The organism is Methylomonas sp. 2BW1-5-20 (assembly GCF_052474515.1).
Genome location: NZ_CP184127.1, coordinates 4651803 through 4708249, shown reverse-complemented (window position 1 = coordinate 4708249; position 56447 = coordinate 4651803). Strand labels below are relative to the sequence as shown.

Here is a 56447-nt window from a genome sequence, read left to right as displayed (position 1 = left end):
GCTGCGACGTTGTGCTATTGCGCGGGGTCAATACCAGCGTATTGGCCTTTTCGCCCGCAGCAAATTTGCCTTTTTCGACAAACTCTCTTTCCGACTTGCCAAGGAACTGGGTCATCAGCATATAACTGCCATTTTTGTTTAGGGCCAGCGTCGTTTTAACCCCAATACAATCGGCGCAGGGTGTTAAACCGTTATAAATACCGGGCCAATCCTGGCTAGTTTGCGCATGATGAGCTTTGTCATGATCCTTTGAGTCGGCGCCTTCCGCAAAAACCGGGTTATAACCCGAAAACAGCGCGAAGAAGGCAGAAACAACGAGGGCTTCTTTGATTTTTCGGTTAAATGTTCGCATATTTGCTCCTCGGCAAATCAGTCGTTAATTGGATGTTTAACTCGCTACGAGCCCCATAATTATTGTTTATTGTTTCTGGCGGTGGGCTCTACAGCCATTCTACCTATTTATACGCTCAAATTGATTGCCAATTGACATTCTTCCAAAATCCGGCAATTGCCGGCAACGTTAACGCCTAACAATTTAGCGCTTTAGTCCATTTAGTTTCGGCAAAAATTACAATAAACATCAATACAAGTGGACCCACCTGTCTACCTCTGCTAATATCAGCATAGACAGATCTGTCTACACCTTTAAACATCTATTTAGGAAAACAATAATGGAAACTAAACCGCCACTACCGCCGTTCACCGCCGAAACCGCCGCACAAAAAGTGCGCATGGCTGAAGATGCCTGGAATAGCCGCGATCCGGATCGGGTGGTACAGGTGTATACAGAAAACAGCCGCTGGCGCAACCGAGCCGAGTTTCCGGTCGGCCGTACAGAAATCCGCGAATTTTTGCAGCGCAAATGGGCTAAAGAATTAGATTACCGGCTAATCAAGGAGATATGGGCTTATACCGATAACCGCATCGCAGTGCGCTTTGCCTATGAGTGGCACGACGAAGCCGGCAATTGGTTTCGCAGCTACGGCAACGAGAATTGGGAGTTTAACGAGGCCGGCTTTATGCAACGCCGCTTCGCCAGCATCAACGACTTGCAGATTAAGCCTGAAGATCGCTTATTCCACTGGCCTTTGGGACGCCGGCCGGACGAACATCCGGGTTTGAGCGAGTTAGGGCTTTAATTACGCAAAATATTGCGTCTTTAAACAAAAAGGGGCGGATAAATCCGCCCCAGTCATTCAGAACTTAGCTGATGATGCGTTAGTGGCTTACGTCGACTTTGCCGCCCTTTTTCTGACCAATTTCGGCCAAAGTTTTTGTAAACCAGTCGGTATCGATATTGAACGGTTTACCGCCTTTGATGCGCGGAAACTCGATAGCACGCAACACGTTGCCGTTATCTTCGTCATGGCCCATGACGCCGGATTCGCGGCGGAATGCACATTCCACAGCCAGGTCAGCGCAAGATTTGATCAGACGCATGTCGTCAACATTCGCTGCCGCAGCGCGGGCGAAATAGCCTGATTTTTGCACCAGGGTTTTTTCCGCACCGATCATTTGCGCAAATTGCTCGCCAAACCATTTGCCGGGGTTGACCGCATCCAGTTTGATGTGGCCAAACGCGTCGCGTGGAACTTCCTGGCCTTTGGCTTGCAATTCGGCCACGATGGCCTCAACGCCGGCACCTTCGGACACGAAGATATTGACGCAATCGACTTTATCCATCACCGCGCGTAACCGGGCCGCTTCGGCTTCCAGATCGATAGCCATTTCCGGAACGAAAACCGCATGCACTTCGTACGACTCGCGCGATAAGCCCAATTCAGGCAACCACTCGGCGCGATCCAGTAATTTGCGATATTCCTGGGCGGTCGCGGCGGTCAGCCAGCCGCAGTTGCGGCCCATCACTTCGTGGACGATTAGCATGCGCGGGTTGGAATTGTTCTCGGCCACCACGTTCATGAAATAACGTGCGCCTTGCTCGGCGGCTGTCCAGGCACCCAGGGATTGTTTGATCGGGAACACATCGTTATCGACGGTTTTCGGCAAACCGATAACGGTCAAACCGTAGTTATTTTTCGCCAGAAAAGCCGCGAGATCGGCTGCCGCTGTATTGGTGTCGTCGCCACCGATAGTATGCAGAATATCGACGCCGTCTTTGATCAATTGATCCGCTGCGACCTTTTGCGGATCTTCGCCTTCTTTCACCAATCCGCGTTTCACGCAGTCTTTAACATTGGTTAATTTGACGCGGCTGTTGCCGATAATTGAACCGCCGAAACGTTGCAGCAAGCCGGCTTTGGCGCGCACTTCGGCGGTTACGGGATACGAGTCGCCAAGCAGCAGACCTTTGTAGCCGCCGCGATAGCAAATAATTTCGATACTGGGATCAATTTCTGTGTAGCGTTCAATCAGGCTGCCGATAGCGGAGTTCAGGCAAGGCGCCAAACCGCCGGCCGTGAGGATTGCGACTTTTTTGGGTTTGTTCATGAGCGTTTCGCATATAAAGTTAAGAAAAAAGTGATGGCTCGGCGTACCAACCATCAGCTATCGCAGCATTTCAGCGCCGGCGTTGCGATCCCTTTTGCCGCAACACTCGCCAAAACGGTGCAAGCCGCGCGATTCTAACACAAGCTTTTCTTTTCTCAGGCACTGTTCGATGATCGCTCAATTCGCCCAACTTCATTGGCTGCGCCACAAAAACCATAGACTGCAAATCGACCGGAGCGGAGTAATGGATAAACGCCGAGTAAGTGACCGATTCAGTGTCCGTAGTAGTTATGCTGATTTTGGTATGCTCGCCGCACTCTCTCAGCGATAACGTTAAATAATCGCTGAGCCCATGATCGGTCTGAGCAAGCAACAAATCCTCAAGCAACAACGCGAGCTTGCCCCGTCTGACGCCTTGGATTTGTTGGGTTGAATAATCTGTCATGATGCCACGCTCCGTACCGATCTAGCTGAATTACGGCGCCTAGCTTATCTTCGCGGCGATTTTTAACCAGTGTACCAAGGTTCTAAACCGCCCTAGATCAAAGACTTAAGCACTAAACCGCAAGCAGCCAATCCTCCACCAAACTGCAAAACGCGGCCGGCTCCTCCACATATAGCCAATGGCCGGTATCCGGAATTTTCACGATCCTGGCTTGCGGAAACACCGCATAGATCGCATCTTCATCCAGATATTTGGAGTTTCCGCCGCCGATAAACAAAGCAGGGTGGACAAAACGGCTTTCGCCGACATCGGGAAAACCGACGATGTGATGCGCGTTTTTCTGAATAATATCCAGGTTGATACGCCAATAATAAGTGCCGTCTTTCAACAGCAGGTTTTGCAGTAGAAATTGCCGATAGGCCAAATCAGGGATCGTCTCGGCCAGGGCTTCTTCGGCTTCCTTACGATTACCTATACTATGGACCGGCAAACGGCTGAGCGCATCGACCAGATCGTCGAAGCTATGCTGATAACTGACCGGCGCGATGTCTGCAACAATCAAACCGGCAACCCGCTCCGGATAATGCAAGGCAAACCACATCACCGCCTTACCGCCCATGCTATGGCCAAGCAAATGTGCGCGGCTGATGCCATGGCTATCCATAAAAGCCAACAAATCCGCAGCCATGCTGGGATAATCCAACACCTCGGCATGCGGCGAACTACCGTGATTGCGCATATCCAGTACGTAGACATGATGCCGTTCGGCCAGACGCTTGGCCACCGCGCGCCAGTTACGCGAGGCCGCCAAAAAACCATGCACAATAAGCAGCGGGATGTCTCCCGGCTCGCCGAAGCTATCGTAAGCCAGCGCTATACCCGTCATCGGCAACCTACTCAAGCAAAACCGAACACGGCGCCAAGCAACCCGCCGAATACGCCGCCCCAGACCACCAACCAGCCCAAATGCTGTTTGATAATGGACTGCACCATTTCCTTAACCAATTGCGGCGTCAGCTCGCCTAAACGCCTATCGATTACCATCTCAATTTTGCCGGTCAAGTCCTCGCCGATCTTGTGTGCATTCAAACCGTGCTGCAAAGCCTGTTTAAACTTCTCGGACTCCACCATTTCCGATAGGGTGTGCTGCATTTTCTCGGTGAAGGGTTGTTTTAGAGGCAATAGCGCTTCTTCGCCGCCCATCATTAACAACATACCGCCGAAAGACGAGGCCATAATAGACGATACCAAGCCCTCATAGACCTTGTCGTAATCGACCGCGTTTAACAAAGGCTGCAGGTTCAGCACCCGTCCCCCTTGCTGCTCTTCTCTTTCGATAAATTGTTCGATATTTTCCACCGTGAAAAATTGCTGCATCATCAAAGCCTTGATCGATGCTTTAAATTCTTCAAAACGAGCCGGGATAATGCCTGAGCCATATAAAAACGGTACTTTCTCGAACAGCATATGGATTGCCAACCAATTGGTAATCGCCCCGGAAAACGCGAAAAAGCCGATGGCTCTCAAGGTTTCCGGATAGAACGGACTGACATAGCCGACGGCGATAATCAGCAACGAGATGAAGTTGGTTAAAAAGCTTTGATTGAGTATTTTTTTCATTTTCCTGTTATGAACCCGATTTCGATCTTAAATTTATGCCGGTTAAATTGTTTTTTGCCGGCAACAAGTCTTATGCCGACTTACCATTAACGATGGCTTGGATATTTTAACGAGTAAATTTCAAAAAAATTTACGAAAATAAAATCGACGCTCGCAGGCGCCCGCCTAATTTCAAGCATTTAATAAGGCATTTCAGTAAGGCGGCTAAGCTAAATAACACAGTTCGGATTGACGCCATAGCTTGACTACACACTCAGTTGCCGACGGCAATTACCTAATTGCCAATAAAATCGCGACGCCTAGGCTAATCGAAGACAACGCCCTGAGTTACCGGCTTGAAAATTGCTGAATAAAAACAGCCATCATCACACCCACGCCGGACAGACCTCCATTCAGCCCCATGCCTTTTCGCAATAAGCACTCCTTACAACAACTTTACCAACAGCACTGCGCGGAACTGCGGCAATTTCTGATTCGCCGGGTCGGCGAACAGGATGCTACCGACTTGTTACAAGAAACCTGGCTACATTTCCTACAACTGGCGGACATCGACGCCGTTCGCGCGCCTCGCGCGTTTCTTTACAAAACCGCGGCCAATATCGCCATCGACTTTGGCCGAAAGTCCGGTCGAATCAGCACCTTCACCGAAGAAGAAGTCAGCGACGACACCTTATTTTCGCCGCAGCCGTCGCAGGAGCGCATCGCCGACGGCCATTGGCAATTCGATCGTTTTGCCGATGCCTTGCAGGAATTGCCGGAGATCAGCAGACAAGCATTCATCATGAACAAAATGGAAGGCCTGACCCACGCCGAAATTGCCGAACGACTCGGCGTCTCCCAAAAAAGCGCGCAACGTATTATCATGAAAGCCTTCAACCATTGCATCAAGCGACTCGCTCGCTGAACCCTGTATTCGTTAAAACCGCTCACATGCCAACCATCCTCTTAGCCGTCGGTCGCCTGTTTCCACCTGGACACCGCCATGAGCGATGAACAACCCTCGCCCGACGATACCCCGCAGGAACAAGCCGGCTTCTGGATCGTCAGGCAACATTCCGGCGATTGGTCCCGGCGGGATTCTCTGGCGTTCGAAAAATGGCTGGACGAAAGCGTCGAACATCGACAGGCTTTCGAACAAGTTCAAGCCCTCTGGCAAGGCTTGGATCGATACCAAGCCGGCGCGGAACTACAGCCGCATCAAGTAAAACCGCAAACGCCGGCTCCTCGCGGTAGACGCTGGCCGGCCATCGCGGCATTGGCCACCGTTGCTAGCTTATGCTTTTTCATCTTGCTGGATACCAGTTACATCGTACCCAGCCTAACCCGCTACGCCACCACGAAAGGCCAACACGCCAGTTTCAACTTAAGCGACGGTTCGCAAATTTCTCTGAATACCGATACAGAGCTGACGGTTCAGCTTGGTCCATTACAACGCAGCGTGACCATCGTGCGCGGCGAAGCCTCGTTTAATATCGCACACGGGATCTGGCGCTGTTTTACCGTCCAGGCCGGTAGCGGCAAGATTATCGACATCGGCACCCGCTTCAACATTTATCAGCAAGCCAATCAAGTCGAGATCACGGTGCTCGCCGGCGCGGTCAAAGTGGAAACCGCCCGGCAAAGCTCACCGGTTCTGAGCGCCGGACAAAAGTTGAGCTACGGTGCGGACGGTCTTTTGTCCAAAATCGAACGCCCCGATTTGAGCGCGATAACCGCCTGGGAACAGGGGCAGATGGTCTTCGACATGACGCCGCTGGATCAGGCCGTCGAACAACTGGGCCGCTACCATGCGGCAATATTCGTCATCGACGACCCCAAACTGAAACAACTGAAAATAAGCGGTACTTTTAACACCGGCGATTTGAAATTGTTTCTGACCACGCTGGAAAGCATCTATCCTATCAAAGCCGTCCAAGGCAATGATCACACAGTTCATTTAACGGCTAGGGGCCGGCCTTAAATCCAGGGCGTTTCGCAAACCAAAAAATTTGACCTGTTAACGCCCGCTTCTCCGTCATACAGGGTGCTGCGAATTCTTAGCGCAACCTCACCCTGATCATGGAGATTAAGCGATGCCCCCTTTTTGTAAAGATTATCGAAACGCATTTTATCTGTTGCTAGCGGTCAGCAGCACCAATCTGCAAGCCGGCGAAGCGGCTGTGGATTTTGATATTCCCGCACAAAATCTAGCCTCGGCATTAAAACAACTGGCCAACCAGGGCCATTTGCAAATGCTTTACGACGGACCGGCAGTGCAAAACAAACGCAGTACTGCGGTCCAGGGTCGATATACCACACCACAAGCCGTACAAAAATTACTGGCCGGAACCGGCTTGAACTTCGAATATACCGCCGAGAACAGCGTAGCGGTGAAACCTGCCGCCGAGCAGCCGGACAAAGCGCCGAATACCCTGCCGCCGGTCAGCGTTATCGGGCAGTCGGTTAACAATATCACCGATCCTTATAACGAAGATTACGTGCTGCCCAACGCCAGTGCCGGCACCAAAACCGATACACCGATCATGGAAACGCCATTGAACGTGCAGGTGATTTCCAAGCAGGTGCTAAAGGATCAACAGGTGATCAATCTTGGCCAAGCGTTAAAAAATGTCAGTGGCGTGACTTTAGGTAGTTTTGCCTCCGGTGTGGGTAACCCTGGTACTCCTAGCCAACAAATCAGTTTGCGTGGCTTTGCCTCGGAAACCATCTTTCGTAACGGTTTTCGCCTGCAAGGGGTATCTGCCGTAGGCAACGGCGGCTCCGGCTCGTTCAGCAGAGAGATGGCGAACGTGGAAAGTATTGAGGTGCTGAAAGGCCCGGCCGCAATTTTATACGGTCTGGTCGAGCCGGGCGGTATGGTCAACGTCGTTACCAAGCAGCCGCTGGCGACACCGTATTACTCTTTAAGCCAGCAATTTGGTTCCTACGATCTCTACAGAACCACTATTGATGCTACCGGACCGTTGACCCAAGACGACACATTGTTGTACCGGACAAACTTCTCCTATGAAAACAGCGGTTCGTTCCGCGATTTTGTTTTCAATGACGACTTGTTTCTGGCTCCCACCTTGAAATGGAATATCAGTCCCAAAACTCAAGCCACGCTGGAGCTGGAATATCAACATAAGAAGTTTGGCGCCGATGTCGGTTTCGTGCCTACCATACAGGGCCAGTTGATGAACATGCCCAGGAGCAGAAATTACGGCGAATATTCGCCCGGCGTTCAGGATACGATTTTTGTTGGCTTGAACTGGTCGCACCAATTTAACGATAACTGGTCGATCAAGCATCGGACAGCGGCAAACTTGGCGGATAGCGATATTCCATCCAGCTCGTATCCGGTATTTCATTTCGGCAGCCCGGATACGGTATATCGCATCAATTACTTCAATCAAAAGACCAGCAACAACACTTACTCTACCAATCTGGATTTAACCGGACACTTCGATACCGCCGGACTAGCCCATACTTTACTGATCGGCGGCGATTACTTTCACATTGAAACCGACGGCAGCTACGCTAATGACCGGGCCTGGACCAACTTCAGCGGTTTTTCCAGCCTATCTTCGATAGATCTCTATAACCCGGTTCATACCGGCAACAATCCGCCGGTATTGGACTCCGCCAGCTATTTCAAGGGCAATCGCCAAGTGGACCAATACGGTCTGTATATTCAAGACCAGATCAAATTGCCGTTTAATTTCAATGCCATGGGCGGCATTCGCTACCAATATATTCATCAAACCTCATTTGCCCAAGACGCTGCGGGAACCATCACTCAACAAAACCCGACCACTCAAGACGCGGTAACCCCTCGTGTCGGCATCCTCTGGCAAGCGCAAAACTGGTTGAGCCTATATGCCAATTATGCGGAAAGTTTTGGCGCCAATGCCGGTAAAACTTGGCCGAACAGCGGCTCGATAGCGCCAACCAGCGCCGAACAATATGAAGGCGGCATCAAGACCGAGTTCTGGGACGGTCGGCTACGGGCAACATTGGCCTATTACGATTTAACCAAAACCAATGTCGCCTCCACCGACCCCGATATCACGCATCTGTGCGGCGGCATACGTTGCTCTTTAGCCGTAGGCGCTATCCGCAGCCGCGGGCCGGAATTGGATATTCAAGGCGAGATCCTACCGGGTTGGAACGTGATCGCTACCTACGCTAATACAGACATTCGGGTTACCAAAACCAATCAAGACAATGAAAGTTATTTAGGCCTGTACCCCGTCGGAAGCCGTTACTGGGGCGTGCCGCGGCATACCGCCAGTCTGTTTAGCACTTATGAGTTTCAACAAGATGCACTCAAGGGATTGAAGTTCGGCGGCGGGGTCAATCTGCAAGACGGGCAACTGGCTTGCTGCACCTCACCGATGTTCAGGATACCCGGATTCGCGACTGTCGATTTGCTGGCGTCTTACAGCATGAAAGTCGGCAAATCCAAAGTCACCACACAACTGAACATCAACAATCTACTGAACAAATATTACTTCACTGGCGGAGGCCTGGACGCACCTAGCGGGATGTTCGCAACGTTCGGCCAGCCGCGATTCGTAATGGGCTCGGTAAAGGTCGAGTTTTGACGCGTCAAGGTTCAGCAACTCAATCCAAAGTCGGGGTGATCAAGGTGAACCCCGGCAGCCTTAACGCTGAGTATCGCTAAGTCCAGACTAAGGGACTAACTCAGCTCCATGGTTTTAAAACACCAGCTTTCTGTCCGGGAGCCCTGGTGCAGCTTGGGTCGGCTTTGACCAATCTTGAGTGAATTTAACAAGCCTACTCACGCACCAAGCAGTTACGGCTTGGTGCCACACGCTTGTCCACAGATAAGCGGGTATTGTTCTTTTCAATTCCGAATTTTGTACCCCGACTTAAACACCCACCAGACAAACGTCAGGCAGACGATGAGGAAGCCGCCGGTCATGCCGATACTCAAGGCAACATCCACATCGGCCACACCGTAAAAACTCCAGCGAAAACCGCTGATCAGATACACCACCGGATTAAACAGACTAATCTTCTGCCACAAGGGCGGCAGCATATTAATCGAATAAAACGCGCCGCCCAGGAAGGTGAGCGGGGTTACGATCAACATCGGTATTACCTGTAGTTTCTGAAAACTATCGGCCCACAAGCCGATAATGAAACCGAACAAACTGAAGGTCACGGCCGTGAGCAGCAAAAAGCCTATCATCCACAGCGGATGTGCGATCTCATAGGGTACGAAAAACCGGGCGGTAGCCAAAATCAGCAAACCCAGCATCACCGATTTAGTCGCCGCCGCCCCCACGTAACCGATCAACACTTCAATCCAGGACACGGGGGCCGATAGCAGTTCGTAAATCGTGCCGGCCCACTTCGGCATGTAGATGCCGAACGAGGCGTTGGAGATGCTCTCGTTCAGCAGGCTCAGCATGACTAAGCCAGGAATGATGAAGGCGCCGTAACCGATGCTGTCTATATCCCCCATCCGCGAACCAATGGCTTTGCCAAAAACGATGAAATACAACGAGGTGGTCAATACCGGGGCGGCGACGCTTTCCGCTAAAGTGCGGAAGGTGCGCGCCATTTCAAAATGATAAATCGCGCGAATGCCGTAAAAGTTCATACCTGTACCTCCCTAGGCCGATGTACCAGGCTAACAAAGATATCTTCCAATGAGCTTTCGCTGGAGCGCAAATCTTTAAACTCGATGCCGTGCTCGCCTAGCGCGCGCAACAATTCGGCAATACCGGTTTCGTCTTTTTGGGTATCAAAGCTGTATATCAGTGCCTGCCCGTTGTCGGCAAGCGCTAAGGACCAAGCGTTTAGCCCAAGCGGAATAGCGGTCATTGGTTGGCGCAGCGTCAGCGTGAGTTGCTTCTTACCAAGCTTGCGCATCAATACCTCTTTATCTTCGACCACGATTAACTCGCCTTTGTTGATGACGCCAATGCGGTCGGCCATGTCTTCGGCTTCCTCGATGTAATGCGTGGTCAAAATGATGGTGGTGCCCTGCTCCCGCAATTCGCGGACCATCCGCCACATGTCGTGACGCAACTCCACATCCACGCCAGCGCTCGGCTCGTCCAGGAACAATATCGTCGGCTCATGCGACAACGCCTTGGCAATCAACACCCGGCGTTTCATACCGCCGGACAATGCCATGATTTTTTCGCCCCGCTTGTCCCAAAGAGACAAATCGCGCAGTACTTTTTCCAGGTAAGCCGGGTTAGGCGCTTTGCCGAATAAGCCTCGACTGAAGGTGATCGTGGCCCACACCGATTCGAAAGCGTCGGTATGCAATTCCTGCGGCACCAAGCCGATGCTGGCCCGCGCCGCACGGTAATCCCGCGCGATGTCGTGACCGTCGGCGACGATGCTGCCGGCACTGGCTTTAACAATGCCGCAAATAATGCTGATCAGAGTGGTCTTACCGGCACCATTCGGGCCAAGCAAGGCGAATATCTCCCCGCGCCGAATGTCCAGCTCGATGTTTTTCAGCGCTCGAAAACCGCCGGCATAGGTTTTATTAACGCCGCGCACGCTGATGATTGGGACTGAACTATCGGCAGATATGATTGACGTGGATCGTGTATTCATGGATGGGCGTGATACAGGTAAAGATAGGCTGCGATTATCTAACTTTCGGCGCAATCGTTTCATGGCTAGGCTTTGCAAGCAAGCGAACGGTAAGGATTGATTGGTTTTTATTTAGCGGCCAGCTCTCGCCGGCGATAGCGTAGCGCTGGGAAATGCTGTCTATTTGGAATTTTCAGGCGTGATCTTTAAGGACATTCTGAGCAGAAACCGGAGAGTCACTATTTTTGCCGAAAGATTTTATCAAGCCCCAGCCGAGGGAAATCGGCAAAAATCAAGCACCCGCTTATGCCTTCGGCACCCGGCTTCATCTGCGTCATCTCGTTCCGATACTCGATATCATACCAATCCATTCTCTTGAAGCATGGCGTAGGCAGCGTTAATTTGTCTGGTTTCATCTTCGGCAATTTGCTTGATTTTTATACCCAAGATTCCGACTTTATCCGGATGATATTCGGAAATTTTCTTTTTGTAGGCCGCTTTGATATCCATGGGGATGGTCCCCTCTTTCACACCAAGAATCAGGTAGCAATCCTCCAATGATTTAATACTTTGATCCTCCTCGGGTAATTTTATTTCGGTTATATAAACGTTGCGGTGATCGTCGACATCCAATCTGAACTGTGCGTTGCACCTTCTGCATCGCGCTTTATTGCTATCGATGGGCAGGGTAAATTTAATGTGTTGCCCGCACGAAGGGCACGAGATCGTTCTTACGTTTGAAGCCGTCTTCACGGCGGGCTGTTTTCGGCTTTGCTCCCGGCGCCGCTTTCTCTTGGCACCGAATACAATGTAAGCCACTAAAATAACATTCAACGTTATCGATGCTATAAGGCCGATATTAGTCATCGTCTTGATTCAAAGCCGCTAGTCGATCTATCGGGTTGCCCACGAAAAAAAGCGTACGCCGTTTGCTACCGCCATAAACCGGCCCGACAGCGTTAACACGGGAACAATTCTGAAAGTCTGACCAAAAACCGAACATAGCGGCCAGTCAAATCGACATGAGAAATTCGCTTGAAAAACCCGGTTTGGATTTTAGATCGTTAAGAATGGCGAATGGCATTGCGTCATATGGTGTTAGCTGTAGAAAAAATGGACCGCTCTCGGCCGGCGATAAGCCGGTTTAAACCGGTACGGCCTAAGGTTAACCCATTTCAGCTACCACGCCGTGTTTTAGCGTAATTATGGCTTGTTTTCGCTACTTGACCAGCCGAATCCCCAGTTCAATGCCGACCACCTATCGCTACGTCACGACCGCCGGCATTAGAGATCGTATCCGCTCGATGCCTTCGGCAATCGCCTGAGCGACAGCTTCCGAACCGTAAGCCATACCCTGTAGATAGACGAAATTCACCGAGTCGATGCCAACCGTCCGCAATGCATAACGCAAATAGCCACTGAGAAAATCCAGCTGATTGGCGCGCTCGCCCTGATGAAAACCGCCGGACGTCACCAGCACAAAAGTCGGACGGTCTTTTAGCCTGCCTACTTTTCCCGTCGGCGTGGCATCGAAGGTTCTGCCGATACGCAATACGTAGTCGATCCAGGCTTTGAGTGCCGCGGGAACGGTAAAGTTGTGTATTGGTGTGGTAATGACCAGCAGGTCGCAAGTCTCCAGCTCGCCGATTAAGATTTCGGATAAGGCAAAAGCCGGGTCGCCGGCGGCCGCGCGAGCCACCACGGCGTCGGCGTATGCGGCCGGCGGCAGCACAATATCCGGCGCGGACAACGCGCGTTGTACAACTTCGACATCCGGCCGAAAGCCGCGAATTTGCGCCAATAAAAATTCGACCGCCGGCCAGCCGGCACTGGATCGCGCATGCGGACCGCCGGTTACGACTAACACCCTAAGCATGGGATTCTCCATTGAGATTTTCGACAAAGTGCATGCCTTTGGCCAATAACCCTTGCCGATAATAAAACCGCTGCGCATACGGCATATACAGACCGGTATCGAGCACCAGATTCGCGCAGCCCGCCGTCCTGGCCTGTTGCCTGGCGTAGCCGATCAAGCGTTTGCCGATGCCGCTGTTCCGGCAATGCTCGGCGGCGACCAAGTCGTCCACATACAAAAACCTGCCGTACAACAGATTTTCGCTCAGCCGAAACCCGATCAGACCCAGCCATTGCCTATCCTGCCGGCATCCCGCAAGACGATAGCCGGCTTGGAATTGCCGCTGTACTTGCAGGACAAACGCGCCCGCATCGGCCAGATGCGGCCTGAGCGAGCTCATCACCGGAAAGGCCGCACGGATGTCGTCCGCTCCAACAATCTCGGTTAAAGTTTGCATCGCTAAACCCCGGTCCGTTACTTAAACTCGGGCGGCGTTCTCGAAGCAATCATTAACCGGTTCCAGGCGTTGATTTCGGCTACCGCGAGCGTCAGGTCGGATAATTCGTGTTCGCTGAATTGAGCCTGAGCCAGGCGATAGACGGCTTCCGAAACTTCGGCATCTTTCAAGGTAGTGACCGCTTCCGCCCAAGCCAACGCGACGAGTTCCCGTTCGCTGAACACATTCGCCTCTTTCCACGCGGCCACCAGATGAATCTTCAGATCGGAAATGCCGTTCTGTTGCGCCAAAGGCACGTGCATATTGATGCAATAAGCGCAGCCGTTGATTTGCGAAATGCGCAGCCGCAGCAATTCCAGCAGGCCGTGGTCCAGCCCGCAACCCTGAACATACTGGTGCAAGCCATACATCGCTTTGTAGCCGGTGGTTTGATAGTTGAATCGTTTACTCATTTCGCGCTCCTTTGTCGGCGGTTTGATTAAGTCGGGATTATTCTCGCCAAGAAAATGGTTTAACGAAAATACCAATAAGTGAAAAAATAGATGAACCAATCTACCGGACATAGACCATGAGACAAGCGGAACAATTCGAACTTGCCATTGCGGAGAAGCCGGCGCAATGCTCGATCAAAGACTGGGTTTACAGCGAAATACGTTCGGCGATTTTAAGCGGCCGATTAAAACCCGGCATCAGACTGCCCACCACCCGCGATTTCGCCAAACTCTACGGCGTCTCCCGCGGCATGGTGGTTTTGGGCTACGAACAATTGTTGGCGGAAGGCTATATTATTTCCCATACCGGCAGAGGCACCTTCGTCTCGGCCAAACTGCCGGACAGGCTGGCTAACGCCCCTGCGCCCCATAATCGCGCCGGCGTCCCGGTAACGGGGCGGCTATCCCGGCTGGGTCAAGTGCTGGCGGACAGCCCGTTTTTTTTCGGCGCTGCGGAACCGGCTCCGGTGCCGTTCAAACCCAATCAACCGGATTTCCAACACTTTCCGTTGAAAATCTGGAACCGGATTGCCACCAAGCGGGCAAACGCGCTACGTCCGCGCAAAATGGGCTATGCGGATCCGGCCGGTTATCGTCCGTTGCGCGTTTCGATAGCTGAACATCTGCGTTATTCGCAGCGAATTAGCTGCTCGCCGGAACAAGTCATCATCGCCAACAGTGCCCAGCAGGCTCTGGATCTGTGTTCGCGCTTGCTGCTCGATCCGAGCGACGCGGTTTGGATGGAAGACCCCGGCTATCCCGGCGCAAAAACCGTATTTGCCGCAGTGGGCGCGCAAGTCGTTGCCGTTCCCGTCGATGAAAACGGCATGAATATCGACGCCGCACTACAACACGCGGCGCATGCCAAACTGGCCTATGTGACCTCCGCCCACCAATCGCCCATCGGCCCGGTACTTAGCTTGGAACGCCGCATCGCACTGCTGGAGTGGGCCGAACGCCGGCAAGCGACCATCCTCGAAGACGATTACGACGGCGAATTCCGTTTCGCCGGGACGCCGATGGCGCCGATCAAAAGCCTGGATGCCAGCGACCGGGTGATCTATATGGGCACGTTCAGCAAACTGCTGTTTCCGAGCATCCGCTTAGCCTATGCCGTGGTACCGCAATGGCTGCAAACGCCGTTTGTATCGGCGATGAGTCTGACCTGCCGCCATGTCGGCCTGGAAGCGCAAATCGTGCTCTCCGAATTTATTGCCGAAGGCCACTACGCCCGGCATTTGCGGCGGATGAAACTGATCTACCAGGAACGCGCCGAAGCGTTTACAGATGCCTGTAAAAACCGGCTTAACGGCCTGCTCGACGTTTGCCCGATTTCCACCGGACTGGATGCCTGCGCGTACCTGCCGGCCGGTTTCGACGACGTCGCAGTAAGCGAACGGCTAAAACAAAGCGGTATCGAAGCCCGGCCGCTATCGTTTTACGGCATCGAACGCAAACCGCCCGACGGCTTGATTTTGGGCTTTTCCGCATTCACCCCGGATCAAATTGCAGCAGGTGTGCAGCGGATGAGCGAAGTGCTTTAAGCCGGTTTAATACCTCTGTTTCTTCGGCATTCACGGATAACGGCGATTTGCTTAAACCCAGCCTTTAGCGCCGATGATCAATACGGGGTAACCAAGGAGATAAGACGGCGGTTCATCCCCGCGGGTGCGGGGAACGCGCTCTAAACTAACAGAATCTCAGGCAGTAGAAAGGTTCATCCCCGCGGGTGCGGGGAACGCGGTGCTAGTTGTGCCGTCGGAGTTAGGCACGACGGTTCATCCCCGCGGGTGCGGGGAACGCCAGATGCGGCAGCAATTGTTGAACGATTTGGCCGGTTCATCCCCGCGGGTGCGGGGAACGCTTGCCAAACGCCGGACGCAGCCTCACAGGTGGCGGTTCATCCCCGCGGGTGCGGGGAACGCTTGGCATATACCTGATAGCCGATGTTTTTGACGGTTCATCCCCGCGGGTGCGGGGAACGCGCCAGATATGACATCAACAATTCCTTCCCATGGCGGTTCATCCCCGCGGGTGCGGGGAACGCGCCATCTACACCGAGGATTTCCCCACGGCGCAGGGTTCATCCCCGCGGGTGCGGGGAACGCCAGGTGTCGGCGTTGTGGCCTTGTTTTTCCAACGGTTCATCCCCGCGGGTGCGGGGAACGCCATTTTTGTTCCGATGTGTTTGAAGTGGATCCGCGGTTCATCCCCGCGGGTGCGGGGAACGCCATAACTAGATTCTCCGGTCCGTTACTGCCACCGGTTCATCCCCGCGGGTGCGGGGAACGCCAACAAAGGCCGGCCCCAGACGAAGGTGATTTCGGTTCATCCCCGCGGGTGCGGGGAACGCTTATCGACTGGGGCACCACATTTGACCCGAGGCGGTTCATCCCCGCGGGTGCGGGGAACGCTGGAATGGGATGGTGCTGAGGCGCATTGCTTACGGTTCATCCCCGCGGGTGCGGGGAACGCTTTACACAGCAGACAAAAAATGCCGCTGCGTTCGGTTCATCCCCGCGGGTGCGGGGAACGCCTGCCGTTGTGCGGCTGTAACCGTGCTCCATACGGTTCATCCCCGCGGGTGCGGGGAACGCTATCCTCCGGTTTTGACTGTTCTAGCTGCTCGCGGTTCATCCCCGCGGGTGCGGGGAACGCGGCTATCAATGACCATACAAGCTGAAAAACGCCGGTTCATCCCCGCGGGTGCGGGGAACGCCCTGGGGGCATAGTGGGCGCGATAATAAGTAGCGGTTCATCCCCGCGGGTGCGGGGAACGCGCTACAGCACGAACGCTACCCGCGAAGGGTTACGGTTCATCCCCGCGGGTGCGGGGAACGCTGAGCCGTGCTAACAAGGATATAAGCTGGGGGCGGTTCATCCCCGCGGGTGCGGGGAACGCGGAAACCTTCGGGCTATATGCTTCGCCCGAAGCGGTTCATCCCCGCGGGTGCGGGGAACGCCTTGAACTCGCCGGCGAACAGCGGCGCATCGGCGGTTCATCCCCGCGGGTGCGGGGAACGCAGGATCAGGTTATCGTCGTCGGTGATGTCCTGCGGTTCATCCCCGCGGGTGCGGGGAACGCGTCATCGGCCAATTAAAAACCTACTGCCCAAGCGGTTCATCCCCGCGGGTGCGGGGAACGCGATTTTGGCCCCGCATCGCAAGACAAAGTGGCCGGTTCATCCCCGCGGGTGCGGGGAACGCCCGTTGGCGAAGATTGTGGGGCAGGAGCATTACGGTTCATCCCCGCGGGTGCGGGGAACGCATCGCCGCTGGCTTTAACGATTTGGGTAATGGCGGTTCATCCCCGCGGGTGCGGGGAACGCCTGATGGCCGCGCGGGCAGCGATGTGGCGAGACGGTTCATCCCCGCGGGTGCGGGGAACGCCGCCCCGGCAATTTGCAACACTAGCGGGTTATCGGTTCATCCCCGCGGGTGCGGGGAACGCATGCATGCGGGCTAGCATGGAGCCGCGCCCGAACGGTTCATCCCCGCGGGTGCGGGGAACGCCCAATAGCTGACGGTGTTTATGTCTGGGCCGGCGGTTCATCCCCGCGGGTGCGGGGAACGCGCTGCTGACAGCGGATTTAACCTCGCCGTCGCCGGTTCATCCCCGCGGGTGCGGGGAACGCAAGATTTTGCCGCCGGCTGAGGAAGGAGTGCGGCGGTTCATCCCCGCGGGTGCGGGGAACGCTTTCGATATCGTCATCGTCGAACAGCAGGTCCGCGGTTCATCCCCGCGGGTGCGGGGAACGCTTTTGCTATTTGCTGCAATGCGGCGCTGTCGCCGGTTCATCCCCGCGGGTGCGGGGAACGCGGTACCGGTATCCGCGAAAACTACGACGGTACCGGTTCATCCCCGCGGGTGCGGGGAACGCGGTACCGGTATCCGCGAAAACTACGACGGTACCGGTTCATCCCCGCGGGTGCGGGGAACGCAGCGGGAAATGTCCTCCACCGAATGGTTTTTGCGGTTCATCCCCGCGGGTGCGGGGAACGCGTTCTTCGATTAGTCTCGCGGCTTCGTCTTTGCGGTTCATCCCCGCGGGTGCGGGGAACGCTGGCGGCGTGGCGTTTCTGATCTTGGTTTTATCGGTTCATCCCCGCGGGTGCGGGGAACGCGAATGTCACTATCTATTAAGTTATTTTTGTTGCGGTTCATCCCCGCGGGTGCGGGGAACGCTTCTATATCGTCATCGTCGAACAGCAGATCCGCGGTTCATCCCCGCGGGTGCGGGGAACGCCAGCTGGCAATGCCGCCAGCTTGTTTGGTTTTCGGTTCATCCCCGCGGGTGCGGGGAACGCAAGGGGTTGAGCTGGCGGGGTATTTGTCCGGGCGGTTCATCCCCGCGGGTGCGGGGAACGCCTTCGCCAGCCAGGGCATGTCTGTCAATAAGTCGGTTCATCCCCGCGGGTGCGGGGAACGCGTTGAATGCCACCGCTACCGCATGGCCGGTTGCGGTTCATCCCCGCGGGTGCGGGGAACGCGAAAATGTCGCTTGGCGAAGGCTCATTGCTACCGGTTCATCCCCGCGGGTGCGGGGAACGCGAACGTGTTAAGTGTAAACCAACGACTGCAATCGGTTCATCCCCGCGGGTGCGGGGAACGCGTTAACCTGTTTCTTAGGATCAATGTTTGTAATGGTTCATCCCCGCGGGTGCGGGGAACGCCATTTAAAAGTGTCGGCGATTTATACGCAAGACGGTTCATCCCCGCGGGTGCGGGGAACGCGATATTCCGTATAGCGGATGGGTAGCTTTTTGCGGTTCATCCCCGCGGGTGCGGGGAACGCGTTAATGAAGGCCGCCTTGTTGTCGCCGCTGGCGGTTCATCCCCGCGGGTGCGGGGAACGCTGGCGCGCTTTGGCCGTCGATAACATCGTCCGCGGTTCATCCCCGCGGGTGCGGGGAACGCCGACATGATAGACGGCGGTTTAAAGGCGGCAGCGGTTCATCCCCGCGGGTGCGGGGAACGCCTATACATAGGAAACAACGATGGACAATAGAACGGTTCATCCCCGCGGGTGCGGGGAACGCGCGTTTTTCGCGTTGCACCAAATGTTTAAGTGCGGTTCATCCCCGCGGGTGCGGGGAACGCGTCTTTTGCGCCAGTACCCGAGCTGTCTGTGGCGGTTCATCCCCGCGGGTGCGGGGAACGCCTGGATCGGGCGCGGCTGTGGTATCAGTTTGACGGTTCATCCCCGCGGGTGCGGGGAACGCCTCTGTATTCGAGGTATATGGCAATAGAGAATCGGTTCATCCCCGCGGGTGCGGGGAACGCTTCTTCGGTCGGGATATTTTTAGCGGTTTTGCCGGTTCATCCCCGCGGGTGCGGGGAACGCGCATTCTCGGCACTTGACTAACATGCATAAGCCGGTTCATCCCCGCGGGTGCGGGGAACGCACTAATCGTAACTTATTGTTACGCATATAAAAATAACCCGGCTAAATTTCTACCGAATTTTTTGCCTTTTCCGAGTTGTTAAAAAGCGTGTAAAAACCGTAGCCCGGTTTTCGTTATCCGGTGTCGTTTGCTGCTTGGAAGCCTGAAAAAACACATACCCTCGCTACGGCATAAGCCCGGCTAGACGATTTCAGCTGGATTTGTGCATATCGGTAACGGCGGGGTTGTAAATTGCTTCGCTGTTTTTTGCCGTCACCGCTGCCCGCGCCCGGAAGGTGGGGGCGAAACCGGGGTTTGCCGGTTTTCATCGTCTTCCATCGGAAAAAACGACACCAATTTCAGGCCGTCCAGTTCTACCGGCAGGCGCCGGTTTTTACCCAGCGTCATAAAATCGAAACCCGATTCGGTATTGGTGGACCAGGCCATCACCGCGTTGCCGTCTTCCAAGCCATCCTCGATTTGCGACCAGATCATCTCGCGCACCTTGGCCGACAGGTCGCCGACATAAACGCCGGCGCGAATTTCGATCAGCCACACCGCCAAACGGCCGCGCAACCGAGGCGGAACGTTTTCAACTACGATGACCAACATCGCCGATGCTCTCCGCGTTGGGAATGGCCGGGGCAATGTTTTCCTCGGCCGGTTTGGGGACTTCCAATTCGCCGGCCGCCAGCACTTCTTCGATGGTGGGGATGATCTTGCGCAGAATTTTGCTTTGCCGGAACACGTCGCGGCACATCAGCCTGACTTCGCGTTCCGGGTTGGGATAATTCTTGGCGGCGATTTTGAAGGCATGCGGGACGATGTCGTCGAATTTGAACAGGTCGGCAATGTCGTAGACAAACGACAGCGGCTTGCCGGTATGAATAAAGCCGATGGCCGGCGCATAACCGGCGGCCAGTACCGCCGCTTCGCAGATGCCGTACAGGCAGGCGGTGGCGGAACTGAGGCAGCGGTTGGCAGTGTCGCTGTTGTCCCATTCGGAATGGTCGTAATTGCGGCCTTTCCATTCCACGCCGGCCTGTTTGGCCAGCAATTGGTACAGCTTCCTGACTCTGGCGCCTTCGATGCCGCGCAGTTGCTCGACGCTGCGGCGTTCGGGCGGTTTTTCGCCGAAACGGATTTCGTACATCTTGCGCACGACTTTCAAGCGGGCGTCGTCGTCCAGCGCCAGTTTGGCTTGGTACAGCAAGCGGTCGGAGCGCGCGCCGCCCGGCTGGCCGGCAGCATACAGCCTGACGCCGGCTTCGCCGACCCAGACCAGCAAGGTCCCTGCCCTGGCGGCCAGCGCGGCGGCATGATGCGAAACGCGGGTGCCCGGCTCCAGCATGATGCAGGCGATGGAGCCGACCGGGATGTGGGTGCGGATGCCGGTTTCGTCGATGACGACAAAGGCGCCGTCCTTGACGTCAATTTGGCCTTTTTCGATGAATACCAGGGAAACGCGTTCTTTCATGGCGATGGGTTTTAAGGGTGGGAGCATGCAGCAATTTTTAGTTTAAGTCAGGCAGTTGCAGCAAGCGCTCGCTACGCCAGACTCTGATGACATGGATAATCTGATTGTCCAACCAATAAACAACACGAAATGGCGGATGAATCAGCTCGCGAATAGGGGGTTCGGAAAATTCAGGCACTATCCGACCAATCTCGGGATGCTCGGTTAGGATTTCGAGATGGGAAATGATCTCGGTGACAAACTTATCGCCGATGTGTCCGACGCCTTGCTCCAAATAATAGGTTTTAATGTCCACGAGGTCGTTGAAAGCCGAATCGGCAATCAGCAGTTTCATTTAGCCGATACCCAGCTTGGCTTTGACATCCGCCAACTCCATGACTCGACCGTTTTTGACATCCATCAAACCCTGTGCGACGGCTTTCATGAAAACCCGTTCTTCCTGATTTTTTTCGTAGTCTTCCAGATCCTGCACCACAGCCACGCCCCTGCCCCGGCTGGTTAACAACACCGGCCGGTGCGTTTCTTTTACCTGATTGACGACCTTGCCGGGGTTAACTTTTAAGTCGCTGAGCGGAATGACGTCTTCGGAGAATTTAATATTCATGGTATTTGCTCTGGCTGATTACAATGGCCTGATTTTAGCACCTGTTAACAGGTGCTGTTAGATTCAATAGATTGCCAAAAACCCATCGCCAACGGAATCAGATTGTCCCAAGTCTTGAGACAGGGCAAAACGGCAATTGGGCCAGTATTTTGCAGTTTGCCTGTGAAATCGACAGAGATTCATTCAAGTCAAATGATCGGCTAACCATTGTTTCAGCGCTTCATCCACCCGCGTTTGCCATCCTGCACCGGTAGCGCGGAATGCCGCCAACACCTCCGGCGATAGGCGAATCGTGATCCGTTCCTTGGTTTGCTCGGCAAACGGCCGCCCTAATTTAACCGGACGCATTTGGGCAAACTGAGCGTCGCTGACCTCAAAGGTATCTGGATCGCCGGCGATGCCAGCATTGATGGCCCGATCTTCTTCATCGCTGGGTATATGAAAACTAGGAGTTGAAATAGGCGGCATAACGTTTTACCTCACGTTGGTTTCACCATAATCTTTCCGGTCATCAATCATCAGCAACCAATCCCATTCAAGCTGATTAGCTAACGCCAAACTGACGCCATGTTTTTCCCAATTAATCAGGTCTTTTTGCAGATCAAAAACTATTTGCATGAATTATTGTATGTACATTAATAAGGTTCAACAAGCATCCGTTATACGATTGCCTGTGTCACAACCGCTTGACCATCAACAGCCCACAACCGAACGCCTTGGCCCGACCTAAGCCGGTGAAGAGGGTTTGGCGGAATTTTTCCGGATCGGTAATTTGCAGTTCGCCAGTGAAATCGACGGAGCTGAAGCCGGATTTTTCGCCTTTTTTGGTGGTTTTTTGCTGCAAGCCGTGCCAGGCGTAAGCAGTGTTTTGCAACTTGGCTAAGCCGTCTTTGTCGGCCGCTAAAACAAATCCACAACGTTCGCCTTGTTTGCTCATCCAATTGGTCAATGCTTGATCGACGTGGGCTTTGACTGCCCATTCCAGCTTGTCGGCCAAACCGGAAATTTGCCCCAAGCGCTCGGCGTAGCAACGATCCGCAGCCAATAATTCGCATAATTCCGCCTCCAACGCAGCCCCGCCCTTGTCCAGCAACAGTTTTTTGTAAACGCCTTTGTCGGTTTTGGCAGGCAAACTACTTTCCAATCCATGCGATTTGACCAACGACGTTAAAAACTGAAATTGGGCGTCCATCACCACATCATGCTTTTTACCCAGCCGGCTGACGACGGGATTGGCCCGGCAATCGAATTGCAGGCATTGGCCTTGGCTCAATTGAGGTGCATATTCCTTACTCTCAACTTTGAACAATGAGCTTGCGGCTTCCACGGGCTTGGCTTGCGAAACGATGTAATACACCGGTTCGCCGCGTACCCTCGGCGCTGGACCGATCTGCTCGCGAGCAATTTCTTCGCGGTAAAGAAAAGTTCGTTTGTCCTGTTCGGGGAACAAATCCCATAGCAATTGGTGGCAACCGTAAACGTTGCCTTCCAACACCCTCGCCAACTGCGAAGATTTATAAATATCCGGACGTATCCTGACCCTGGAAAAATACATCACTCGCCTCCCTGATAAAAATAATGTTCCTGGCGCGGCGCGAACTGCCAGCGTTTGCGCGACAAGGGTTGGTCGTGGCGAACGCGGGTTTGCCGGCGTTGTAAGTCGATGTCCTTGGCAAAGTCTTGTGGCTCGCCTTCCCAGTAATAGTGGCGCTCGCCACCGGTATTCAACCAATAACGGTCTTGCTGAACCGGCTGACCCGCTTCGCCATCGATCTGTTTACGCGGCAATAATGGTTTATGTGAATACGCTTTGAAGGCAGACAACATATCGACCTGATCCGCCAGCAATTGCGGATTCAACGGCGCCGCCAACGGGCAGGATTTACGCCCCATATACAGATGGAATATCGGCTTGCGCAGTTTTTCCTCGATTTGCGCCAGACTGAACGACGCTTCCGGCAAGGCGCGCAAGGCGACGACGGCCAAGGCATCGCTACGGTATTCGCGGCTGGACAATATCGTGCCCAAGCGTTCCTTACCCAACACCAGTTCGTCGCGGCGGGTGCGATAAACGAATTTGCCAGCCGAGTCCGGCACTTGGGCGGTATGGTAATCGCGCAGCAATTGGCCGGTGCTAAAGACTTCGACGGCCACTTGATAACCATGCTGCAATCCGGCTTGTTGCGCTTCGTCGCTACGTTCGATGCCCAACGCTGCGCCGACCAAACCCAATATCGCCGACTTGCTGGGGTAATTGGCGCTATGCCGACTTTCGCCGACGGCGAGTTCGCCCCAACTCGCCATTGGCCCGTATAAACGGAATAACAATAGGTCCATGACCGGCTCCTATTGGCCGACGAAGTCGAGTAACCCGACTAGTGTGCCTTGGCGTTGTGACGGCAAGGCATTCAGCTCGTAACGGCTGTCCGCGCAAGCGCCATAAACTTCGTCGAAGCTGCTGTTCTGCTCTTTCAATGCAGCGATCGCCTGAACGGCAAAATCATCAGTTTCGCGGCCAATGGGTTTTAAGTATGCTACCGACAACGAACGCGGCTGCTGGTCGCCTTTTTCCGCCAACACGAAGGAAGCATAAGCCCTGGATGCAAAGCTGTTTTGCTTGCCTTCCGGCGCCACTTTGACGGCGGCTTCGGTCAAGGCGCGTATCGCTTTATTGGCAAGCTCAACGTTACCGCCCAAATTTTTGATCAGCAATTCGCGGTTAATGCAGATATAGGCATAAAACAAGCCGGCGGCGAAGCGGGTTTCGCCGATGTGGGCGGCGCCCATGTCGTCCTGGCCGTTATTCAAATCGTCGACGGCGGTGAAATAATCGTCTTCGATTACCACCGGATGCACGCTAATGGCATGCGCCACTTGGCAAGCGGCTTCGATGTTGAACGCAGGGCTGGATGCAAGCATGCGGCCGAACAAGGCTATATCCACTGCCTGTTCGTTGGCGCGCAGCAAGTTCAATTCGTCCTTTTCCGGTGGCCGCTGCTCGGCAACCAGTTTTACGGTCAATGCTTCCAATGCTTTTCGTTCCGTTGGGCTGACATGCACCAATTGTTCGATTTCCAATTCGGCTAAAGGATCGTTTTTATCGGCTTTTTTCAACGCACCGTATATGCCGGCGATAGACTTGCTCCATTCCTTGGCGTCTTTTTCTTTAACGCCGCCTTCCAGCAACTTGTTGTATACATCCAGGCCGAGCAATTTGGTGCGCGTACCCAAGTGACCGCCAACCGCCGCTTGGAACATGTCCGATGTGCGCCAGGTTCTTTTCAGACATTGCGACGACACCCGCAGTCGGTCGTAGCCACCCATCTTCGCGGTCTTCGGGCTACCTTGATCGTCGCGATTCAGGTTGGCGGGCGGGTAAGCGGTCAACAAATGCAATTGAATGAAACGGCTCATGTATCTCTCCTTGAGGTTAGTTTTTAGGTAAAGCTGTGAAATAGTCGGTGGCCCAGCGCACTGCAAGACGTTTGCTGACATCGAGATGGCGGCCTAACGGTTGATTGAATTCCTTGTGCCAATGAATGACGTCGTTGGTGAGCGATACGACATTGGCGGTTTTGCCGAGCAAGCGAATCGCGCGTAGCATGCGCCGGTAGAAATCGTCGACGGTCGGGCTTTTCTGCAATTGCTGAAAGCGCAATTCGCTCATCGGTGGCTTCGCCTTGTCTTTGGCTGCGCCCAGTTGCGTCGCAAAGCGGCCGCTGGCATCGTTGGCTTCGACGTGCGCGAGCAAACCGGCAATCGTCGCCGCGACCTGCAAGCGCTGCTCGGATGCAACTTTTTGCGGAAAGCCGTCCGGCATTTGCCTCAAAAAATGAAAAAAAGCGTCGGTCAGTAGAATGTCTTCCGGCATTTCGGCCCGGCGCAGACGGGCGCGGTCGCCTCGATTGCCGCCTCGATCACCGTCATCGCCGTTCAACCAGCGATGCCAAGCCAGCAAAGCCTTCAACTCTTCCGGCATTAAAAAATAGTTCTCGCTCATTTAGGCAACCTCCTCCGTTTTGGCCTGGGTTTTCAATTGTTTGATGGTTTTGTTGCCGTGAAAACGGCTCAACATGGACTTTTTGGCGTTGACGATGCGTTTCAAATCTAGGTCCTCCGGCACGGCGGTTAAGGTTGCGACTTCGAAAACTTGAAGCATTTTGGCAATCAACACCTTCAACCAGTCGGCGTAAATTTCGGCGGGCGCCATGCCGCCATCGCCCGGTGCGGTAGCCAAGCTGTCCAAAAGCCGGAAAAACTCGGCTTCGCTGGCTTGCCAAAATTGTGCGTCGATTTGGCTCATATCGCCCTTGGCGTCTTCCGGGCGGCGAAACCAGGCGGCTTTAACCTCGTTACGCAAAATCTTCACGGTTTCCCGTGCCGCGTCGATCAACTCGCCCGCCCAAGCGATCAAATCGGTTTGTTGTTGTGCCGACAGGTAAAACACCGGAAACCGCGCTTCGTACCAGCAGCGCGCCTTCATGTTGTCCATGTCGTAACCGAAGCACCACAGCGCCGCACCGCCTTTGTCGGCCAACATGCGACCACGTTCCTGATTGTAATGCCGAACAATTTTCGCGGCTTTATCGCCGTTGCTGTCGTCCTGTAACGCCAAACCCAACCAATGCCGATAACCCAGGCCGCCTTGCTGGCCTTTCAAAGACAATGGTAGATTGACCTTTTTCGGGTCGTGACGGTAAGGCGTCAAAGGATGTTGCCAAGCGCCATCGTAATTGGTGCCGTAGTTTTTGGTGCGGTATTCGCGGAACAGCGATTCGGCATGGCTTCCACACAAATCGCAACAGCCGGACTCAGAAGGCTCGCTCAAGCGAATCCGCCGCGGCATGCCCCAATAAGCGTGCAGCGGATGAACATCGGACTGCGTGGTAATTTGGCCTTTTTCGGAAGTACGGGTTTTGCCCAGCCAGGGCATAACGGAGCTTTCCAGCTTATCCACCGATTGCAGGTCTTCCTGATTGAACACGTTCAACCACAGCTTTTGCCACAGCATGGTTTGGCTGGCCTTGGGAAGCACCAAGGTCGTCAACGGCCCACCGCCGCGCAAACCGACCCTATGCCCGACCCCGCCAGATGGTGCATTGGTTTGCAGAGTAAATAAAGCAGTAGCCGCACAACTTGGGCAAAGCTGGTTCGCCAAGCCTCGTTTGACGAAGTGGTCGAGATTGTCTTTCAGCGTTTTGCCGCCTGGCGCTTCGATCAATAGCGCTGCAATAGGCTTGGCTTCGCCGTCCGGCAAGTCCAAATCCTGCAAAAATGCCGGACCGTCGTCGCTGAACAAATCGAATGCCGGCGAGAGCGTGGCAAAACGGGCTTGCAGCTCAGAGGGAGTTGGTGCTTCCTTCCAATATTCCAACCATTGCTCCTCGTCGTCCGGCGCGAATCCGGTTTGCAGCAGACCGATCAAGAGCTGATACATCGCGCCTTGAAAATCCTGCCTCGGTGCGTTGATTTCGATCACCGGGTTTTCGGTTTCGGCGATTTGCCAGGGCGCGATCCAGTCAAATTGGCCGTTTTGGCGAATGACCGGTATCCATGGATCGGTAATTAAATTCATGCATTTCCTCCATTTATGAAATCACATCTTCAGTGCCACTATGATTGCAAGCACCAAAGCCAAACAAATAACCGCTAGCGGGTTCGGCGCAAAAGCGTTGATCGCATCAATTAGATCTTTGATCTGCCCCATGAATGACCTTCAAAAAAGTTTCCATGGCGAGATTCTAGGCACTACAATCCGCCACTGAGGGATGAACCGCTTCGCTGACCTCATTAGGTGAAGCAACTCATACGTTCCCCGCACCCGCGGGGACTTCCCCGACAAATCCATCCGTCGCCGAATACAGGCTTTGCCCTTCCACCAATGGCAAAACCTCCAGCCATCGCAAGGCTTTTTGTTCGTTTTTTAATGTTTCAATCTGCTGTTTCAATTCGTCGGAAATCTGCCGGCCGACCTTTTTCCATTCGCGTTCCGGCAATTTGATCGTGCTCATCGCCCACGCATAACGTTCTACATCGGCGTAGGGTTTGAGATCGCCGTCAACCAATACTGCCAACGCCACAGAAATATTTTCTTCTTCGGTAAGACGAGTCGGGATTCTGGTTTCCTCGTCCCAATCGCCGCTTTTCCAGGTATAACCTTTGTCCAGCTTCAAAACATTCAAGTCCGCCATGCTTCGCTGCACCATGGTTTTGCCTTCCGCATCGAAGGAAGCTTCTTGCAACGCCAGCGGTATTCGAGCTTGCGCTTCGTCGGAATAAACACCTTCAATCAAATCACGGGCGTCGTCCGGCATCGTGAAACGGCCCTTTTCCAACAAACTCGCCGACAGCCAAAGCTGGCCGACATGAGGATAAACCGCCTGCGTGCCGGCATGGTCCGGTTTCAGCCAATCGGCACCAGCATCCTCCGACGGCGTCGGCGCATATAGATAGAACACCGGTTCGCCGCGACCGTCCACGGCACCGGAATCCCGCAAGCGATTGCCATGCTCGTCGCGAATATGCCGACGCAAACGGCCGGCGCGTTGGATCAATAAATCGATCGGCGCCAAGTCGCTGATCAGCATGTCGAAATCCAAATCCAAGGATTGCTCGACTACTTGGGTAGCAATCAGGATTCGGCCTTTGCGGCCGTCATGCCCCGACGGTTCGCCGAAGGTTTGCAAGGTGCGGTTTTCGACGGCCTGCCGGTCTATCATCGCAAAACGGCTATGGAACAGACTCAAGCGTTCGGCGGGAACGCCTTCATTCAGCAACTTTTGGTAAGCCTGCCGAGCAGATTTGACAGTGTTGCGCACCCAACAAACGCATTGGCCTTGCTCGGCACTTTGGCGAATTTTTGCGATGACCTCATCTTCGCTGTCCAAGCGCCTAACGCGAACCGTGCGCTTGACTTCGGGTCTGGTATCGATGGGTGTTTCCAGCGTTACCGCTGGGATGTGCGTCGCCAACGGGTAGTCCGCCGGATCGGTCAAACCCGGCGCCTCCAGCCCTAGTCCGCGATGAAAAGCCGCCGTCAGATTTTCGCGCATGGTTTGCGGCAAGGTGGCCGACAACAAAATTGCACTGCCGCCCTGGCTGGCATGAGCTTCCAGTAGCGCCGACAGTAACTTTTGCATGTAACTGTCGTAGGCATGCACTTCGTCCACCAGCAACACTTTGCGACCCAAGCCCAGCAAACGTAGCGATTGATGCCTTGCCGGCAACACCGCCAACAAGGCTTGGTCTAGCGTGCCGACGCCGACATCTGCCAACAAAGCTTTCTTGCGACTGTCCGCCAACCAGGCATTGCAATAAGCCGTCGCGCTCAACTCCTGATCTTTCTCGAACCGGCCAGATTGATAATCGGCGTCGGCATGAGTTTGCTCGGCCAGCACTACCGAGTCGCGAAATGCTTGCGATAATTCGCGGGCGCCGTGAGCCAATACCAGCGACGGCTGTGCGCCGGTTTCATAAAAACTGCGGTAAACCTTGCCCAAGCGCTGGTACATAGCATTGGCGGTGGCCATGGTCGGCAAGCCGATGTACAAACCGTCGGCCAGACCTTTTGCAATCAAGCGTTGCGCCAAAATCAACGCCGCTTCGGTTTTGCCGGCACCGGTGACGTCTTCAAGAATGAAGAGCTGAGGTTGAACAGTCAATGGCTCTTTGGCGGCGTATCGTTGTAGCGGGGTCGGATGTTGAATGAATGGGAACAAACTTTGCACCGATTCGAATCGCCCTGCAACAGGTAGCTTCGGTAATCCTGCCAATGCTTGCTCGGCCTTGGGTAAGGCGATGGTTTGCCAATACTCGGTAAGCCGCATCGATTGGTCGCAATACTCAAAATATTCTTGATTCGACCCCAACCAATCGGCCAATACCGCGATGCCCGCCAGTTGCCAGGACAAGGGTTTTAAACGTTTGCTCAGGTTTTTATCCGCCAACGGTTGAAAGTTAAAACCGTTCAGCAAGCAATCCTGCATGTCTAGCAAAAAGAGAAACGCAGCCTGTTCGTCGTCGGCCTCGAAGAAATTACAAAGCCGAACGCTATCCAATTTCGGCGGCATGCCGTGGTGGCCGGTAACGATTTCCAGCCACGGATCGATTTTGGCGATCCAAGCCGCTTCGTTGGCAGGAAGTTCTAGAGCCAGTTTTTCTTGCAGCATGCCCCGCCACAAAGCAAATCCCAAGGTATCGTGGCGTTGCTCTTTAGACGAGTAAGTCATTCGAGGATTCGGCTTGACTAACTCATTCGACAAATCCGTTCTCAAGCCTTGAAAGGCTCGCGCAAACTTGCCCAAATCGTGCAATGCCAGACAAAACGTAAACCAACATTGAAGCCATTCCGGCTCAACGTGTAATTGCGCAGCCAATTGCTTACACACCGGTTTATCTGGAGCCAGCCAAAACCAACCCACCGCCGCCACATCCAAACAATGGTACGGCAGCAGATGGTAAGCCGGCCCGTCGCCAACTTCCGGCCTGGCTTTTCCCCAATACTGGTAATACAACCGTGTATCTGACATTGATGGCCTCGCTTATTGTTCCAAGTTATTGATCGGTTGAATCAAGTCGTACAGAAATTCCGGCGCCAAATCGGCACCGTTTGGCCAGCTAACGGTGCTCAATGCCGGGTCAAGCCGAATTTGGTTGAATAACAACGGGTCTGATAATGGCTCGAACATTTCTCCCCACAATGCGTTGCTTAAATCGGCAATGCCGGTAACACCGTTGTTAAACGTCAGTTTCAGTTCGTAGTTTTGGAGAGTTTCAACATCTATAACGTGCAGAACCATGCATTGCGCTCCGTGACTTAAAGGTTTTCATCGCGGCATCAGCCGGGCAAATTCTTCGTAAACAATTTCTCGCTTGGCGATCAGCACGACGTAGAGCATGGCATCGTCAAAGCGGTAAATAATCCGGTATTTACCGACGCGAACCCGCAAATACTCGGGGTTGCCGACCATCTTTAGCGATTCCTGAGGTTGCGGCTCTTGCAGTAAAGCCAGGAGTTTGATTTTGATCTGCTTGGCAACTCGCTGATCCGATTCGGCCAGTTTCCGCAAACTTCGTTCTGCCGATTTGGTGAAATCAATCTGGCACATCAAATACTATCCAATAAACCCTTACCGGCATCGGCACCTATATAACCTTCCTGTTCGGCTAATACGGCCAAGTTGTGCAGACAGGTATCTTCAAACCCCAATAACTCCTGGTAACGTGCCGACGACAATAGAATTGCAAAATCTTTCTGATGCTTCTGAATGGCAACCGGCTCCTGCTGGGCGCTGTTCAACAGTTCGCCGAAAGTTTGTTTGGCTTGGGTAGCATTGATGGTTTTCATAAAATCCTCCGCTTAAAAAATGACTAATTTGTCCATTTTAATCATTTTTGACCCACAAACCTATTGCCTTGCTGCGGCTAATTTGCTGCCCAACACGGTACGCCAGTGATCGCCGGTTGCCGTGTCTGGTTTAGCTTTACCCCAATAATGGAAATACGATGCCGTCATGCGCAATCCCTGATTTGATTGAAAATCCTTATCTGACGGGCCTTATCCGCCGCCAAGTAGCGTAGTCGTTTGTTGGCATTCATCGGTAAGTAACGGGTTGACCATTGAATAATTGCGGTAAACTGTACATCACAACTTAATTGTCATGCAAATAAAGTTTGCATATGTTCATGAGCAATGCCGAGCAGGATTTATTACTTAAGTGGGACGTGCGCCAGCGCTTGACGCTGCTGGAAGCCACCGTTTTCTGGACAGGGGAGTTGGTAACCAACTTTTTGACCGAAACCTTCGCCATTAGCCGGGTGCAAGCCACCAAAGACATTGCGCTGTATCTATCGCTACGGCCGGACAATCTGCGTTACGACCGCTCGTTGAAGCGCTATCTGATTACCGAGCAATTTGTGCCGCTGTTGATCACCGGTCACCCGCAGGAGTGTTTGCAGGTATTGCAGGCGACGCAGAATTCGCCGCCATCAATACTGACCCTGATCAGCAATTTACCGGCCGTGGCGATAGTGGAACCGCCGACGCGGCATATCGATATTGCCGTGTTGCGGCCGGTATTGCAGGCGGCTCGTTTCGGGTTGCTGCTGGAGATCGGCTATCAATCCATGACCACACCGCAACCGGCAACCCGTCTGGTGCAACCCAAAACACTGGTGTTCGACGGTTTGCGCTGGCATATGCGGGCGTTTAGCCTGACCCATGGCGAGTTTAGAGATTTTGTGCTGGCACGGGTGCATGCCGCTGACTTAAAAGGCAAACCAGATACGCCCATCCCGCTAGACACGGCTTGGGTAACCTTTTTGCCCGTGCATATCGGCCCGCATCCCGGCCTGAGCGACTCCCAACAGCAGGCGGTGGAACGCGACTACGGGATGACGGACGGGTATTTTTCGACGCAAGTCAGAGCGGCATTGTTACCGTATTTTTTGTTGGCGCTGCGCATCGGCAAAGACGATTTCCAGCGTGAAGCCATGTCGCAACAAATCGTTTTGCTCAATCGCGCGGAGTTAAACGCCTTTATCGATTTTAACTAAGCTGCGTAGCCCGTTAAATCGCTATGTTGGCGTGGGTTCCCTTAACGTCCGCGTTATCGGCATCCGCGCCTCGCTGCCGCTTGCCGATTATGCTGTCCATCACCCAACTGGTTCGCGCGGCCGTTTCGCCGTTCGACGGCGAGCGGCCCAGGCCGCGCAGCTCGGCGACGATGGCGGCGATCAAATGCAATTGAATGTTTGGCGGATTCGGCGGCAGGTATTCGTTAACAGTACAGCCGTCGTCAACCACGATAGGCGTGAACGCGAAAGTGGAAAAGCGGATGTATCCCTTCGCTCCTAAAATCTCCACCGTATCGGCACGCGCCGACTCTGCGGCCGCGAAAGACCAAAAACCCGAGCCGATCACGCCGTTTTCGAATTGGAAAGACGCCGCGACCGTATCCTCGGCGCTATAAAGACCGCCGCGATTTTCGCGGCAACCCTGCGCGGCCGCGACCGGTCCCAGCATGAAATCCAGCACATCCAGCGTGTGGCAGGCCAGATCGAAAAAATAGCCGCCGCCGGCTGATTTCAGGACGCACGCGCCAGGGCGGATTGTGCGTATCGAAGTCGGCAGCACGCGGCGACTGGATCAGCCGGATATTGACCGCCAGGACAGTGCCGACCGCCGAGGTCTCGACCAGTTCTTTGACCTTTAAAAAGTACGGTAAGGCACGGCGGTAGTAAGCCACTAACAGAGGCAAACCCGCGGCAGCGGCCGCTTGCGTCATTGCCAAGCATTCCGAGTAGTTACACGCCATCGGCTTTTCCACATAAACCGGCTTGCCGGCCCGTAAGGCTTTGACGGCATATTCGGCATGGGTTGACGGCGGCGTTGCCACGTAGACGGCATTGACTTCGGCGTCGTCGATTAACGCCTCTGCGTCGGCATACCATTTGGGCACGCCGTGACGTGCCGCGTAATCACTGGCCTTGCCGGCATCGCGCCGCATCACCGCGACCAGCCGCGAGTGTTCGACCTTGTTAAACGCCGGCGCGCTTTTCTGTTCGGTCACCGCGCCGCAACCGATCATGCCCCAGCGGACTTCGTCTAGCTTAAACCTCACGACCGATTAACCTGATACCCGACACAAAGCCAAACGACACAGCGAACGGTCACCCCGGATACTCGGAGTAGCGTGGCAAACTGTCGCCGTCGCACGACCAGTCGGCACGCGAATCCCAAAAAATGCGCGCCTGCGGCATGATCGGCGCCTCGTCGTCCAACGAACCCGCCGGAATCATAACGCCGTCGATTTCCGGGACGACGCGCGCAACCGCGCTGCCGCATTCGCTGCAAAACTGACGGGCAAAACGTATGGCTTCGGGAACCTTATAGCGCTTCAGTAGGGATTCGCCCCGGGTAAAGGCCAAGGTTGCATTTGACAGGAATAAATTGGTCGCGTGCCCGGTCCCGGAAGACTTTCTGCAGCGTCCACAATGGCAATGATAAAAGCGTTGCGGATCGCCATTGGCTTCGTATTGCACGGCGCCGCACAGACAACCGCCTTTCAACGTGATTTGAGACATAAGAACTCCAGTTATTCGAATATAGAAAAATATTTAGGATGCCGCCCGCGAAATATTTTAGCTCGGCGCATCACTAAGCTCTAACTATTGCATTTCCAGCGGCGTTTTAGTCTCTACCGAGTCGGCGGCATTGATAGCCGATTTGCTCCATCCCCCGCCCAGGGCGACAAACAGCGCCACCGTGTCTTGCAGGCGCTGCCCCAAGCTTTGCAGATAAGCGATTTTGGCCTGCTGATACTGGCCGTTGACGGTCAGTACCTGTAAATAATTGACTAAGCCGGCTTGATAATTGGCATCGATCAGCCCCAGCGATTCCTGAGCCGTTTGCAGCGCTTGCAGTTGGGCGGCTTGGGTTTCGGCGTCATGCGTCAGCGCCGTCAAGCTGTCGGCAACCTGGGCAAAGGCACTGATGATGGTTTGCTTATAATTGGCCAAGGTGCTTTGATAGGTCTCTATCGCCGCTTTGCGGTTGAACCACAGGGTGCCGCCGTGAAACAGCGGTTGCGCAAAATTAGCGGCCATGGCCCATATATTGCCGTTGCTGATAAATAATTCCGCCAACGAGTGATTGTTGTAACCGTAGGAACCGCTCAAGCTGATGGTGGGAAACAGCGAGGCCGTAGCCACGCCGATTTTTGCGCTGTCGCTGTGCAGTTGAGACTCGGCCGATAAAATATCCGGGCGCTGGTGCACCAATTCGGCGGGTACCGTTAGCGGAATATCGGCGGGCAGCGTCAGCTCTTCCAGTCCAACATCGGGTGGGTTCCAATTTGCCGGCGGCAAACCCAGTAAGCTAGCCTGTAAATGTTGGGATTGACTGAGTTTTTGTTTCAGCGGCGGCAGCGTCGCCTCCAGCGAGGCCAACTGACTGCGCAAGCTCAGTATATTCAAATACGGCGCGGTACCGGACTTGACCTGGGCTTCCGTGACCACGATTTGTTTGCGCAACAACTCAATCAGCTGTTGCGTGGCATCGACTTCGGCAAGGTAGGCTGCCCGGGCAATAATGGTGTTGACTATATTGCCGCTCAAACTCAAGTATGTGGCTATTGCCGTATAGCGCTGCAAATCCTTCTGGGCTTCCAAACTTTCCACGCTGCGCCGCTCGCCGCCAAAAACATCCAGGGTATAACTGACGGTGGAAGACAAGGTGAAAAGATTGAAGATACTGCCGGGAGAGGTGCCGCCAAAGCGCGCGGAAGAGAATTTCTGCCTGCTGGGGCTGAAGCCCACGTCCACCTGCGGATAGAAAATGCCGTAACCCGCCTGCAGCGTCGCCTGGCTCTGCCGCAAATTGGCCTGTGCCGCCTGCAGACTAAGATTTTTCGCAATGGCGTCCTTAACCACCGCGTCGAGCTTGGCGGATTTGAACAATCGCCACCAATCGCCGGCCAGTTCGCCGCCCATCTCGAAATGTTGCGCCACGCCGTTGGCCGCAACGGTAGCTGCCGGCACCTCGCCGCTGACATAAGCCGCCACCGGCGGCGGTTCGGGCCTTTCGAAATCCGGCCCCAGCATGCACCCCGTCATTAGCAGCAATACCGGCAAGCTACCGCGGGCTTTCATTTTTCCCCCACATATACGTCAACCAGCTGCCCTGGATACACCGCCATCTCAGGCGTTTTGTCGAAGCGGAAGATGATAGGCAGCACCCGCACATCGACCCGTTCGGTTCTTTGATCCGACAACTGGATTTTTGGGGATACGTAAGGCTGTACTCGCACAAATTCCAGCGGGATACTGGTATCGGTGCCGCGCACGAACATTTTGGCGGTCATCCGCTCCGCCTTCGGCAGCTTAGGGATCAGAATTTCGTCGACATAACATCTGACGGCTAGCTGGTTTTGCGCGGCGCCCATGACCAGTACCGGGTTATTCGAATCCTCGGTATAAGCGCCATACACCCCTTGCGGCGACAGATAACTACCGACTGCCGCCTTAATGGACAGTACCACGCCGTCGGCCGGCGCCTTTATCGTGTATTTTGCCAACAACGCATTCGCCGCCAGATAGGACTGATACAAGGTTTGGGATTGCTGTTCCTGGTTTTTGATGTCGTAGCTCCAGGCCCCAGCCTTGGTCAGTTCGTACTGATCCCGCGCCACTTCGAAATTGGCTTGGGCTACCTTAGCCGCATTCACCGTATTATCCAGAACGTCTCGGCTCACCGATTGCGGATTCAACTCGAACGACTTCTGCTGTTTTTCCATCTGCGTTTTGGCACTGATAAAACCGGCCTCGGCCGCCAGCATTTGCGTTTTGGCTACGGCCAGCACTTCTTTCCGCGGTTGCGCTTTGAGTTCTTCGAGCATGAGCAGCGCGGCATCGGCCTGCGACTTTAATTGCGCGGTCGTTGCTTTTTGCACGGAATCGTCCAGGGTAATCAGCGGCGCACCCTTGCTCACTGTTTGGCCTTCGCTGACCAGTATCTGCGTGACCACGCCGCTGACTTCCGGATACAGGCTGACATTCTCGCCGTTAAGTTGATAGCTCTCGACTATGCCGTTGGCGTAGATGCCCTTGGCATAAGGATTCGGCGCCGGGTTGAATACCGGCGGCGGTAGTTTTTTTTCAGTGCTGTAAAAATAGGCGCTGGCCAAGCCAGTCGCGACGCCGATAGCCGACAAAATAAAGATTATTTTGTTATTCATCTGACTTCCCCGCTTGCTTCGATGGCGGTCACCCTGCCGTCTTCCATTTTCATAATGCGATCGGCGTATTCGAAGATTCTGTTGTCATGGGTCACCACCAGAATGCAACGTTTTTCGCTGACGATCCGGCTCTTGATGAAGGCCATGATTTTCCTTCCGGAATCGCCGTCCAGCGACGCGGTTGGCTCGTCAAAGATCAAAATATCGGGTTGACTAACCATGGCCCGGGCGATGGCCACCCGCTGTTGCTCGCCGCCGCTCAATTTGAATGGGGGCAGATTGGCGCGGGACTTGAGGCCGACCACCTCCAAATACGCCATCGCTTCGCGAATGGCTTCGTCCCAGTCGCGCCGTTTCAGAATCAACGGAATCGCCACATTCTCAACCGTGGTCAGACGCGGGAACAGGTGATAATCCTGAAACACGAAACCGATTCGATTCAGGCGAAAATCCGCCAGCACATCATTTTCCAGGCGCCAAATATCGGTGTTATCGATCAGCACACTGCCGGCGTCAGGTTTGAGAATGCCGGAGATCATGCTCAGCAATGTGGTTTTACCGCTGCCGGAAGGGCCGACCAGGAAAAATATCTCCCCGAAACTCGCCTCGAAATCCACGCCTCTAACCGCATAGGTTTTGGCGTCGCCTTCGCCGAAAGTTTTTACCAGTTCTCGGGCGCTAATGGCTATCGCGGACATATCAACCTCGGAACACGTCGAAAGGCTCGATCTTCAGCACTTTCCGCACGCCGATATAACTGGAGATAACGGCAATGATCAACACCATCGCAAACGCGACCCCGAGGTTGGTATAGGTAATCATGCTGGCGTAGTTGGGCAGGCGCAGCTTAGCGATGGCGATCATCAAAGTGCATAAACCGACGCCCAAACCATAACCCGTCAACGCAGTGAATCCGGCCTGGAATACGATCATCGCGATCAGTTCGTGACTTTTCGCGCCGATGGCTTTTAAGGCGCCGAATTTATCAAGGTTTTCCAGGATGAAGGTGTAGAAGGTCTGTCCGGAAATGGATAAACCGACCACGAAACTGATGACGGTCATAAACAGGATGTTGGTACCCAATCCGGTTTTGTACTTGTAATAGGTGGAGATGTTGTCGCGAAACTCATCGCTGGTGACCGCCCGATAACCCATTTTGCTGACGGCTTGTTTGATAGTGTTTATATCACTGTCGGTTTTGGGTTCGACCAACACGTACGAGGTGGTAAAACGGGCGGAGGGTATGTATTGAATGGCACGATTGTAGGTGGTGTAAAGCGTGGGGATACCGAACAAGCCATTGGAGGCCACCTTGGCGATGCCGACAATCACGCCGCGGTGTTGATTGAGCTCAAATTCGGTGCCTAATGCCGGATTTTCCAGCTTTTGGTATTCGACATCCTTAACGACGATAAAACCGTTTTCCGCAAAAATGTCTTCGATATTGCCCTCCAGCAACTCCGGCCGGCCAAACAAACTGGTATCGTCCAGGCCCAGTACCGTCACCGACTGAAACACCCCGCTACGCAACTTTAAGGTGGCGCCGCCGGAGAATAAAGGCACCGCGTATTTGACGCCTTCGATGCTGCGCACGGCATCCAATACATAATCCGGCATCGGTATGCTGCTGGCGACGGTGGTAACCGCCGGGTCCATCACCCAGATTTTGGCGCCTATATTGGTCACCGTCGAGGATGCGCTTTTTAAGACGCCGGCAAAGATGGACGTCATCTGTACCATCAAAAAAACCGCAAATGTGATGCCGATCAGCAGCGCCGCGAACTTACCCTTGTCGTTGACGAGTAACTTGAATGCAATCCTTAGAATACCTTTCATACCTAGCCAACTCTAATCCCGTTAAGCGCAATCTTATTTCGGAGGCGGCGGTGGCGGTGAGCCAGGCGGTGGCGGCGGAATGGCGGCACCGGCAGCTTTCGGCGCGCTCGGTTGCGGCACGGCATTTGAAAAACTGCCGGATACCGGCACCTGATGGCCTTTTGCATACATGCATTGGATGAAGGCCACGTCATAACGCTGCTGCGTGGCATACATCGAACTGCCGGCGGTGCCGGCACCGACCGCGCTGCCGGCGACTAAGCCGGCACCGGCACCGGCGCCAATCGCCGCACCGCCTCCACCGCCGATAGCCGCACCCGCAGCCGCGCCGACCGCTGTGCCGACTGCGGCACTGGCGACCCCGCTATTCACGCCGGCTTGATTAGCTGTAATACCACCCACCTGCGCATAGGCAAATTGCCGGCAAATCGCGTCGTCAGCGCGAAACTGATCGAAAGACTGACCGCTGCCGGGTAACACCAGCACGCTGGGACCATTGGGCAAACTGGCGCAGCCGGCCGCCAGCAATATCATCGTGATTGGCAATGCTTTTGAAAAATGTGACATCGCAATTCTCCTTTAACGGGGTGGTGCCGGTGGCGTGGGCTCTACCAATTGCCAACCGCCGGGACATTCCTTAACGTAAGGATAATACCCTTCGGGATTATGGCAATAATGCCAATAAGCGGCGGCATCCTGTTGCTGGTTTACCGCCGGCTGCTGTTGGATGTAAACCGGTGGACTTGTCGGCACCGCGACCACCGGTGGCGCCGAATAATACGGATAATAGGGATAGCCGTAATAAGAATAAGGATACGAGTAAAAAGGCGCGCCGAAATAAAAACCAAAACCGCCGTGACCGCCCCCGTGGTAACCTCCGCCGTGATAGCCACCGCCATGACCACCAACTCCGTGCGCCCAATTCAACCCGCTGTAAACACTTGCGGCCGCAAATAACATTGCGGTTAGCATTATTCGTGTTTTCATGTTTTTCTCCCGAGAAAAAACCCAACATTGTCCTGAACGGACAGTGAGCGATAGAGATCATGTTGAAATTGGCGCTGTTCGCGGTTAAACGGCAGCAATCCAAACGATAAAATATTTAGCATCCGTCAGAAATACAGACTAAGCCATTCGCTGTCTGTACGTTTGCACGCCCACATAGCCTTGGTTTCCGATGCTTTTTGGTTAGGGAAAGCCAATTCCATGCCAATTAACGTTTGCAGCCCTTATCAAGCTAATGACCTCGCTACGGTGAGCACAGCTCCATACCGGCCCGTTCGGTGCGCTTATAAAACGGAACTGATGGTTTAAATAAACCGGTGGATACACCAAATAACACACTATGACCTCTGTTTTACCGGCCGGTGCCGCCGGAAATTAGTCCGGAATCTTCGGAATCACTGGCGCCTTGGACAAGGGAAGCATCCTTTTATATCCGTTATCGCAGGCAACTTAATACCAAAAGAGCTTGGCGCAGTCATTGCTTATAACGATTAAGGTCTGTGCTGGTTATACCAACGGCAAACAGGGGCAAAATAATTCGCCTGAAACGCAGGCAAGGCTCAGAATGGGTATGAAGTCGGTGCATCAATCCGGCATGCAGCGAAGGCCAGGCAGAGGTAGCAAAGCACTATTAATATGAGGCGGATATTTCACGTGACCGGTTTGCTTGTTATAGCATTAGCAATAGCTATTTTGCTCGGCTTACGTCCGATCTCGACGAATTTTATCGGCTACCTGGCCTGGAAAGTCTCAAACCACGTAGCGACCACAACCGGGGACATCACGAATCAGGGCGCCAATATCCGTTATGTCTCTTACGGTCACGGCGATCCGGTCTTATTGTTGCACGGCGGCTTGAGCAACAAACTCAGTTGGTTTTCTCAAATACCCTGGTTAGTAGCATCGGGAAGACGCGTAATACTCATCGACACCCGCGGCCACGGCGAATCGACTCCGGGCCATTCGCGACTCAGCTATCAAATTTTTGCCGAAGACACTTTATTGATTTTAGATAGACTTGATATTCGGCGAACCGATATTATCGGCTGGAGCGACGGCGGCATTATTGCCTTATTGCTTGGCCTGGAAGCCCCGCAACGCGTGGGAAAAATCGTTGCTATCAGTGCTAATTTTCACCCGTCCGGCCTGATTGCGGAAGACGACCGTAATCAGGATGAATCGCACGGGCTTCCGCATCGGGAAATTATGGCCAGAGTGCGTGGCTGGTGGTCTGGCGCGGGCGAAAGACACGCCGATCTGGAAGCGGAAATTAAGGCATTATGGCGGTCGGAACCGCAGCTGAAGCATGCTGATTTAAATGCGATCACGGCTCCTACCCTCGTGATTGCCGGCGAGCACGACATTATTGATTTACCTCACTCCGGCGAGTTGGCGCAAATGTTGGCAAACGCCAAAATAGAAATCGTGCTGGGTGCGGGGCACGCCGCGCCGGTAACCCATGCCCGCGAAATAAACCAATTAATTGCCTCCTTTCTAGGCATTGAACGGAAATAACACGCTAACCAATATTGTTTCCAAGCCATGAAAATCAAAACAAAACTGTTTATCGGCCTGTTGTTCTTGCTGGTACTCGGCTTGGGATTGCTCAAGTTCAGCACGGTTCCAGTCGTGCAGAAAACGCTTCAGACCGAATATTTTGACCAGGTGTTAATAGCCGAACCTTTATGGGGTTCCCAAGCGCAGTTGCTGGTTTTCGTCGATACCGGAAAATTCATCGCGAGCGATCTTGCGCAAAGTCTGGCGACCATCGGCGTTACCGTCGCCGTCGTAGACAGCTCACAAGTGTTTGCGGAATTCGATACGGCAAGCGAGAAGTGTCTTGATAACAATTTCCTGGTCTCGTCCATATCCTCTCTCAGCAAAATCCTGCCGCCAGCCAATACCCGGCGCTTGATAGTTGCCGGACTTGGCGAAGCGGCATTAATCCCTTTTATCAATGCTCAATCAGCGTCCGGCAAAGACGCCATTAACCTGTCTCTCGGCTTTTCGGTGGACTTGCCGGCCGATCTGACACTGTGTCCGCCGTTGTTTAGCCAACATAAAAATCAAAAACACGTCCTGAGCGCTTCGCCACCCCCGGAAGGCAAATGGCGCTCGGTCTGGACCGATCAGCCGCCGAACCAAACCGCTGTTTTCATCAAAATGCTGGGAAACGTCGACACTCGAATTGCAGCTTACGATACGCCGCTGGACAGGCTCTTGATCGAGGAAGTCAAATCGGCGGCCGGTACGGCACAATCGTTGGCGCCGCCCCTGCCGGTGGTTGAAGTCCCTGCCGCTAATCCCGGCGAATCCGTCACCTTGTTTTATTCCGGCGACGGCGGCTGGCGGGATCTGGATAGAACTGTTGCCGGGGAAATGGCGGCGCAAAATTATCCGGTGGTGGGCGTCGATGTCTTACGATACTTCTGGGAGCATAAAACGCCGGAACAAGCCGCAACCGATTTAGCCGCCACCATGGCTTACTATCGACAGCACTGGGGCGTAAAGTCTTTCGTATTGGCAGGCTATTCCTTCGGTGCCGATATTTTGCCGGCTGATCTATAATCTCCTGCCGCGTCAGGATCAGGATAGCGTTTCGCTGCTGGTGCTATTGGCATTGGCTAATCATGCCGATTTTGAAATTCATGTTTCCGGCTGGCTCGGTCAGAGCGGTGGCGAAAGCCCGCTGGCGCCGGAACTGGCCAAGATGCCTCAGCAGAAGATCTTATGCGTTTACGGAAAGGAGGAAAAAGCGGAAACAGCCTGTACCAGCCTGCGAAATAGCGCGGCCGGCATTCTGGAATTACCCGGCGGACATCATTTCGATCAGGATTATCCCAAGCTGACCCGGCAAATTCTGACCATCTATCGACAACACGGCATTCACTAATTTTCGCTTTCCGCCATCAGCATGCACCTATGACCCGTGAAACAGTAAACCGCTTTACCCAAAAACTAGCGCATTGGTTGCCGGTGATGTTATTTGCCTGCGCGCTCTTCATTGTCCATAAGCAACTTGAAACGCACGATGTCCGCGATATTCTGGCATCGTTGCAAGCCACGCCGGTTGCAATTGTATGTGTGGCTTTGACGCTCACCGTCATCAATTATCTGGTGTTGGCGGGTTATGACTGGTTGGCTTTACGCTTCACCGGCCATCCCCGGATTCCGCTACCAAAAATGATTGCAGCCGCCTTGTTAAGTTACGCCATCAGCAATAACACGGGCCACGCCTGGGCAGCCGGCGGCTCGATTCGCTATCGGTTTTATTCAAAATGGGGCGTACCGGGCTGGGATATTTTAAAAATATCCTTGTTTCAAGCCATTACCTATTTATTGGGCGCGCTGAGCTTGGGCCTGGTTGGCAGTTTGTTATTGCCGCAGTATTTATCAAGCACCGTGCCGGAGCCGCCGGCGGTCCATTGGGTCAGTCTGATATGCGCCGCCGCGTTGTTAATTTATTGGGGGGCCGTGCTGCTTTGGCGCAAACCGCTGTTTATTAGGGGCTTTGAATTATATCTGCCATCGCCGGCAATGGCGTTGGGGCAGACCGCGGTGTCCAGTATCGACGTGGTGCTTTCCTCATTGGTGTTATGGGCGCTATTGCTGGGTAAAGTCGATATTGGATTCGGCACATTCTTGGTGGTTTTTGTCGTTGCCCAGGTTGTGGGGGTGATTAGTCAGGTACCAGGCGGCATAGGGGTGTTTGAAAGCGCTTTCCTGTGGTTGATGTCGGATATCGAACCGACCGACCAGCATTTAATCCTAATCAGCGCACTGTTGCTTTACCGGGTTATTTACTATTTTGTACCCTTGTTGCTGGCGGGCGCCGGTCTGCTGTGTTACGAAATCTACAGCCGCCGGGAATTGATCATCGAAAGCGGCATTGCGTTGAGCCGGATACTCTCGGCTATCGTCCCGCAGCTATATTCGCTTTTACTGTTGTTTGCCGGCAGCATTTTATTGGTTTCCGGCGCCCTTCCCGCCAACTCGGAAGCCTTGGAATGGCTGAGCGATCTGGTGCCCTTGCCTATTGTCGAGCTCTCTCATCTGGCGGGCAGCCTCATCGGTCTTTTATTACTGTTTCTGGCGCGCGGCATCCTGCTTAAAATCGATGCCGCCTGGTACGGCAGCCTATTTTTATTGGGATTGGGCATTATCGCCTCGCTGTTAAAAGGCTTCGACTGGCGGGAAGCCTTGACGCTATGCATAGTGCTGACACTAATGCTACCCGCCCGCGGCCACTTTCAGCGCAAATCGTCCTTGCTGCGTATGTCTTTTTCCAAATCCTGGCTGGCAACCATAATCATGGTGCTGGCGGGCTCGATTTGGCTCGGATTTTTCGCCTATCGGGATATCGAATACGCCCATGACTTATGGTGGCAGTTTTCCTACGAAGGTAACGCCCCAAGGTTTTTGAGAGCCTTGTTATTGCTGGCTGTCGTCACCGTGTCCTACGGCTTATCGCGCCTCCTGAGCGTCGCCCCGCCCAGCAGCATGGCAAAGCCAAGCGAAATGGAACTAACCGAAGCGCAACAGCTTTTGATTCAAAGCAGCCATACGCAAGGCTTCCTGACGTTGCTGGGCGACAAATATTTACTCTGGAACCCCGATCGAAGCGCATTCATCATGTTTACGGTCACCTCTCAATTCTGGATCGCCATGGGAGACCCGATTGGCGAACCATCCGCCATCGAAAACTTGCTTTGGCAATTTCAGGAACAAGCCGACAGCTATGGCGCCAAACCGGTGTTTTACCAAGTCAGCCAGGAATTACTGCCTTATTATCTTGATTTAGGGCTATCGCTTTTCAAACTCGGCGAGGAAGCGCGGGTGGATTTATCGGCGTTTACGTTGCAAGGCAAGCAACGGGACGCCCAGCGCAGCGCCCGCAACAAATTCGGCAAATTGGGTTATCGCTTCGAAATTTTATCGGGTCAATCCGCCGTGGCATCGTTGCCCAGGTTAAGAGAAATTTCCGATGCTTGGCTTACCAGCAAAAACACCCGGGAAAAAGGATTTTCGCTGGGCTTTTTTGATGCCGCGTATTTACAACGAACCGATATCGCCGTGATTAAAGATGAATCCGGACAAATCAGGGCTTTCGCCAATCTTTGGCAAACCGCTGATCGGCAAGAACTATCCATCGATTTGATGCGCTACGATCCGCATAGTCCGAATGGCATCATGGATTTTCTTTTCGCCGAACTAATGCTTTGGGGGAAATCGGAAAACTATCGATGGTTTTCGCTAGGCATGGCGCCCTTGGCCGGCCTGGAGCGCCGCCCCCTGGCGCCGCTTTGGCATAAAATCGGTACCACAATCTTCGATTTAGGCGATCACTTCTACAACTTTGAAGGCCTCTACGAATATAAAGCAAAGTTTGCCCCAATCTGGCAGCCCCGTTATCTGGCAGCGCCGGCCGGCATCTCGGTACCCTTTATTTTGATGTCGATTACCCGCGTGATTTCGGGCGGCTGGCAAGGCATTGTCGGCAAATAGCATCCGCCTCCTCTGCCGGCGATTTATGCCTCGGCCTTATCCTCGTTTGTCTGCTTCGACATTAACCCGGAAAACATGGGTAGATAAGCTTGAGCGGCATGATTGACCGCCGTGGTCATTTTTGTGTATTGATCCAGTACATGTTGTCCCAGCGGCGTCAAGGTCGTGCCGCCGCCGTGCCGCCCCCCCTTGGCCGAATGAACCAGCGGCTCGGCGAAGCTTCGATTAATCACATCCACCAACAACCAAGCCCGCCGGTAACTCATATTCATGGTTTTACCGGCAGCCGCTATCGAGCCGGTTTTCTGAATCGCCGTCAGCAGCTCGGCCTTACCCGGCCCCATCGCAATTTCATCGTTATGCAGTAAACGAACAGTAATCTTAAGGTGCGGAAGCTGTGAATCTGTTTCTATGTCTGTAAGTTTCATGCCATTTTAACGAATGAAGGTGATAACCAAGGTGTTCATGATATGGCTGACCAAAATTACGCCACTACTTCAGCCTAGTTCTAATTACCATTTATAACAACTTAAGTTCATTCGATCAAAACTGTATTAACAGCGCACGAAGACGCCCCGGCTTTTGCGTTGTCTAAGGCGGAGCCGATAAAAACGCCGGCAGCGGCGTATCCAAGCCACCGGCGCCGACCGCCGGAATCGTCAATTGCCGGTCTTTGGCCAAATTGGCGTCGAGCGGATTACCCGCCGCGACCTGCCATTCGTCGCCGGCTTGACCGTCTATTAGCATCAATTGCGGATGATCGAACGGCGCGCGCTGATACCTGACGCGTTCGTCGGTCAAGGACAGTAAAAAGTTGGTCATATCCGTAATGTTTTGCTCCGAATTCAGCAAGGTGGAAAAACTGGCGAGGTGAAAATGCTGGGTCTCGCTGCCGAAATTGCCGTGCCGGCCGTAAAACTCGATCACTTGCCGCAAAGTCGCCATGCCGCCGTTATGCATATACGGTCCGGTCAGCTCGACATTGCGTAGCGTCGGCACCTTGAAAGCGCCTTGAGTCGCTATTGCCATTTTCGAGCCGGCCAGATTGGCTTGAGCCGTCGCCGCGTTCGGAATGTAGGCCGTCACCGGATTCAGGCAATTTTGATTGCGCAACATACCCTCGCGGCTACCGTCGGCAATCAAACCATCGCTCGGTAAAAAGTAATTCGGCAGATTGAGCTGAACGTTATAAGCCAAGGGGCTGATGAAATCGCAGGCCCGGATGTTGTTCACGCCCGGATCGACGATGCCCGCGGCATTGCCCAATAAATAATCGACGTATTGCTCGGTAAACGACAGCGGATTACCGAAGGTGTCCACCCCGGCCAGCCCCGGATCGTCATTGACAGGCACCGCGCCAACGTTGGTAAATCCCAAGTCCATCAATTTGGGCATTTGTTTGATATTGGTATCGCGAGTGACCGTGTTGCCGTATTGATTCAAACCGGCCTTGGACGCCGCGTTGAACGGCCCGAAAGCATTCGGCCCAAAACCGATCGGCGTGGCCGGCGGGCCGAAGCTGGCACCGGGTTTGGGTGTCAGCAAGGCGGCATTGGTCGCCACCGCCGCCAAACTCAAGGATGGGCCGGCATGGCAAAGATTGCAATGGTTATTGATGAATAATTCCACGCCGTTTTTCAGCGACGCGACCAAGGCCGCCGTACTGGCCGGACTATCGGCCGCGACATTGCTCCAGGTCGGCTTCATATTGGCATCGAGCGGACTAAGATCGAACGGCGCCTGGTCGGATACCAGCGTGGATTCGTAAAGCTGGATCGCAATCCCAAAGAACAAGGAAAAATTGGCTTCCATCTGATTGTAAGGCACGCCGCCGCCAACTGGCGTGCCGAAGGGGCCGACGCCACTGTATGACCAATATTGCGGATTAAAGGCCTGGGTGATCAGGCTCTTGTAAGTGCTTTTCAAGCCCGGTTTCAGGCCGCCTCCGCTGCTCAAACTGAGCTTCCCCAGCACGCTGTCGTCCGGATGGACTTGCTGATTCTGCAAGGCTTGCCGCAATAACAGCTTACGGCCGATATCCGGCCAGCCGCGCCCCTGGCATCCCATTTCGGTATCGCTGAAAACCGGCGGCGCCAACGCTTGCGACGCCAGCGACGAATTGATCAAATGCAATTTTTGCTTGGTCACGGTTTGCGCATTGACTTTCACCCAAACCCCGGCGTTCGGATCGCGCTCGCCCCACGGGCTGCTGCCGTTAAAGATATTGTTGGCGCGGCCATCCCAAAAATTACGGTGATTGAACACCGCATTGATCACGGTCGGCGCGTTTCTGGACGTCACCTTGCGCACGCCGATTTGCTTGACGTTAAACAGCGGATCGGCGCTACGCAGACATTGATCGTTGGCGCCGCTCGTTTGCGAAGTGGTTTTGTATTGCCCGCCGAAGCTGCCGGCGGAACCCACCACGTCGTCGGTGCTGAAAATCAGCTGGCTGCTGTTGTCGGCCGGATTGCTGAATTGATACAACGGAAAATCGTCCAGGCTCAAAGTGTGGTTCGGGCCGCCGCCTCCGGAAGGCAGACTGTCAAAAGTCCGGCCGTTATTGTGACCTGGATGAATCTGATTCTTGACGCGGCCGTCGGCGCCGGCTTGGAAATGGCAGGACGCGCAGGCTTGACCGTCGCTGCCGACGCTCTGATCCCAAAATAGAGCCTTACCCAACGCAATCGCCGCATTCTTATTCACTACCATCGGGTTGGCACCATCCAACAGCCCAGGCACGGGTGGAATCGGTACGTTGCGCAGGGATACCGGAACCGGGCCGATAGCCATAACCGCTTGCGCCGCCAATACGCCGCTCGCCAGAAGGATTCTATAGATAATTCGCATGGCAACCTCGTTAACGAAACCGGTTTATCGTTACTGCTTGTGATTCGTGAGAGAAAGACTTACGCCCCAACCTACTAACATCGGCAAACAGCCGCTCAAAAACAGCCAGATGCCGGCCGGCAGAGGTATGGCGGCAACTCCGGCGGCGCTGACGAAAATCTGCGGATGGCCGCCGGGTTTGGTGAGTTGATTGACCAGATAGGTCACATTCGGGTCCGCTGCCGAACCGAATAGCGACACGATCCCGCCACTGCCGACGCGCGCCAACAAATCGGCGTTTTCGCCCAAATCCCAGAAACGCGGCGCACAGACATCATTGCTGCAATTATTGGTGCCGTTGAAATCGCCGCCGCTGTAACCGTAGCTACCCAAGATTTGGATGCCGTCCAGCAGCGTACCGTAACTGCCGTCGGCGCCGAATATCGAATTCCAGTTCAGATCGTTATTGGCCAGGCCCAGCGGACCGGCCGCCGACGCGGTAAACCAGTTATCGTGTGCCAATAACGAAATATTAAATGCGCCGGCAGCCGGCACGTTGAACTGCGGGTTATGCGCCGGCACGCCGAGAATGTCGAAATTGCTGTACCACTTCACCGACACATCGGTGACATGCCAGTTGCCGATACCATATTGACTGTCGAATCCGGCCTTGATCGCCGCTGTATCGTAAGCCACCAGCAGATCCAAGGTTCTGGGGTAAACGATACCCTGGATATAATCCGGCAAATCCGCCGAAATCTGCATCGCCCCGAAAGCCGACATATCCCGATTGGCGTAGTCCGGGTCGCTGGAAATAAAAGTATCGGCAACCGCATCGATACTCAGCGTGGTATCGGCCAGGGCCACATCGACATGACCGCTCAGGGTAAACGCCGCGGCCAGCGCCAGACCGGCGCGACTGATTTGATATGTGTTCATAAGTAATCCTAAATTTGGAGAAATATCTGCTTAAACCATGTTCGACTCATGAAAGCCGCTTCGCCGCCAAGACAGACAATGGCTGCGAGCGGAGAGCCCAAACAGGGACAGGCAGCCACTAACGAACAACCAGAAAGCGGCTGGAATCGGCACCGCAGAGGCACTGACGAATAGCTGCGGATGGGCGCCGGCGGCACCGCGCTGGCTGATGATATAGCTGACGTTAGCGTCCGCCGCCGAGCCGAATAAGGAAACGAGACCGCCGTTACCGATAATGCCGAACAAACCAGCGTTGCTGCCTAAATCCCAAAACCTGGGGTCGCACACCTCATTGGCGCAATTGTTACCGCCGTTGAAGTCCCCGCCGGTATAGGCGTAGGTACCTAGGATTTGCGCGCCGTCCAGCAAATTGCGATACGCCCCGCCGCTGCCGAATACCGCATCCCAGTTCAAGCCGGTATTGGCAAAGCCCTTGTCGCCGGCAGTGGCAGCATCGAACCAGCTGTTATTACCCAACAAGGAGATATTGAACGACCCGGCAGCCGGTACATTGAACTGCGGATGCGTGGCCGGTATGCCGAGGATGTCGTAATTGGAATACCACTTCACCCTAACATCGGTCACCCGCCAATTGCCGGCGCCGTATTCGGCGTCGAAGCCGGCCTTGATGGCCGCGGTGTCGTAAGCCAATAGCGCGTCCATAGTTCTGGGAACATTCATGTCCTTCAGCGGATTGGGCAAATTCGCCGAAATCTGCATCGAGCCGAAGTTGGATAAATCCCGATTAGATAATAAGGGGTCGCTGTTTAGATAGGTGTCTGCCACTGAATCGACGCTTAGCGTCGTGTCGGCGAACGTTGTTTCGGTTTGACCTAATAGCGCTAAGGCCAAGGCGATGCTCATCGGCGAACGCTTGGCAAGTATTTCTATCATTGTTGTACTCCTGATAAGTTGTCACTATTCAGCGAATCGGGAAATCTGAAAATCGCTGAGAAATTGCCCCCTCTCCCGCCGGAGAGGGATCGCTGTGCTACGCGCTGAATAATTACAACAACGCCCGTAATTGCGCGGATCAATGCACAGTGCTAGGCGCAATGTCCGCATTCGAAGATGCCTGGAATTTTATCTGATCGAAAACCCGCGCCATTTCCTCCGGATTGACTTCCGCGATCCGGGCGGTCGCAAACACCTCTTCGCCTCTAGCCCAGCGCTGCTGACAGCTCTCGTCGTTTAATGCCAGAAGCAAGGCTTGATTCAGTTCGTACAGATTCCAGGCGTAACCGGCATCGCGCAAAGCCGATTGCAGCGCGTTCTGAATCAAGCCGCGAAATAGCCGATGCGGCTCGGAAACGGGGATTTGTTCGATACGCCCGGCTGCCGCATCGACGCAAGCCCGCGCGTCGTAACAGGCATGACCGCGGCAAGCCAGAGGACGCACCGGATAAATCAGACACGCGCCTTGCATGATGAAGGGGCAACGCCGTTTTAATTTCACCCGTTGCGCTTCGTCCAAGCCGCAGGTTTCTTGATTGGCCTTCGCCACCCGTTTCGCCAGATTGATCTCGCTATCCGGAAACTTGGCCCAGGCGATGTAACGGGCGATCAACAGCACTTCCGGCGCCGTCGCGGTTACCCGCAACGTGCAGCAGGTGGCGCAGCCCTTGTGGCAGGCAATGGCCGGATAATCCTTGGCCGACATCGCCATATTGCCTTCGAAACTGCTGAAGGCCTGCGACAACAAGCCGTCGATCAAATCTGCGCGGCCACAGCGGCTGCTTAGCGTTTCCGCAAAAGCCTGCGCTTGCGCAGCAAAAAACTCAAAGGTCTCGGTTTCATTCATAATCACGCTCTCGGTCGGACTATCCTCAAAAAATTGCGAGGAATCTTCGCTTAAACCCACGGTTCCCCGCTCCCCCCTCGCTCCGGGATACATGACCACTCCTTCTCCCTAAGGTAGTAGGTTGGGATTAGGGGTATCAAATAAGCAAAAAGCTTTGTTTGGATCCTCTCGGCAACTGTTCCATGCCGTTGCCCTGCCTCCTGCATCCTTGCATCACCCTAGCCCTGCCAGGAAAGGGAGCTAAAGCCTCAAGCAGAAACAGCTTTACGCCGGCCAAACAATCCAAATCCAGCCAAAGCACTGCCAAACAACCATATCGCCGCCGGCACCGGCACCGGCGCTACCGCCGTGGAATTGATGGAGTAACCGCTTTGGCCGGCATCGGCCAAATTGCCGGACACCCGGTTGGTCCAATCGATCGAATTGGCGCCAGTGTTCGAGGTATAGGCAAAAGCGTAAGCGTTAAACGCCAGAGTGGTGGCATACAGGCCGGAGACGCTGAATTCCACCTTCGCGCTACCGGCATCGGTTTGCGAACGGGTTGAGGTATTTCCCACCCAGAGGTCGATGAACATCAGGTATTCCGCCGTGGCCGGATCGTTGACGTTCTGGCCGGAATAAAACGGCAATGTCCCGGTGCCCGGTCCGGGTTTAGTGGTCTGCGGGCCGTACAGAAAATCGCTTTTGCCGAAAGTTTCATTGACGGCGCCCGACACATAATGAATATCGGTGCCAATAACATTGGCCGCCGCGGTCCATTGGTAACCGCTGGACTTGATGCTTAAATTAAAGTCGTTGGAAATAGGTCCTTTGACCGACGCCAGCAAAATGATGCTGTCGTTGTAGCCCCGGCCGCCGGTAGTAGTGACCCAAAAGGTTCCCGAGGTAGTCGAGGTAGTCGAGGTAGTCGAGGTAGTCGAGGTATCGATATTTTGCGTAGTCACCTGGCCCGCCAACGCAGCTGAGGTATTGGCGCTGCTGGTCGAGATATGCAGTTGATTCAAGCCGCCGCCGTCCGCCTTGATGTAATAAGAGTCGCTAGGCCCCGAGCCATTCTGCGCGCCATTGTCATTGGACACGTTGATATTAATATGGTGAAAATCCGGCAACGGCGCGATATCCGCGAACGCCGGAATTGCGGTACCTAATAATACCGGGCCGATACACACTGTCAGAACGGTTTGCTTCTTCATGATCTTTCCTTTTTATTGAGTTGAATGGTTAAAAATAAAATGCCCATGGCTTGCCGGCGCCAAAACAGCGGGCTGAGCAGTTACAGCCAACGGCGCCGGTAGAAAGCCAACCTGCGTTTGGGAATACATCGCCGGATACGGGACCGGGTTGTTTGCTGATCAAACCAGCCGGCATATTTTTGGTTTTGCGCTTTGACTCTTCTTTTGTATCGCCCCAATACCGAAGAGACCGCTAGCCAAGAAAACAATGGAAGGCGGGACGGGTACCGGCGCGGGCGCGGCTCCCGCGCCGGTCACGGTATAGCCGGTGGTGGCGGTTGGCGTGGTCCAACCGATCTCATCGACGGCGGTGTTACCTCCGGTAATAAAGTCATAGGCATAACTGCTGAACGCCATAACATTCCCGGCGTAGAGGCCGGTAACGCTGATAACGATCTGAGTTGACAGACTGCCGGTGCGGTCGGCAACGCCAAGATCGACGAACATCAACGAACCCGTAGCGGAACCTTGGCCGTTATAGAGCGGTTGATACCCGGACTGGTGAGCCGCCGGTCTGTTGGCCATGGGGCCGTAGATAAAGTCCGATCCATAGAAAGTTTCGTTCACGACATCGGTTTGCCAGTTATTCGCCGTCACCGACGGTCTACTGGTTTGGTTGGGAGCGACGACATAGCCGTTGGACTGAATGGTCAGCGCAAAATCGCTGGAAACCGGACCCGTCAACGCCACACCTAAAATCATGTCGTCATTGCCGCCTTTACCGCCATTGGTGGCGATCCAGAAATCACCGTAATAGCTGCCGGCGGTTGCGGTGCCTCCCAGCAGTTGCGCAACGCCGGAAGCGCCGGTCGAGTTAATCTTGAGTTGATTCAGGCCGCCGCCTCCCAGTGAAAAGTTATATTTGAACTGCCTGTAGCTGGGATCGGCATTCGAAATGGCCTTACCGTTGGCGTCCGCCGCGGAGGTATAGAACCTACCCGAATTGTTGGCAACCGTAAGCGTACCGATGTCACCGGATAAGGTTGCCGCCCAAGCGCCTTGACCCCAAGCCAGCATTGCCGCTGCAACGCTTATAACTGCCTGCTTTTTCATGATCTTTCCTTTTTATCAACGAGTTGAATACTTAAAATGTAAAAGCCTATGGTTTGCCGGCCCTATCGGCTTTACGCCGGGTTAAGCTCAACAAACCGGTTATGCCGGAGCCGAACAACCAGATGGCGGTGGGCACGGGTACCGGCGCCGCTTGATAACTGATCTGCAATTGCGGACGCATGGCCGGATTGGTCCATTCACTGGAATAGAATGCGCGGTGGGTTTGTTGCAGGTTTTCGTCGCGATTGATCAATATCCAACCGAAATTTGCAGCCGGATCGTCCAACCAAGTCTGCACGTCGGCGACCAGCGTTGGCGTTGACGTCCAAGTTTGCGGCGAACCGAATACACTGCCGACTGCCAGCGTGGCGCTGGCTTGATTGACGTAATCGCCGCCGGGCGTGCTCCACGGCGTTTGCTGGTAGGCCGCATCTAGCCAGGTGGCGTCGCCGGGATTAGCCGGGAAGCCCTGCCCGGTGCCGCCGATTTGCGTCGCATTACCGCCGGTAGTGCCTTCACCCCAATCGCGAGTCAACCTGAACAAGTCCATCGCCCGCGGCGTTTGGTCGCCCAAACCGGGCGCGCCGCCCGAGCCGGCGACAATGCCGATATACATAGTCAACTGCACGCCGGTAATCACCGAGCCTTCCGGTATTTGCGAAACAATATCGAATTGGATCAGCGCGCGGTGCGGCGCGAGTTGGCCGTTACCGCCGGCAAAAATGCCGGGGCCGCTGCCGTTGCTGTGATAGAACAAATCCTGACCGGACGAATTCGGCAGCCCTTGGTTGACGCTGGCGCCGTAAATCGTCGCATCCTTGCTCGGTGTCAAGGTGACGACGCTTGCCGCCGCCGGTGAGCTGCCCGCCAAACCCAGCGCGGCGAATCCAAATATTAAAATGAATTTCATCACCTCAAACCTCCCGTGCGCCGGCGGCTTGCCAGCGCCTCACATTTAACAGGCCGATCAGCCCGCTACCGAACAACCATGCGGCGGACGGCAACGGCACGGCCGGCAACTCGTAACTCACTTGCAACTGCGGCCTTTGCGCTGTGTCGGCCCAAGCCTGGGTATAAAAAATGCGGTAGCTGTCCGGCAGCCATTCGTCGCTATTCAGTAACATCCAACCGTTGTTGGTCGAAGGTGCGTTCAGCATCGCCTGCACGTCGGCCACCAAGGCCGGTGTCGAAGTCCAGGTATAAGCCGCGTTCAACGTTTGGCCGACCGTCGCCGTAGCGCTGGCCGCGGCGCTGAAGTCCCCACCCGGCGTAATCCAGGGCTGGTTCTGCCGGTAACGCCGTTCGTTCCAGGTCGGGCTTGGCGGAATCGCCGGGAAGCCCTGATCGATGCCGGAAAAGTCGGTTACGCCCAAACCGGTGGGACCGTGCGCCCAATTACCGGTCAGGCGATGCAGCTCTATCGCGCGCGGCGTACCGTCACCGTTGGCGGTGCCGGCCAAATATAAGGTCAATTCCACGCCGGTAATGATCGCGGCGGCCGGAATGTTGGCGGCGACATTGAAGTCGATCAGCCCGCGCCGTGGCGAACCGCTGGCGTCGCCGCCGACGAACGCGACCGGGCCTTTACCGATACTGTTGTTCGGCTGGTTTTCGAATATCGTCGAGACTTTACCGGCCCCCAGCGTCAAAGTGACGACCGATGCATGCGCGGGCGACAGGCCGCATACCATGCCGCCCAAAACGACGAATACCAGACGCAACGGCGTCCGTCTTCGAGTTGAACTAAATTGCATAACGTTTCCTTAAATCTATTTGCATGAAAATCCGCCAACGCGCAGCGCCGACACCGAATCCCATTTCACCTAAGCGCCCCCGGCCCGACGTCTAATCCGGCCGAGTGCGGTCACGCCCGCCACAGCCCCGCCGAACAGCCACTCTGCGGCCGGCAGCGGCACCGCCGAGGCCACCACAAAACCTTTGCCGGCCACCGCCCAGTTCCGGTCGTAAAACAGGTAGGTGCCGGCACTGCTGGTTCTCTCGGCGCCAAAGCCGACGAAGCCGAAATAATCGCTGGATACGTCATACGGCATCAAACCGGTGCTGGAACTGGTCAACCCCAACTGGGCGATCAGATAAGCCTGCGGCGCGGTCAAATAGCGGTAGAACAATTCGCCGTAGGTGCCGGCCAACGGATCGTAGCTGTGATAGGTGCGAGCCAGCGCAGTGTCCAGCACGCTGCCGGCATGCCCCGAGAGGTTCCAGGTCAAACCGCTCATGATTTCGGTATCGGTGTTCCAGACAAAAGACCCCGTTCCGGCGGGACCTGCGTTCTGGTCGGTAAAACTCAATTGGTAATTGACGATGGCCGCTTCGCCGGACAAGGGCATCAGGCCTGCGATCAGCATCGCGCATCCCAAAACTCGACGGAACCCGCCCTTTTTGTTCTGTCTATCTCTCATAGCTATCTCCTGTTTGTCAGTTAAAAAATCGATGACTCGGGCCGGTTCGCCCCCCGTTCCAGCCAAATGCTTCCCCTATCGATCCCGGCATCTCCCGCTTACGGCGCCAAGCGATCGCTAAAAGACTGAAGCGGCGTAGCGCTGCCATCTGCGCCGACCGCTTCGATTGTCAGATATTGGTCTTTCGCCAGATCGGCGCCCGCATTGACCAGCGGGTTACCGGCAGTCACCGCTAACTCATTGCCGGCATGGCCGTGGGCGACGGTCAATTGCGGATGGTCGAAGGGCGCTTTTTGGTAACGCACCCGTTCGTCGGTCAGCGCCAGCATGAAGTTGGTCAGGTCGGCGGTGTTTTGCACGGTCGTCAATGAGGCTGAACTAGCGCCCAGATTGAAGTTTTGCGCGTCGTTGACGAAGTTGCCGTGTCTGGCGTAGAACTCGATCACTTGCGTCAGGGTTGCCATGCCGCCGTTGTGCATATAGGGGCCGGTCAGTTCGACGTTGCGCAGCGTCGGCACTTTGAACGCGCCGGCGGTTGCGGTCGCTAGTTTCGGCCCATGCAGATTGGCCAGCGCGGCGGCCGGCGTCGGGATGTAAGCCGTATCCGGGTTGGCGCAGTTTAGGCTGCGCAATACGCCTTCCCGGCTGCCGTCCGCTTGCAGGCTGTCGCCGGACGAAAAATATGCCGCATCGTCAATCTGCGTGTTTAGGGCCAGCGGCGCCAGGAAGTCGCAGGCGCGGATTTTCTCGACCTGTAGATCGCTCATCCCGGCGCTGTCGGCGATCAGATAAGCGACGTACTGGACGGCATACGACAGCGGGTTGCCGAACGGATCGTGGCCGGCGACGCCGGGATCGGCATCGGGCTGAGTCACGCCGATGTTCGCAAATCCCAAGTCCATCAACCGAGGTTGGATCAGAATATTAAAATCGCGAGTCAGCGGACTGCCGGATGCAGTGGCGCCGGACAATGTCGCGGCGCTCGAAGGTCCAAACGCATCCGGCCCATAGGCAATCGGCGTCGATGCCGGGCCGAATACGCCGCCCGGCGTGGCGGTCAGCAATGCGGCATTGGTGCCCACCGCCGCCTGGCTCAGCGTCGGCCCGACATGGCAACGGCCGCAGTGATTGTTGACGAACAGGTCGAAGCCGTGTTTCAACGAGGCGATTTTGGCGGCGGTCTCGGCCGGCGTGGCGCCGCTCACGTTAGTCCAGACCGGCACCAGATCGGCATCGACGGGACTCAGGTCGAACGGCGATTGGTCGGACACCAGAGTCGCTTCGTACAATTGCACCGCGATACCGAAGAACATCGCGAAATTCGCTTCCAGCTGATTGTAGGGCGCGCCCTTGGCCGGCGCACCGAAGCCGCCGATGCCGCTGTAAGACCAATATTGCGGGTTGAAGGCCTGGGTAACCAGGGCTTTGTAAGTGGTTTTCAGACCGGGTTTCAGCGTATTGCCGCTGCTCTGGCTCAGGCTGCCCAATACTCTGTCCCTGGGGTGTACGGCTTGATATTGCAAGGCTTGCCGCGACAACAATTTGCGGCCGATGTCCGGCCAGCCGCGGCCTTTGCAGCCCATTTCCACATCGTTGAATACCGGCGGCGTCACCGCTTGCGAGGCCAGCGAGGAATTAATCAGATTCAGCCGCTGCTTGACCACGGTCTTGGCATTGAGCTTGACCCAGACCCCGGCATCGGGATCG

56 protein-coding genes and 1 CRISPR repeat array (2 of these 57 cut by a window edge) are annotated in these 56447 nt (G+C 54.7%); of the genes, 10 read left to right on the top strand and 46 right to left on the bottom strand.

The genetic code is table 11. The annotated features are described in order from the left end of the window. Positions 1–352, bottom strand: partial view of a copper resistance protein NlpE gene (locus tag ACH50O_RS21640; RefSeq protein WP_446809826.1) — the 5' portion only. It extends 134 nt beyond the left edge of the window; only the first 352 of its 486 coding nucleotides appear in the window; the start codon lies at positions 350–352; the stop codon falls past the left edge of the window. Between the two features lie 319 nt (positions 353–671). Here ACH50O_RS21640 and ACH50O_RS21635 point away from each other — a divergent pair, with 319 nt between their 5' ends. After that, complete coding sequence (locus ACH50O_RS21635; protein WP_446809825.1) at positions 672–1139, top strand: nuclear transport factor 2 family protein; 468 nt, start codon at positions 672–674, stop codon at positions 1137–1139. A gap of 79 nt (positions 1140–1218) precedes the next feature. On the opposite strand, the gene ACH50O_RS21630 is transcribed toward ACH50O_RS21635, so the two are convergent. The 4 genes from ACH50O_RS21630 to ACH50O_RS21615 form a co-directional block, all read right to left on the bottom strand. Beyond that, positions 1219–2448 carry a pyrophosphate--fructose-6-phosphate 1-phosphotransferase gene (locus tag ACH50O_RS21630; protein WP_446809824.1) on the bottom strand — a complete coding sequence of 410 codons (1230 nt, stop codon included), beginning with the start codon at positions 2446–2448 and terminating at the stop codon, positions 1219–1221. A gap of 70 nt (positions 2449–2518) precedes the next feature. Then, positions 2519–2893: a hypothetical protein gene (locus ACH50O_RS21625; protein WP_446809823.1), complete on the bottom strand. Its 375-nt coding sequence runs from the start codon at positions 2891–2893 to the stop codon at positions 2519–2521. Positions 2894–3005: 112 nt separating this feature from the next. Then, positions 3006–3779, bottom strand: a complete 774-nt coding sequence (locus ACH50O_RS21620) for an alpha/beta fold hydrolase (protein ID WP_446809822.1) — start codon at positions 3777–3779, stop codon at positions 3006–3008. An 11-nt stretch (positions 3780–3790) separates the two neighbouring features. Then, on the bottom strand, positions 3791–4513 hold the full coding sequence (locus tag ACH50O_RS21615; protein ID WP_446809821.1) for a DUF445 domain-containing protein: 723 nt from the start codon (positions 4511–4513) through the stop codon (positions 3791–3793). A 400-nt stretch (positions 4514–4913) separates the two neighbouring features. On the opposite strand from ACH50O_RS21615, the gene ACH50O_RS21610 reads away from it, so the two are divergent. From ACH50O_RS21610 to ACH50O_RS21600, 3 genes are all read left to right on the top strand, one after another. Then, the gene (locus ACH50O_RS21610; RefSeq protein WP_446809820.1) at positions 4914–5417 is read left to right on the top strand and encodes an RNA polymerase sigma factor; all 504 of its coding nucleotides are present in this window, start codon (positions 4914–4916) and stop codon (positions 5415–5417) included. Positions 5418–5495: 78 nt separating this feature from the next. After that, positions 5496–6473: a FecR family protein gene (locus ACH50O_RS21605; RefSeq protein ID WP_446809819.1), complete on the top strand. Its 978-nt coding sequence runs from the start codon at positions 5496–5498 to the stop codon at positions 6471–6473. A gap of 112 nt (positions 6474–6585) precedes the next feature. Further along, entirely contained in the window at positions 6586–9099 is a 2514-nt protein-coding gene (locus ACH50O_RS21600) for a TonB-dependent siderophore receptor (protein WP_446809818.1), read from the top strand. A gap of 263 nt (positions 9100–9362) precedes the next feature. Here the strand turns inward: ACH50O_RS21600 and ACH50O_RS21595 are convergent, their stop codons facing one another. The 6 genes from ACH50O_RS21595 to ACH50O_RS21570 all read right to left on the bottom strand — a co-directional run bounded on the left by ACH50O_RS21595 (position 9363) and on the right by ACH50O_RS21570 (position 13841). After that, positions 9363–10124 carry an ABC transporter permease gene (locus ACH50O_RS21595; RefSeq protein WP_446809817.1) on the bottom strand — a complete coding sequence of 254 codons (762 nt, stop codon included), beginning with the start codon at positions 10122–10124 and terminating at the stop codon, positions 9363–9365. Continuing rightward, on the bottom strand, positions 10121–11098 hold the full coding sequence (locus ACH50O_RS21590; protein WP_446809816.1) for an ABC transporter ATP-binding protein: 978 nt from the start codon (positions 11096–11098) through the stop codon (positions 10121–10123). The genes ACH50O_RS21595 and ACH50O_RS21590 overlap by 4 nt, the downstream gene beginning before the upstream one ends. 336 nt (positions 11099–11434) lie before the next feature. Beyond that, positions 11435–11944 (bottom strand): DnaJ domain-containing protein, encoded by a 510-nt coding sequence (locus ACH50O_RS21585; protein ID WP_446809815.1) that lies wholly within the window; start codon positions 11942–11944, stop codon positions 11435–11437. 397 nt (positions 11945–12341) lie between these two features. Further along, positions 12342–12953 (bottom strand): FMN-dependent NADH-azoreductase, encoded by a 612-nt coding sequence (locus ACH50O_RS21580; protein ID WP_446809814.1) that lies wholly within the window; start codon positions 12951–12953, stop codon positions 12342–12344. Beyond that, positions 12946–13389 (bottom strand): GNAT family N-acetyltransferase, encoded by a 444-nt coding sequence (locus ACH50O_RS21575; protein WP_446809813.1) that lies wholly within the window; start codon positions 13387–13389, stop codon positions 12946–12948. The genes ACH50O_RS21580 and ACH50O_RS21575 overlap by 8 nt, the downstream gene beginning before the upstream one ends. A gap of 17 nt (positions 13390–13406) precedes the next feature. Continuing rightward, positions 13407–13841, bottom strand: a complete 435-nt coding sequence (locus ACH50O_RS21570; RefSeq protein WP_446809812.1) for a carboxymuconolactone decarboxylase family protein — start codon at positions 13839–13841, stop codon at positions 13407–13409. A 116-nt stretch (positions 13842–13957) separates the two neighbouring features. Between ACH50O_RS21570 and pdxR the strand changes: the two genes are divergently transcribed. Next, on the top strand, positions 13958–15424 hold the full coding sequence (gene pdxR / locus ACH50O_RS21565; RefSeq protein WP_446809811.1) for a MocR-like pyridoxine biosynthesis transcription factor PdxR: 1467 nt from the start codon (positions 13958–13960) through the stop codon (positions 15422–15424). Positions 15425–15532: 108 nt separating this feature from the next. Beyond that, positions 15533–19286: direct repeats of the CRISPR family, unit length 29 nt; unit sequence CGGTTCATCCCCGCGGGTGCGGGGAACGC. A gap of 252 nt (positions 19287–19538) precedes the next feature. Here the strand turns inward: pdxR and cas2e are convergent. From cas2e to ACH50O_RS21490, 15 genes are all read right to left on the bottom strand, one after another. Continuing rightward, on the bottom strand, positions 19539–19877 hold the full coding sequence (cas2e, locus tag ACH50O_RS21560; protein WP_446809810.1) for a type I-E CRISPR-associated endoribonuclease Cas2e: 339 nt from the start codon (positions 19875–19877) through the stop codon (positions 19539–19541). After that, positions 19858–20769, bottom strand: coding sequence for a type I-E CRISPR-associated endonuclease Cas1e (cas1e, locus tag ACH50O_RS21555; RefSeq protein WP_446809809.1), 912 nt, complete (start codon positions 20767–20769; stop codon positions 19858–19860). The genes cas2e and cas1e overlap by 20 nt, the downstream gene beginning before the upstream one ends. A 10-nt stretch (positions 20770–20779) precedes the next feature. Then, entirely contained in the window at positions 20780–21076 is a 297-nt protein-coding gene (locus ACH50O_RS21550; protein WP_446809808.1) for a type II toxin-antitoxin system RelE/ParE family toxin, read from the bottom strand. Next, positions 21077–21346, bottom strand: a complete 270-nt coding sequence (locus tag ACH50O_RS21545) for a type II toxin-antitoxin system Phd/YefM family antitoxin (RefSeq protein ID WP_446809807.1) — start codon at positions 21344–21346, stop codon at positions 21077–21079. Between the two features lie 183 nt (positions 21347–21529). After that, on the bottom strand, positions 21530–21814 hold the full coding sequence (locus ACH50O_RS21540; RefSeq protein ID WP_446809806.1) for a BrnA antitoxin family protein: 285 nt from the start codon (positions 21812–21814) through the stop codon (positions 21530–21532). Between the two features lie 6 nt (positions 21815–21820). Then, positions 21821–21964: a hypothetical protein gene (locus ACH50O_RS21535; protein WP_446809805.1), complete on the bottom strand. Its 144-nt coding sequence runs from the start codon at positions 21962–21964 to the stop codon at positions 21821–21823. Between the two features lie 58 nt (positions 21965–22022). Beyond that, on the bottom strand, positions 22023–22901 hold the full coding sequence (cas6e, locus tag ACH50O_RS21530; protein WP_446809804.1) for a type I-E CRISPR-associated protein Cas6/Cse3/CasE: 879 nt from the start codon (positions 22899–22901) through the stop codon (positions 22023–22025). Beyond that, positions 22901–23683 (bottom strand): type I-E CRISPR-associated protein Cas5/CasD, encoded by a 783-nt coding sequence (gene cas5e, locus ACH50O_RS21525; protein ID WP_446809803.1) that lies wholly within the window; start codon positions 23681–23683, stop codon positions 22901–22903. The genes cas6e and cas5e overlap by 1 nt, the downstream gene beginning before the upstream one ends. A gap of 9 nt (positions 23684–23692) precedes the next feature. Continuing rightward, positions 23693–24760: a type I-E CRISPR-associated protein Cas7/Cse4/CasC gene (cas7e, locus tag ACH50O_RS21520; protein ID WP_446809802.1), complete on the bottom strand. Its 1068-nt coding sequence runs from the start codon at positions 24758–24760 to the stop codon at positions 23693–23695. 16 nt (positions 24761–24776) lie between these two features. After that, positions 24777–25346 carry a type I-E CRISPR-associated protein Cse2/CasB gene (casB, locus tag ACH50O_RS21515; RefSeq protein WP_446809801.1) on the bottom strand — a complete coding sequence of 190 codons (570 nt, stop codon included), beginning with the start codon at positions 25344–25346 and terminating at the stop codon, positions 24777–24779. Further along, a complete protein-coding gene (gene casA, locus ACH50O_RS21510) occupies positions 25347–26921 on the bottom strand; it encodes a type I-E CRISPR-associated protein Cse1/CasA (protein WP_446809800.1) in 1575 nt (524 codons plus the stop codon). It lies immediately after the preceding gene. Between the two features lie 229 nt (positions 26922–27150). Next, positions 27151–29874: a CRISPR-associated helicase Cas3' gene (gene cas3, locus ACH50O_RS21505; RefSeq protein WP_446809799.1), complete on the bottom strand. Its 2724-nt coding sequence runs from the start codon at positions 29872–29874 to the stop codon at positions 27151–27153. A 12-nt stretch (positions 29875–29886) separates the two neighbouring features. Beyond that, positions 29887–30144, bottom strand: coding sequence for a DUF2442 domain-containing protein (locus tag ACH50O_RS21500; RefSeq protein ID WP_446809798.1), 258 nt, complete (start codon positions 30142–30144; stop codon positions 29887–29889). Positions 30145–30171: 27 nt separating this feature from the next. Further along, the gene (locus ACH50O_RS21495) at positions 30172–30453 is read right to left on the bottom strand and encodes a type II toxin-antitoxin system RelE family toxin (protein ID WP_446809797.1); all 282 of its coding nucleotides are present in this window, start codon (positions 30451–30453) and stop codon (positions 30172–30174) included. Next, positions 30453–30692 (bottom strand): type II toxin-antitoxin system Phd/YefM family antitoxin, encoded by a 240-nt coding sequence (locus tag ACH50O_RS21490; RefSeq protein ID WP_446809796.1) that lies wholly within the window; start codon positions 30690–30692, stop codon positions 30453–30455. The genes ACH50O_RS21495 and ACH50O_RS21490 overlap by 1 nt, the downstream gene beginning before the upstream one ends. A 338-nt stretch (positions 30693–31030) precedes the next feature. On the opposite strand from ACH50O_RS21490, the gene ACH50O_RS21485 reads away from it, so the two are divergent. After that, positions 31031–31900 (top strand): WYL domain-containing protein, encoded by an 870-nt coding sequence (locus ACH50O_RS21485; protein ID WP_446809795.1) that lies wholly within the window; start codon positions 31031–31033, stop codon positions 31898–31900. Between the two features lie 13 nt (positions 31901–31913). Here ACH50O_RS21485 and ACH50O_RS21480 read toward each other — a convergent pair whose 3' ends face one another. From ACH50O_RS21480 to ACH50O_RS21440, 9 genes are all read right to left on the bottom strand, one after another. Further along, positions 31914–32381: a Gfo/Idh/MocA family protein gene (locus tag ACH50O_RS21480; RefSeq protein WP_446809794.1), complete on the bottom strand. Its 468-nt coding sequence runs from the start codon at positions 32379–32381 to the stop codon at positions 31914–31916. Further along, positions 32311–32967 carry a Gfo/Idh/MocA family protein gene (locus ACH50O_RS21475; protein WP_446809793.1) on the bottom strand — a complete coding sequence of 219 codons (657 nt, stop codon included), beginning with the start codon at positions 32965–32967 and terminating at the stop codon, positions 32311–32313. The genes ACH50O_RS21480 and ACH50O_RS21475 overlap by 71 nt, the downstream gene beginning before the upstream one ends. Before the next feature lie 49 nt (positions 32968–33016). Further along, a complete protein-coding gene (locus ACH50O_RS21470) occupies positions 33017–33430 on the bottom strand; it encodes a GFA family protein (RefSeq protein WP_446809792.1) in 414 nt (137 codons plus the stop codon). 84 nt (positions 33431–33514) lie between these two features. Next, positions 33515–34996: an efflux transporter outer membrane subunit gene (locus ACH50O_RS21465; RefSeq protein ID WP_446809791.1), complete on the bottom strand. Its 1482-nt coding sequence runs from the start codon at positions 34994–34996 to the stop codon at positions 33515–33517. Further along, positions 34993–36081: an HlyD family secretion protein gene (locus ACH50O_RS21460; protein ID WP_446809790.1), complete on the bottom strand. Its 1089-nt coding sequence runs from the start codon at positions 36079–36081 to the stop codon at positions 34993–34995. Before ACH50O_RS21460 ends, ACH50O_RS21465 begins: the two co-directional genes overlap by 4 nt. Next, positions 36078–36779, bottom strand: a complete 702-nt coding sequence (locus ACH50O_RS21455; protein WP_446809789.1) for an ABC transporter ATP-binding protein — start codon at positions 36777–36779, stop codon at positions 36078–36080. Before ACH50O_RS21455 ends, ACH50O_RS21460 begins: the two co-directional genes overlap by 4 nt. Before the next feature lies 1 nt (position 36780). After that, positions 36781–37917: an ABC transporter permease gene (locus ACH50O_RS21450; RefSeq protein ID WP_446809788.1), complete on the bottom strand. Its 1137-nt coding sequence runs from the start codon at positions 37915–37917 to the stop codon at positions 36781–36783. A gap of 33 nt (positions 37918–37950) precedes the next feature. Continuing rightward, positions 37951–38484 carry a hypothetical protein gene (locus tag ACH50O_RS21445; protein ID WP_446809787.1) on the bottom strand — a complete coding sequence of 178 codons (534 nt, stop codon included), beginning with the start codon at positions 38482–38484 and terminating at the stop codon, positions 37951–37953. A gap of 12 nt (positions 38485–38496) precedes the next feature. Continuing rightward, positions 38497–38904, bottom strand: a complete 408-nt coding sequence (locus ACH50O_RS21440; RefSeq protein WP_446809786.1) for a hypothetical protein — start codon at positions 38902–38904, stop codon at positions 38497–38499. 672 nt (positions 38905–39576) lie between these two features. Between ACH50O_RS21440 and ACH50O_RS21435 the strand changes: the two genes are divergently transcribed. From ACH50O_RS21435 to mprF, 4 genes are read left to right on the top strand one after another with little or no spacing between them, the layout of a single operon-like run. After that, complete coding sequence (locus ACH50O_RS21435) at positions 39577–40437, top strand: alpha/beta fold hydrolase (protein ID WP_446809785.1); 861 nt, start codon at positions 39577–39579, stop codon at positions 40435–40437. A 27-nt stretch (positions 40438–40464) separates the two neighbouring features. Continuing rightward, entirely contained in the window at positions 40465–41490 is a 1026-nt protein-coding gene (locus tag ACH50O_RS21430; protein ID WP_446809784.1) for an AcvB/VirJ family lysyl-phosphatidylglycerol hydrolase, read from the top strand. Next, positions 41462–41815 carry an AcvB/VirJ family lysyl-phosphatidylglycerol hydrolase gene (locus ACH50O_RS21425; RefSeq protein ID WP_446809783.1) on the top strand — a complete coding sequence of 118 codons (354 nt, stop codon included), beginning with the start codon at positions 41462–41464 and terminating at the stop codon, positions 41813–41815. Before ACH50O_RS21430 ends, ACH50O_RS21425 begins: the two co-directional genes overlap by 29 nt. A 29-nt stretch (positions 41816–41844) precedes the next feature. Beyond that, the gene (gene mprF / locus ACH50O_RS21420) at positions 41845–44427 is read left to right on the top strand and encodes a bifunctional lysylphosphatidylglycerol flippase/synthetase MprF (RefSeq protein ID WP_446809782.1); all 2583 of its coding nucleotides are present in this window, start codon (positions 41845–41847) and stop codon (positions 44425–44427) included. A gap of 23 nt (positions 44428–44450) precedes the next feature. On the opposite strand, the gene ACH50O_RS21415 is transcribed toward mprF, so the two are convergent. The 11 genes from ACH50O_RS21415 to ACH50O_RS21365 all read right to left on the bottom strand — a co-directional run. After that, positions 44451–44855 (bottom strand): winged helix-turn-helix domain-containing protein, encoded by a 405-nt coding sequence (locus ACH50O_RS21415; RefSeq protein ID WP_446809781.1) that lies wholly within the window; start codon positions 44853–44855, stop codon positions 44451–44453. A gap of 163 nt (positions 44856–45018) precedes the next feature. Beyond that, on the bottom strand, positions 45019–47277 hold the full coding sequence (locus tag ACH50O_RS21410; RefSeq protein ID WP_446809780.1) for a cytochrome c peroxidase: 2259 nt from the start codon (positions 47275–47277) through the stop codon (positions 45019–45021). A gap of 30 nt (positions 47278–47307) precedes the next feature. Further along, positions 47308–48195 carry a hypothetical protein gene (locus ACH50O_RS21405; protein WP_446809779.1) on the bottom strand — a complete coding sequence of 296 codons (888 nt, stop codon included), beginning with the start codon at positions 48193–48195 and terminating at the stop codon, positions 47308–47310. 30 nt (positions 48196–48225) lie between these two features. After that, positions 48226–49128, bottom strand: coding sequence for a hypothetical protein (locus ACH50O_RS21400; RefSeq protein WP_446809778.1), 903 nt, complete (start codon positions 49126–49128; stop codon positions 48226–48228). Between the two features lie 139 nt (positions 49129–49267). Beyond that, the gene (locus tag ACH50O_RS21395) at positions 49268–50128 is read right to left on the bottom strand and encodes a YkgJ family cysteine cluster protein (protein ID WP_446809777.1); all 861 of its coding nucleotides are present in this window, start codon (positions 50126–50128) and stop codon (positions 49268–49270) included. A gap of 155 nt (positions 50129–50283) precedes the next feature. Beyond that, positions 50284–51228: a VPLPA-CTERM sorting domain-containing protein gene (locus tag ACH50O_RS21390; protein ID WP_446809776.1), complete on the bottom strand. Its 945-nt coding sequence runs from the start codon at positions 51226–51228 to the stop codon at positions 50284–50286. Positions 51229–51387: 159 nt separating this feature from the next. Then, on the bottom strand, positions 51388–52320 hold the full coding sequence (locus ACH50O_RS21385) for a hypothetical protein (protein WP_446809775.1): 933 nt from the start codon (positions 52318–52320) through the stop codon (positions 51388–51390). A gap of 46 nt (positions 52321–52366) precedes the next feature. Then, entirely contained in the window at positions 52367–53230 is an 864-nt protein-coding gene (locus ACH50O_RS21380; RefSeq protein WP_446809774.1) for a DNRLRE domain-containing protein, read from the bottom strand. A 4-nt stretch (positions 53231–53234) separates the two neighbouring features. Beyond that, positions 53235–54074 carry a DNRLRE domain-containing protein gene (locus ACH50O_RS21375; RefSeq protein WP_446809773.1) on the bottom strand — a complete coding sequence of 280 codons (840 nt, stop codon included), beginning with the start codon at positions 54072–54074 and terminating at the stop codon, positions 53235–53237. Between the two features lie 69 nt (positions 54075–54143). Next, positions 54144–54740 carry a hypothetical protein gene (locus tag ACH50O_RS21370; protein ID WP_446809772.1) on the bottom strand — a complete coding sequence of 199 codons (597 nt, stop codon included), beginning with the start codon at positions 54738–54740 and terminating at the stop codon, positions 54144–54146. A gap of 98 nt (positions 54741–54838) precedes the next feature. Beyond that, positions 54839–56447: the 3' portion of a cytochrome c peroxidase gene (locus ACH50O_RS21365; protein ID WP_446809771.1), read on the bottom strand. The gene runs 674 nt beyond the window's last position; only the last 1609 of its 2283 coding nucleotides appear in the window; its start codon lies beyond the right edge, outside the window; it ends in the stop codon at positions 54839–54841.

Excerpts from the sequence above, each read along its gene's own strand:
- ACH50O_RS21635 (WP_446809825.1), top strand. The coding sequence starts at position 672 with ATGGAAACTAAACCGCCACTACCGCCGTTCACCGCCGAAACCGCCGCA.
- ACH50O_RS21630 (WP_446809824.1), bottom strand. The coding sequence starts at position 2,448 with ATGAACAAACCCAAAAAAGTCGCAATCCTCACGGCCGGCGGTTTGGCG.
- ACH50O_RS21625 (WP_446809823.1), bottom strand. The coding sequence starts at position 2,893 with ATGACAGATTATTCAACCCAACAAATCCAAGGCGTCAGACGGGGCAAG.
- ACH50O_RS21620 (WP_446809822.1), bottom strand. The coding sequence starts at position 3,779 with ATGACGGGTATAGCGCTGGCTTACGATAGCTTCGGCGAGCCGGGAGAC.
- ACH50O_RS21615 (WP_446809821.1), bottom strand. The coding sequence starts at position 4,513 with ATGAAAAAAATACTCAATCAAAGCTTTTTAACCAACTTCATCTCGTTG.
- ACH50O_RS21610 (WP_446809820.1), top strand. The coding sequence starts at position 4,914 with ATGCCTTTTCGCAATAAGCACTCCTTACAACAACTTTACCAACAGCAC.
- ACH50O_RS21605 (WP_446809819.1), top strand. The coding sequence starts at position 5,496 with ATGAGCGATGAACAACCCTCGCCCGACGATACCCCGCAGGAACAAGCC.
- ACH50O_RS21600 (WP_446809818.1), top strand. The coding sequence starts at position 6,586 with ATGCCCCCTTTTTGTAAAGATTATCGAAACGCATTTTATCTGTTGCTA.
- ACH50O_RS21595 (WP_446809817.1), bottom strand. The coding sequence starts at position 10,124 with ATGAACTTTTACGGCATTCGCGCGATTTATCATTTTGAAATGGCGCGC.
- ACH50O_RS21590 (WP_446809816.1), bottom strand. The coding sequence starts at position 11,098 with ATGAATACACGATCCACGTCAATCATATCTGCCGATAGTTCAGTCCCA.
- ACH50O_RS21585 (WP_446809815.1), bottom strand. The coding sequence starts at position 11,944 with ATGACTAATATCGGCCTTATAGCATCGATAACGTTGAATGTTATTTTA.
- ACH50O_RS21580 (WP_446809814.1), bottom strand. The coding sequence starts at position 12,953 with ATGCTTAGGGTGTTAGTCGTAACCGGCGGTCCGCATGCGCGATCCAGT.
- ACH50O_RS21575 (WP_446809813.1), bottom strand. The coding sequence starts at position 13,389 with ATGCAAACTTTAACCGAGATTGTTGGAGCGGACGACATCCGTGCGGCC.
- ACH50O_RS21570 (WP_446809812.1), bottom strand. The coding sequence starts at position 13,841 with ATGAGTAAACGATTCAACTATCAAACCACCGGCTACAAAGCGATGTAT.
- pdxR (WP_446809811.1), top strand. The coding sequence starts at position 13,958 with ATGAGACAAGCGGAACAATTCGAACTTGCCATTGCGGAGAAGCCGGCG.
- cas2e (WP_446809810.1), bottom strand. The coding sequence starts at position 19,877 with ATGTTGGTCATCGTAGTTGAAAACGTTCCGCCTCGGTTGCGCGGCCGT.
- cas1e (WP_446809809.1), bottom strand. The coding sequence starts at position 20,769 with ATGCTCCCACCCTTAAAACCCATCGCCATGAAAGAACGCGTTTCCCTG.
- ACH50O_RS21550 (WP_446809808.1), bottom strand. The coding sequence starts at position 21,076 with ATGAAACTGCTGATTGCCGATTCGGCTTTCAACGACCTCGTGGACATT.
- ACH50O_RS21545 (WP_446809807.1), bottom strand. The coding sequence starts at position 21,346 with ATGAATATTAAATTCTCCGAAGACGTCATTCCGCTCAGCGACTTAAAA.
- ACH50O_RS21540 (WP_446809806.1), bottom strand. The coding sequence starts at position 21,814 with ATGCCGCCTATTTCAACTCCTAGTTTTCATATACCCAGCGATGAAGAA.
- ACH50O_RS21535 (WP_446809805.1), bottom strand. The coding sequence starts at position 21,964 with ATGCAAATAGTTTTTGATCTGCAAAAAGACCTGATTAATTGGGAAAAA.
- cas6e (WP_446809804.1), bottom strand. The coding sequence starts at position 22,901 with ATGTATTTTTCCAGGGTCAGGATACGTCCGGATATTTATAAATCTTCG.
- cas5e (WP_446809803.1), bottom strand. The coding sequence starts at position 23,683 with ATGGACCTATTGTTATTCCGTTTATACGGGCCAATGGCGAGTTGGGGC.
- cas7e (WP_446809802.1), bottom strand. The coding sequence starts at position 24,760 with ATGAGCCGTTTCATTCAATTGCATTTGTTGACCGCTTACCCGCCCGCC.
- casB (WP_446809801.1), bottom strand. The coding sequence starts at position 25,346 with ATGAGCGAGAACTATTTTTTAATGCCGGAAGAGTTGAAGGCTTTGCTG.
- casA (WP_446809800.1), bottom strand. The coding sequence starts at position 26,921 with ATGAATTTAATTACCGATCCATGGATACCGGTCATTCGCCAAAACGGC.
- cas3 (WP_446809799.1), bottom strand. The coding sequence starts at position 29,874 with ATGTCAGATACACGGTTGTATTACCAGTATTGGGGAAAAGCCAGGCCG.
- ACH50O_RS21500 (WP_446809798.1), bottom strand. The coding sequence starts at position 30,144 with ATGGTTCTGCACGTTATAGATGTTGAAACTCTCCAAAACTACGAACTG.
- ACH50O_RS21495 (WP_446809797.1), bottom strand. The coding sequence starts at position 30,453 with ATGTGCCAGATTGATTTCACCAAATCGGCAGAACGAAGTTTGCGGAAA.
- ACH50O_RS21490 (WP_446809796.1), bottom strand. The coding sequence starts at position 30,692 with ATGAAAACCATCAATGCTACCCAAGCCAAACAAACTTTCGGCGAACTG.
- ACH50O_RS21485 (WP_446809795.1), top strand. The coding sequence starts at position 31,031 with ATGAGCAATGCCGAGCAGGATTTATTACTTAAGTGGGACGTGCGCCAG.
- ACH50O_RS21470 (WP_446809792.1), bottom strand. The coding sequence starts at position 33,430 with ATGTCTCAAATCACGTTGAAAGGCGGTTGTCTGTGCGGCGCCGTGCAA.
- ACH50O_RS21465 (WP_446809791.1), bottom strand. The coding sequence starts at position 34,996 with ATGAAAGCCCGCGGTAGCTTGCCGGTATTGCTGCTAATGACGGGGTGC.
- ACH50O_RS21460 (WP_446809790.1), bottom strand. The coding sequence starts at position 36,081 with ATGAATAACAAAATAATCTTTATTTTGTCGGCTATCGGCGTCGCGACT.
- ACH50O_RS21455 (WP_446809789.1), bottom strand. The coding sequence starts at position 36,779 with ATGTCCGCGATAGCCATTAGCGCCCGAGAACTGGTAAAAACTTTCGGC.
- ACH50O_RS21450 (WP_446809788.1), bottom strand. The coding sequence starts at position 37,917 with ATGAAAGGTATTCTAAGGATTGCATTCAAGTTACTCGTCAACGACAAG.
- ACH50O_RS21445 (WP_446809787.1), bottom strand. The coding sequence starts at position 38,484 with ATGTCACATTTTTCAAAAGCATTGCCAATCACGATGATATTGCTGGCG.
- ACH50O_RS21440 (WP_446809786.1), bottom strand. The coding sequence starts at position 38,904 with ATGAAAACACGAATAATGCTAACCGCAATGTTATTTGCGGCCGCAAGT.
- ACH50O_RS21430 (WP_446809784.1), top strand. The coding sequence starts at position 40,465 with ATGAAAATCAAAACAAAACTGTTTATCGGCCTGTTGTTCTTGCTGGTA.
- mprF (WP_446809782.1), top strand. The coding sequence starts at position 41,845 with ATGACCCGTGAAACAGTAAACCGCTTTACCCAAAAACTAGCGCATTGG.
- ACH50O_RS21415 (WP_446809781.1), bottom strand. The coding sequence starts at position 44,855 with ATGAAACTTACAGACATAGAAACAGATTCACAGCTTCCGCACCTTAAG.
- ACH50O_RS21410 (WP_446809780.1), bottom strand. The coding sequence starts at position 47,277 with ATGCGAATTATCTATAGAATCCTTCTGGCGAGCGGCGTATTGGCGGCG.
- ACH50O_RS21405 (WP_446809779.1), bottom strand. The coding sequence starts at position 48,195 with ATGAACACATATCAAATCAGTCGCGCCGGTCTGGCGCTGGCCGCGGCG.
- ACH50O_RS21400 (WP_446809778.1), bottom strand. The coding sequence starts at position 49,128 with ATGATAGAAATACTTGCCAAGCGTTCGCCGATGAGCATCGCCTTGGCC.
- ACH50O_RS21395 (WP_446809777.1), bottom strand. The coding sequence starts at position 50,128 with ATGTATCCCGGAGCGAGGGGGGAGCGGGGAACCGTGGGTTTAAGCGAA.
- ACH50O_RS21390 (WP_446809776.1), bottom strand. The coding sequence starts at position 51,228 with ATGAAGAAGCAAACCGTTCTGACAGTGTGTATCGGCCCGGTATTATTA.
- ACH50O_RS21385 (WP_446809775.1), bottom strand. The coding sequence starts at position 52,320 with ATGAAAAAGCAGGCAGTTATAAGCGTTGCAGCGGCAATGCTGGCTTGG.
- ACH50O_RS21380 (WP_446809774.1), bottom strand. The coding sequence starts at position 53,230 with ATGAAATTCATTTTAATATTTGGATTCGCCGCGCTGGGTTTGGCGGGC.
- ACH50O_RS21375 (WP_446809773.1), bottom strand. The coding sequence starts at position 54,074 with ATGCAATTTAGTTCAACTCGAAGACGGACGCCGTTGCGTCTGGTATTC.
- ACH50O_RS21370 (WP_446809772.1), bottom strand. The coding sequence starts at position 54,740 with ATGAGAGATAGACAGAACAAAAAGGGCGGGTTCCGTCGAGTTTTGGGA.